This is a genomic window from Ruegeria sp. L11 (genome assembly GCF_056531755.1).
The window spans coordinates 57,672-112,636 of sequence record NZ_JBQFMI010000011.1; the positions used below are offsets into that span (position 1 = coordinate 57,672).

Consider the following 54,965-nt stretch of genomic DNA (forward strand, 5'->3'; position numbering starts at 1 on the left):
ACCGGTGCCGAAGCCGTGGTGAGCGTTTTCACGCGTGGTGAAAGCTTTGGCGAAGCCGTTGCGCTGCGCAATGTGCGCTATCCCGTTTCGGCCGAGGCGGTATCTCCCTGCGAGATCATGCACATCCCAAGTCCGGTGCTGCTGTCGCTGATGAAGCAAGACCCGGAAATCTGCGTATCGATCCTGGCGGCCACATTCACGCATCTGCATTCCCTGGTGGCGCAGCTCGAACAGCTCAAAGCCCAGACCGGTGCGCAGCGTGTCGCGGAATTCCTGCTGAACCTGTGTGATTGCGATGCCGGCCAGTGCGAAGTTGAACTGCCGTATGACAAGATGCTGATCGCCGGGCGTCTGGGGATGAAACCCGAAAGCCTGAGCCGCGCGTTTTCGAGGTTGAAACCAGTTGGGGTTAAGATCAACCGAAACCACGCGGAAATTGCAGATATGGATGTATTGCGGAATTACGCGGAAAGCGACCCGAGCGAGAAATAGAGCCGCGTGACGGTTGCTCTGTATAGTAAACTGGCCATTCCCGGTCTGCGATCTTTCCGGCAATCACTATCTTTCCTATTCTTGCTGGATATGCCCTATCGGGCGTGATGCTGAATGGGTGAGTTGATGGAACACAGGCATGACGATTGAACAGCTACTGGCCGGTTTTCCCCGCGCGAGACTGATGACAGCTGCTACACCGATCGAACGGCTCGACCGTCTGTCCCACCAGCTTGGTCTGGATCTGTGGATCAAGCGGGATGATCTGACAGGGTTGAGCTTTGGCGGCAACAAGACCCGACAGCTTGAATTCTATATGGGCGAGGCACAAAAACAGGGGGCAGATACCATTCTGATCACCGGCGCTGTGCAATCCAATTTCGTGCGCACGGCTGCCATGGCTGCATCGAAGCTTGGGATGGAGGCCGTGCTTCAATTGGAAGAGCGTGTGCCGGATATGGGAGAACATTATTATTCCTCGGGAAATGTACTTCTGGCCCGGCTTCTGGGTGCCGAGCACATGCACTACGATACCGGAGAAGACGAGGCCGGGGCCGACAATGCCCTTCACGCGCGGGCAGATCAGCTGATCGCTGAGGGCCGAAAACCATATGTAATTCACTTGGGCATCGATCATCCGCCCTTGGGGGCGTTAGGTTATGTGGCCGGGGCTGCCGAACTACTGGATCAGATCGCCGATTTCGACGTGGCGGTGGTGCCATCCGGCAGCGGTTCGACCCACGGCGGGTTTTTGGCCGGGCTGCGGCTGGCTGGCAACACGGCACCTGTTTATGGCATCTGCGTTCGCCGCGACCGCCACCAGCAACATGCGCGGTTGCAAAAGGTATTGGAACGGTTGGCGGGTATGATGAAGTTTGACCCGGCTCTGGTCATGAATGACATCCTCACATGGGACGGCACATTGCCCCCTGGATACGGGCGGATAGGTCCGTCCACACGGAGGGCGCTTGAACAGATGGCGCGTGCCGAGGGTGTTTTTCTTGATCCGGTCTACTCGGCCAAAACCTTTGCAGGTTTGTTGGAATTACTTGAAAACGGCACAATTCAACAGGGCCAGAAAGTTGTGCTGTTGCATACGGGTGGGCAACCCGCGCTGTTCGCATATCAGGAAGAGCTGTTCCCGGCCTGAGAGCCATCCGGGAAGCCACTATAGCGGAAGTCGCGCTTGGCCAGCCAACCCGTCGTTTCGAAGCGCGCGACGCGGTTTCACGTGACCTATGTCAATGACAGTACCGCGGATGTCGTGTCGGTTGAGCGAGCCTAGCCCACCTTAGAATGGATGGAAGGCATGTTCGCAGAGTTGGAGGCTGGATATGGCTGATGGATGCGGCTGTGATCGACACGCGCATATGTATCTGAGCGTGGATGAGGCCCTGCGCCGGGGCCTGTCCGCTGCTGATCCGATCACAGAAACGGAAACGCTGCCTTTGGCCGCTGCAATTGGGCGAGTATTGGCCTGCGACTGTTTCAGCAAGGTCGATATGCCCGCTTTCGACAATTCGGCAATGGATGGCTATGCGGTTCGAACAGCCGATCTTGGCGATACCGACCTGTTCCAGATGCCGGTGGCGGGTCGCATCGCGGCGGGGGACAGCGGATCTCATGCTGCACCTGTGGGTAGCGCGCTGAGGATTTTTACCGGAGCGCCCGTTCCCTCTGATTACGACGCCATCGTCATGCAGGAAGATTGTGATTTTGTGGAGGGACAAATTCGCTTCAGCCGCCGTCCAAAGCCCGGGCAACATATCCGGCGTGCCGGTGAAGACCTTCGTGCCGGAGCGCCGATCCTGCGGCGCGGCTGCGAGATTGGCCCGCGTGAGGTGGCAGCCCTTGCTTCCGCCGGGTATGGCGAGGTCGTGGTCCTCCGCAAGCTGAAGGTTTTGATCTTTTCAACCGGCAGTGAATTGCGCCAACCTGGTGAGCCCCTTGGGCCGGGGCAGATCTATAATTCGAACCGTTACATGCTGCTTGCGCTGTTGCAGAAGCCTTGGATTGAACTCACGGACCGGGGGCAGGTTGAAGATGATCCCGAGCTTTTGAAACAGGTCTTGCTGGACACGACTGAAACCTCTGACCTGATTATCACAACCGGTGGCGTATCTGTCGGCGATGAAGATCATATGCCGCGTCTGTTCACCGAGATCGGTGGCGTGGCGGATGTGATGAAAGTCGCAATGAAACCGGGCAAGCCCATCATGTTCGGTCGACGTGGCCGTGCTCTTTACATCGGTCTGCCGGGTAACCCGGTTTCTGCTTTTGTGACCTGGCAGATAATCGGATCGCAGATGATGGCGCGCCGTGCCGGTCTGCACCACACACCGCAGGCAGCCGTGCAGGCAGTTCTGTCGGAACCTTTGTACCGTACCGCAGGCCGACAGGAATATCGCCCGGTTCAGATTGACGGTTACACACCGGACGGACGGCCCCGATTGCGTCTGATGGAGCCGTCCTACAGTGGTCGTGTTGCTTTGCTTGCGCAAGCGGATGGATTGGCGATCATCCCGGCAGAAGTGACGGAATATCCCGAAGGGCAACGCCTTGAGCTATTGCGGTTTTAAGCCCTAAGCGCTTTTCCTGCGGCATCAAAGGGCGGTTCATGCAGGATTGTGGCCCTGTGTGGGCGCCCCAGAACCATAACCTCGACCTCATCACCTGGCTGGGCATTTTTTACATATCCCAAGGCCAACGACATTCCGACGGTGTAGCCATAGGTGCCTGAGGTCACCCGACCGATCCCTTCACCGTTCTTGAAGATCGGCTCGCCACCTGTTGCATCCGCGTTGGACGCTGTCACATCCGTTTCGTTCAGGTGCAGGATCACCAGGTCTTCCCGAGCTGGGTTCTGCAATACTTTCTGCGCAGCTGCCTTGTTGAGGAAGTCCTTTTCGAATTTGCAGAGGCGATCAAGATCCACTTCATGCGGCCAGTATTCCGGGCTGTATTCGCGGCTCCAAGACCCATAGCCCTTTTCGACCCGCATAGACATCAGTGCCCGACTGCCAACAGGGCCAGCCCCGAACTCTTTGCCTGCCTCAATCAAGGCATTGTACAGTCGTGCTTGATCTTGGGTGGCGCAATGCAGCTCCCACCCCAGATCGCCAGTAAAGGAGACGCGCAGGGCAAGGACCTGGACTCCCGCCAGCTCGATCTTGGCGGACCGCATGAACGGGAAATCTTCGGTTGCCAGCGATGTGTTGGTCAGACGTTGCAGGATGTCACGGGATTTGGGCCCGGCCACGTTAAAGCCGCACATCGCTTCGGTTTTGCTTTCGAAAGCGGTGCCTTCAGGCAGCGGAACCTGTTTGAAAAAGCGTTTGTGATACCGTTCTGCCATGCCCGAGCCGATCACCCAGAACTCGTCATCAGCCACGCGGGTGACGGTAAAGTCGCCTGCAATACCGCCGCGCTTTGAAATCAGTGGGGTCAGACAGGACCGACCAACGGTTTTGGGCATGGTGTTTGCAAAGACGGCATTCAGCCAGTCTGCTGCACCCGGACCCTTGCAGACATATTTGGCGAAATTCGAGATATCGATGATCCCGGCACGGTCGCGCAACATCCTGCATTCCTCGCCCACCGGTCCCCACCAGTTCTGACGGGTAAAGCCATTGGTGTCTTTGGTGCCGGGCGTTGCGGCAAACCACAGCGGATGTTCCCAACCGGCGTTCAGGCCAAAAACCGCGCCCATGGCTTTCTGCGCCTCATAGATCGGGCGAACCCGTGCCGGACGACCGGCGCTGCGTTCTTCATTGGGGAAATGGATCGCGAACCGATGACTGTACTGATCTGCCACGCGCGCTTTGGTGAATGCCTTGGTGGCCCAGCTGTCAAAACGCGCCAGATCCCAGGCGAACATGTCGTATTCCGTTTCACCCTCGATGATCCATTGCGCTGCCATCAGGCCCATGCCACCCGATTGCGAGAAGCCGGGGATGATACCATTGCAGCAGAAATAGCCGTCGACCTCGGGCACCGGCCCCATCAGAACGTTCGAATCCGGAGACCAGATCATTGGGCCGTTGATGACACGCTTGATCCCGGCTTCACCAACCGCGGGCAGGCGTTCGATGGCGTTCATCACGTTCTCTTCGATCCGTTCCAGATCATCAGGGAACAGGTCGTGGGCAAAATCCAGCGGCGTGCCTTCTTCGGCCCAGAACCTCATGTCTTTCTCATAGGCGCCGACCAGCAAGCCGTTGCCTTCCTGACGCAGGTAATACTCTCCATCCCGGTCCGACACAGACGGCAGGCGGGTGCCGTGGCTTTTCACATCCGCCATGGATTCGGTTACGAAATACTGGTGCTCTGTAGGTTGCAGCGGCAGTTCGATTCCAGCCAGTGCAGCAACCTCGCGCCCCCACAGGCCCGCTGCGTTCACCACCCAGCGTGTCCTGATGTCACCTTTTGGCGTTCTGACGATCCAACTACCATCCTCCTGCTGCTCGGTTGCGGTGACCGGAGTGAAACGGTGAATCTGCGCCCCACGTTGACGTGCGCCGACCGCATAGGCATTGGTCACGCCCGACGGGTCCACATTGCCGCCATCGGGTTCGAACATCACGCAACGGATGCCCTCGTAATTGACCAGCGGGTTCAGCTTCTGGGCTTCCTCGATGCTGATCTCATAGAAATTCATGCCATACAGCTTGGCCTTTGCGGCCTGTAGCTTCAGCTGATGTTCGCGTTCTTCTGTCTGGGCCAAGTATAACGAGCCGGGCTGGAATACTCCGCAGCTTTGACCGGTTTCAGCTTCCAGCGCTTTATACAGGCTCATCGTGTAATGTTGGATGCGGCTGATATTGGTACTGTCGTGCAATCCGTGAATGTTGGCGGCTGCGTGCCAGGTTGACCCCGAGGTCAGCTCGTCCCGCTCTAACAGAACAACATCCGACCATCCCAGTTTGGTCAAATGATACAGGATCGAGCACCCGATCACTCCCCCGCCGATGACCACGGCCTGAGCTTCGTTTCGCATTTTGGCTATCTCGCGCGTTTTCGTTCGCGCCTGTTCTTTCATGAAGACTGGCCCATCGACAATGTCGACAAAATTCGAGATCGAATGAAGTCAGCTAAACTCAAACTTTGAAAATTGCCTAGCGTCGCGGTACGCTTAAGCAAATGAGCTCGTCAGAACGTCAACCGGTGTGCGCGGCCACGTTCAAACAACTTCAGGTTCAACTCATCTGCCTCCGGCGCGCCGTATTCCAGCGCAAACACAAATGCGTGGGTCAGATAGAAGCACGCGGCTTCATGATGCTGGCGCTCTTCGGCGAGAATCGCCGCTTGGTGATACAGCCGGATCAATGCGGGTACATCTTTTTCCGCATGGGCCCGCAAGAGGTGTTTGTCGAGTTCGTCCAGATCCACTGTGACCCTTTCAGCGAATTCACCGGCTGTCCACTAGGAGACAAAAGACGCAACGCCGTCCCGTCTGCTGTTGTTACAACCGATCCGCGATCTGGTCAGAAGGGCCTGACCAGATCAACATTTTCAGGATTGCTTACACTTCAGCGCGGGCTTTTTCGATTTGCGTGGCCACCCAATGATGAAAACAATGGGTCGGGCCGTCCATCGCGGGCGAGAAACGGCCGCCATCGAATTTCACGCCGTGACGGCCTTTCTGCATGCCTTCAACCACAAAGACGTCTTCCTCGAACACTGTTTTCCACAGTTGCGCATTCTTGGCACGCAGCGCTTCGTGTTCGGGTGCGTCTTCGGGTTTTTTGGCGTAGTAGAGCTCAATCCGTTCGTTCGAACGCTCATGCGTGATCGGATCGATGAGGAAGGCAAAGCCGTGGTCACGCTGAACACCCAGCAGGGTATTCGGGTAAACGACGATATATTCCGCGCCGTCATTCCACTGCTCACTCAGATTCTCGAAATCATCCAGCTTTTCGCCATCGTGACCCTCGAACTGGCGGTAGACATAGGTGCCCTGACCCGAATATTTGCCCAGTTCGTTGATGTTGTAGTGGTCTTCCAGACGCGAATAGCTGTTCAGGCCGGGATGAACCCAGGGCAGGTGATAGCTTTCGCAGTAGTTCTCAACAGCCAGTTTCCAGTTCGAGTTCAACTCAAGATAAACCGATGCGCCAGCGCCACCGTGATACATCGGTTGATCGAATTCTTTCCAGCGTTCCATCAACTCGCCATGGACATCTTCGAATTCCGGCGCGTCGCCGCTGACATTGACAAAGATAACATCCCGCCAGACATACGAGCGGATGCGGATAAGGCCCAACTCGGCGAAATCCAGATCTTCATGGGTGTTTTGTCCAGGGCCACCGACATGAGGGGCGGTCCGCAGTTCACCATTCAAGCCATAGCACCAGCTGTGATAGGGGCAGCGGATCGCGCCGCGGATTTTTTGCGGCTTGTCGACCAAAATCATGCCGCGATGACGACAGGTGTTCTGGAACACGCCGATCTGACCGTCGCGATCACGAACCATCAACAGCGGCACACCGAGGAAATCGATCGGATATGCATCTCCCGCCTCGGGAATGTCTTTGCCAAAGCCGATGCCGGACCAGTTCGCAAACAAGACCGCATCCCGTTCTTCGGCAAAAACTGCGGGATCAATATAATGCTCGTTCGGCAGACCCTTTGCGGTGTTTACCGGTGTCAGAACAGACGAAAGCGGTGCGTGCTTGTTCATCGGCCACTCCTGAGTGATTTTGAATGAGTTTATCGCTGCATCCATTGGCGGCTGAGGCCGCCCACGTTCAATACTAAAAAACCTAATGGCAAATTGAGGCAGGCTAAACCGAACCTTCAGACAGTTCGTTGAGCAACCAATTCTTGAGAGCCAGCGCCCCTTCCGAAAGCTGATCGTCCGGGCGACCGACAAGATAGAAGTTGTCCGGGGCGGGCAGGCTGAATTCCTCCAGCGCGACGAGTTTCCCCGAAGCCAGCATGGGCTGGACCAGACGTTTCCATCCCAGCGCAAGGCCCGCCCCTTTACGCGCCACCTGAAGGGCAAGCGCGTAGCTGTTCACCCGCGATTCCACGGGAACAACTCCAGAAAACCCGAGGTCGTGGAACCAGGATGACCAGGTCGTCCAGGTGCTGTCCTGAGTTTCGAGATGGATCAGCCGCCGCTGCACGAGGTCTTCAAGGCTGGCCCCTTTAAGGTCCGCGGCCATCTGGGGGCTGCAAACGGGTGTCAGGATATCGCGATACAGTTTCGTGTGCGTGAGTTGCGCGTTGGCGTCCCGGCCATAGCGGATGAACAGGTCGATATCCGGCCGGTCCGTGAAGGCCTTGTCCTGCGCCATCTGGTTCACTTTCACGTGCGGAAAATCCTGCCAGAACCGGATGACAGATGGCGACAGCCAAAGTGCGGCGACTGCAGTGGTTGATCCAACGGTTACGTGGTTCTCGGAATCATTGCTGCGAATCTTTTCAAGTGCCTTTGAAATCTGCCGGAACGAAGTGCCGAGTGCCTCAAACAGGTCTTGCCCATCCTCGGTCAGTTCCACGCCGCGGTGCTTTCGGACAAAAAGGGCCGCGCCCAGCTCGCTTTCCAGCGCCTTAATCTGATGACTGACGGCACCCGGCGTCACGGAAAGCTCGCTTGCGGCTTCCTTGAAACTGAGATGCCGTGCGGCGGCTTCAAAGGCCGATAATGTCGTAAGTGGGGGAAGGTTGTAGTGGCGTCGAGACATGGAGGTTTATTGGCTTTCGAACTCTGGGTGAGCTCAATTCACCCGAATGTTAGAAATTTTGCAATTGAAATCTATCTTTTTTCCTGTTGTTTGCTGAACGACGCAGAATGTACGCCACGTGAGACCGAACAGGACAAGTGATGGATACTCAAGTCGCCCGCCTTGTGCGAAAAACATCGCTCAGCCCCGACACCACTGATTTCTGCTTCGAGATCGAAAGCGGGCGCTTCACCAGCCTCGAGCCCGGGGCGCATGTGGACATCCATCTTGAAGACGGTCTGATACGGCAATACTCGCTGTGGAGCTGGAGCCAGGATGGGCGCCTGATCAACGTGGCCGTCAAACGCGAAGACGAAGGGCGAGGCGGGTCACTGGCGGTGCATGACCTGCAAGAGGGCGCGACCGTGGAAATCGGCGGTCCCCGCAACCATTTCAAACTCGAAAGCCATGATCGACACGTCACTTTGATCGCTGGCGGTATCGGGGCCACACCATTGGTTGCAATGGCACGTGAGTTGCTGAACCGAGGGCAGGATTTTCGTGTCTACTATCTTGTTCGATCGAAAGAATACGCGGCGATGGATGCGCAATTCCGGGCGCTTGGACTGGATGAATGGTATCATTTGCATTGTGATAACACAGACGGGCTATTCGATCTGAGATCGGTCATGCAATCGATGCCGATGGGCGCAGACGTTTATACCTGCGGCCCGGAACCGATGCTGAATGCGGTACTGGAAGCGGGTGCCTTGCTGCGTGGCGGCGCGATACACTTTGAACGGTTCGCCGCCGCGTCGGACATTGAACATGCCCCGAACGCCGATTTCCAGATCGAGATCCAGTCGACCGGCGCGGTCTATCCCGTTGGAAAGGACCAATCTATTCTGGAGGTTTTGCAGGCCAATGGTGTGCAGGTTGATTTCGGCTGCTCCGAAGGGCTTTGCGGAACCTGTATCGTTGATGTCGTGTCCGGCGAAGTTGATCATCGCGACGGTATACTCACCCCGCAAGAGCAGGAAACACATGAGTTCCTGTGCACATGCGTTTCGCGGGCAAAGTCCGACTTATTGGTTCTGAAACTGTAAATGGAGTTACAATCACGCCCTCCATCTGTTGTCGCTAACATGTTATAAGAGCCATCAAGATGGTCGTTTCAAGTCGCATAAGGGTCGGATTCTCGGGCGAGCAGCCCCAACCTCCGATATAGGTTTTTTCGAATTGAAGGGCGCAACCACTTCTTGCGAAGCTGCAAGCAGGTTCAACGGCAAACTGATAGGTCACTAAGGACAAACAGATTTTGCAGGCGGCAAAAATCCGGGAGGAAAAGAGCGGTAGGAGACGCCACATGAGCGTATGGACTTGCCGCAAATCTCAGTTGATCTGAACACTACCCACTCACTGTTTGGTGCATTGTGCATTTTTGTTTACGCCGTCCGGCACGCTGCATTCCAAACGGAACTCAAAAGAACAAAAAAAATGGCGAACACACGGAGGAAAACGCAACATGTCGATACCCGAACCATTCACAGACGTTGAGATAAAAACGGCGGATGCCGGTTTTTATGAAAACTACAGCGTCCCAATTGCCCTGATCAGCAAGGCCATTATGGTCGCGCTGGTTCTGTGGGCATTGGTATTCCCTGCAAACGCAAACGGAACGCTTGGCAGCCTGAACGGGCGGTTGCTCGAGCTTTTCAACAGCTTCTACATTGTCATTGTCGGGTTGTTCCTTGTTTTTCTGGCCGTTGTCGCCGCTATTCCGTCCACGGGTCGCCGTGTGATGGGAACACCCGGTGAAAAGCCCGAGTTTTCGAACTTCTCTTGGTTCTCCATGATGTTCGGCGCCGGCCTGGGTGTTGGTCTGATGGTTTTTGCAACCGCAGAACCATTAGGGCTGTGGGGTTCGAACCCCGAAGTCGTGTCCGAAGCGGTCGTGGGAAATACCCCCGAAGCACTGCAGTCGGCTTACCGCTATACCTTCTTGCACTACGGATTTCACGCGTGGGCCATCTATGTGGTGACCGGTTTGTCGCTGGCATATTACGCTTATACCCGTGACATGCCTCTCACCATCCGCTCGGCACTGACGCCCCTGTTTGGCCGCTTCGTCAATGGCTTCTTCGGCCATGTGGTTGACGTACTTGGCGTTGTTGCAACGATCCTCGGTGTTTCTGTCACCATCGGCTATGGTGTCAGCCAGTTCATCGACGGGCTTTTTGCCATCACCGGTATGGAGTGGGTCATGGATCTGGGTGGCGAAGTTCCAACCCCCAGCAAAGTGGGTCTGATCACCGGTCTGGTTGTCATTATGTGCCTGTCGATTATTTCCGCAGTATCGGGCGTTGGTCGTGGTGTTAAATACCTGTCGAACCTGAACCTCGTATTGTCGATCATCCTGTTGGGCACATTTATCGTCTTCGGCTCGTTCGTCTTTGCCATGACCACTTATGGCACAGCAATGGTCGACTATATCCTGCATATCCTGTCGCTCAGCTTTAACGCCTATGGCCCGTTGTCAGTTGAAGCCTTCGCTGCGGCGTTGCCTGCCGAAGCACAAGCCCATGCCAATGATCTGATGGGTGGGGCCACCAATGCATGGGGCAGCTTTGACGGTTTCAAGAGCGGCCTGGAAGGGGCAGCAGCTGAGTTGGATGAAGCAACCCTGGCAGCCGTTTATGCGGCGGGTGAGCAGGGGCGTCAGTTCGGCTGGCAGTCGGGCTGGACCACGTTCTACTGGGCCTGGTGGATCGCGTTCTCGCCTTTCGTGGGCCTGTTCCTTGCCCGTATTTCGAAAGGGCGCTCTGTCCGCGAGTTCATCGTAGGCTGTGTGCTCGCACCGGCGTTGGTTTGCTTTGCATGGATGACTGTTCTGGGTGGAACTGCGATTGATCTGGAACTGGCAGGCGCTGCAGAAGGTGCAATCATCGGCGCATCGAACACCAACAAACTGTTCGTGACCCTGTCTTACATGATTGACGGTGGTCTGCTGTCAATGCTGAACGTGATGTGTGTGATCCTGATCATGACATTCCTCGTCACGTCGGCAGACTCGGGCATTCTGGTGATGAATACCATCATGTCGGGCGGCAGCCAGGAGACGGGCATCAAGCACCGCATCATCTGGGGTGTCATCCTGACGGCTGTGATCGGCGCGCTGATCCTCGCAGCCGGTGAAAACAACCCGATGGATGCGCTGCGAAACGCGATGATCATCGGTGCATTGCCCTTTACTGCTGTGATGGGTCTGATGTGTATTGCTCTGGCCAAAGCTTTGTTCCGCGACAGCCAGCGTGACAAACACGCCGCTACAGGTGCACAAGCCGCCGAATAAAGCGAAAGCTTAGTTTATGACTTGATCAGGCCGCCCGGAAATGGGCGGCCTGATTTCATTTTGCGCAGACACTGGCCACGACCCTCAAACAACGGAAAAGTGCTGGCCAGCCCGACCTTGGTGAGACATCAAAACCATATCTCAACGAAAAAGCCCCGGTAAAAACCGGGGCTTTTGAGCATCTTGTCGTGAAATGCCTACATGCAGGCTTCCACGGCGCGTTTGGTCATGACCGACACAAGATGCGCCCGGTATTTCTTGCTGCCATGTAAATCAGCGATCATGTTGGCGGGGTTAATCCGAAGGTCCATCAAGGCGTCCGGGCGAAACTCCTTGTTCAGCGCCTGCTCGGCTTCGCTCCAACGGAAGACGCCATCCTCACTTGCGCCGGTCACCGCCACGCGCACGCCGTCCGTGAAACGGGCCAGATATACCCCAACAAGTGCAAACCGCGATGCTGGTTGCAGGAATTTTTGATAGCTTGCCGCCTGCGGAACCGGAAAGCGGATCGAGGTGATGATCTCTCCTTCATCCAGGGCTGTGGTGAACATGCCCTGAAAAAAGTCATCTGCCGCAATTTGACGCGCGTTGGTCACCACGGTTGCGCCCGATCCCAGCACACCCGCCGGATAGCAGGCAGCCGGGTCATTGTTCGCAACCGAACCACCGATGGTTCCGCGATTGCGCACTGCCGGGTCGCCAATTTGTCCAGCCAATGCCGCCAGCGCGGGATAAGATCCTGCAGCGTCGCGAGCAACGACAGCGTGAGGTGTTGCACCCCCAACAGAGACCGAGCCGTCATCATCAACGCAGACGCCTTGCATCTCGGCAATGCCGCCCATCGACACCAGTTTGGACGGTGCCGCCAATCGCTGTTTCAATGTCGGGATCAGGGTTTGCCCGCCTCCCAACGCCTGCGCATCCTCTGTTGCCAATGCTGCAACTGCGTCAGCAATGGTCGAGGGCTTCTCAAACTCGAAATTGTACATTTCGTTCTTCCTTTCCGAAAGGCGCTGATCCGCCCTTCATCTGGCTATAAATATCCCAGGGAGCGCGAGGGGCTGGCCCCTCGCACCCCAACCTCTCAACCATGCATCGCAGTCCAAACGCGTGACGGGCTCATCGGCATGTCGATATGATCAACAGCCCTTCCACCCGAGTTCAACGCATCCAGCACCGCGTTGACCACCGCTGGCGGTGAGCCGATCGCTCCGGCCTCGCCGCAACCCTTCACGCCCAGCGGATTGTGCGTACAGGGCGTCTGGCTGGAATGATCCACGCCGTAGAATGGGACATCATCGGCGCGTGGCATCGCGTAATCCATGTAGGACGCGCTCAGCAATTGGCCGTTCTCGTCATAGGCACAGTTCTCCAGCAAGGCCTGACCGATGCCCTGACCAATACCGCCATGCACTTGTCCATCAACGATCATTGGATTGACGATATTGCCAAAGTCATCTGCAGCCGTGAACTTCTCGATACTGACCTGACCTGTGTCTGGATCAACCTCGACCTCACAGGCATAAGCCCCTGCCGGGAAAGTAAAGTTGGCCGGGTCATAGAACGCGGTTTCCTCCAGCCCCGGTTCAACTTCCAGCGGATAGTTGTGCGGGACATAGGCCGTAAGAGTCACATCCCCCCACGCCACCGACTTGTCGGTCCCCGCAACACTGAACTGACCGTCTTTGAGTTCGATATCTGCCTCGGACGCCTCCAACAGGTGGGCTGCGATCTTTTTGGCCTTGTCGATCACCTTTTCGGTGGCCTTGACCATAGCCGAGCCGCAGACCGCCAGCGAGCGTGAGCCATAGGTGCCCATGCCGAACGGGATCTTCGAGGTGTCCCCGTGCACGATCTCGACCATTGACTCGTCGATGCCGATCATGTCGGCCACGACCTGCGGAAAGGCTGTTTCATGGCCTTGCCCGTGGCTGTGTGCGCCAACCATCACACTGATCGAGCCGGTGGCGTTCACCCGAACTGTCGCCGCGTCGTAAAGACCTGCACGGGCTCCCAACATGCCGACGATATTCGAAGGCGCGATACCACAAGCCTCGATATAGCAATTGACGCCGAGACCGCGCAGCTTGCCTTTGGCCTCACTCTGCGCGCGTCGTGCGGCAAAGCCCGCAAGATCAGCAGCAGCCTCAAGCTTGTCCATTGTCCCGTTGTAGTCCCCGGTGTCGTAAGTCAGCGCCACTGGCGTGTCATAGGGGAACTGCGTGACAAAGTTCTGGCGACGCAGGGCGATCGGATCGACACCTAACTCGCGCGCAGCCTTGTCGATGACACGCTCCAGTTGGAAGGTTGCTTCGGGTCGACCAGCGCCGCGATAGGCGTCCACCGGCACCGTGTTTGTGAACATCGCCTTCACATTCACCTGAATGACCGGGGTCTTATAGTTGCCTGCCATCAGCGTCCCATGCAGCCATGTCGGAACCGAGCTGGAGAAGGTCGACAGATAGGCACCCAGATTGGCATAGGTGTTGGTCCGCAGGCCGATGAAGTTGTTATCCGCATCCAGAGCCAGCTCAATCGTGCTGACATGGTCACGACCCTGCGCATCCGACATGAACGCCTCGGACCGGCTGGCCGTCCACTTGACGGGGCGGTTGCAGGCCTTGGCGGCAAAAGTGCAGAACGCTTCTTCTGCGTAATGGAAAATCTTGGTGCCAAAACCACCGCCCACATCCGGGGCTACGACGCGGACTTTATGTTCCGGCAGACCCAGAACGAACGCGCACATCAACAAGCGGATGACATGCGGGTTCTGCGAAGTGGTATAGAGCGTATATTCATCCGTGCCCCGGCTGTACTCGGCCACAGCCACGCGCGGCTCCATCGGGTTGGCGACCAGCCGATTGTTCACCAGATCCAAAGTGGTGACATGCGCGGCATTGGCAAAGACGTCGTTCACCTTGGCGTCGTCGGCCTCACCCAGCTGCCAGTCATAGCAGATGTTGTTTTTCAGATCGTCATGAACCAGCGTCGCGCCTTCCTGCGCCGCGGATTTCATGTCGATCACGGCGGGCAGCTCCTCGATATCCAGATCAATAGCCTCGGCCGCGTCACGGGCCTGTTCCAGGCTGTCGGCCACCACGGCGGCAATGGGATCGCCCACATGGCGCACCTTGCCCTGTGCCAGAATTGGGTGTGGTGGTTCCTGCATCGGCGCGCCGTGCTTGTCGGTCACTTCCCACCCACAGGGCATTCCGCCCACGCCTTCAAAGTCTTTGCCGGTGAATACTCTGACCACACCGGGCATACCTTCGGCGGTTGATGTATCTACAGAATTGATCCGACCATGCGCGATGTCGGACCGCAGGAAATATACGTAAGCCTGACCACGTACGTTGATGTCGTCGGTATAGTTGCCTGCTCCGGTCAGAAAGCGGACGTCCTCGCGCCGCTTGGAACTGGCTCCGATGCCACTGTCTTTGGGCATTGCTTGTTCTCCTCCCATAAACGGATGCTGCTGCACCCTTCACTTGTCCCACGGGCGCAATGTTTACGCCCGCAGCGGCATCATTCCGCAGCGATACTGCCGACGTCCTGGCCTGAGGCGGCCATGATCGCCTTGACGATATTGTGGTACCCGGTGCAGCGGCACAGGTTGCCTTCCAGGTACTTTCGGATTTCGGCCTCAGATGGGCGTGGGTTGTCTTTCAGCAGCGCTGCGGCGCTCATCACCATACCCGGTGTACAGAACCCGCATTGAAGGCCGTGATGATCCTGAAAGGCTTGCTGGATCACGTTCAGCGAACCGTCCGCATTTGCCTGACCTTCGATGGTGCCAACGTCAGCACCGTCGGCTTCGACCGCCAGCATATTGCACGACTTCACGGCCTGACCGTTCACATGTACAACGCAGGCGCCGCACTGGGCCGTATCACAGCCGACATGCGTGCCCGTCAATGACAGTTGCTCGCGCAGAAAGCCGGACAGTAACGTCCGGCCCTCAACCTCGCCGCTGACGGCCTTGCCGTTCACGGTCATTGAAATTTTCATGACTTTCTCCTCCCTGAATTCCAACGGTTCAACCGCCCAATACGCGCTTGAACCAACCTTTTTTTGCTTCGCCGCCTTCACCCTCGGCAGAAGGTTCAGCTTGAACCTGATCCGAGGTTTCCGGATCGGGTGTTTTTTCGGGTTCGACCGCGTTCTGAAAACTTTCAAAGAACCGGTCGGCCATTTTTCTGGCGACGCCATCGATGACCCGGCTGCCCAGCTGGGCCAGCTTGCCACCGACACGTGCGTCGACGGTATAGGTCAGCAGAGTACCTTCGGGCACATCAGACAAACTGACATCGGCCGCACCCTTGGCAAAACCCGCAGCCCCACCCTTACCTTCACCCGAGAGCTTCACGCTTTCAAGCGTTACGATATCAGAGAGGGTAACGGCCCCTTTGAAGGTCGCTTTGACGGGGCCGACTTTCTGCACCACCGTCGCTTCGAACCCGTCATCGACCGAGCCCGTCATTTCCTGACATCCCGGAACGCATTCTTTCAGAACCTCAGCCGACAAAAGCGCGTCCCAGACCTTGGATCGCGGCGCGGCAATGACGCGGCTGTCACTCAGCTCCATTTCTCTTCTCCAGGTGTTTTTTCTTACGCTACGTGGTGTTTTTCGCCCTGCCTATTAGACCTTGGGTGTAGGAGTTGCCGAACCGATCTTATGTACGACTTTGGGCCAGTAGGCGCAGATTACTTTCGTTGTTAGGATTGGATAAACTGGGGGCAACCTGATTGAAAAAAGGCAATACCAAATGCTTGCAGACTCCGTCGAAAGATCTGGCTTCGAGAAAGTGCTGATCGTCGATGACCACCCCCTGTTTTGCGACGCGCTGTCGATGACCTTGCAAAGCGTGGCGCAGATCGGCGAAATCCATACCGCGGACCGACTGGAAGGCGCGATGGAACTTCTGTCAGGTGGGCTGAAACCGGACGCGGTCATGCTGGACCTCAACCTGCCGGATGTGGAGGGGCTGGACGGCCTTGTCCGTCTGAAGGCTGCTGCGAATGCCCCGGTTATTGTGGTGTCCTCGATGACGGATAATCGCGTTGTCAGTCAGGTGATTCAGGCGGGCGCATCGGGTTATGTACCCAAGCATAGCCAACGCGATGTGTTTCGCCTGGCATTCGAGACAGTGCATTCCGGCAAAGTTTTCGTGCCCGAAGGGTGCGTTCTGATCAATGTTGAAGAGGATGAACACGCCGAGGCGGTCAATCGGCTTGCGACGCTGACAAATCAGCAGGCCCGCATTCTGCAACTGATCTGTGAGGGCAAGCTGAACAAACAGATTGCCTATGACCTGTCCATTGCGGAACCCACGGTCAAAGCGCATGTCACGGCAATCATGCGGAAACTGGGTGTGCAAAGCCGAACGCAAGCCGTTCTGATTGCAAAGAAAGCTTCGTTTGCCAGCGTCTTGCAAGACCACGGCTAAGCGTCATACTCTCACCACATCGTCGCGCTTTAGGGAGGAGGCTCGATGGACCAAGCAGTCGGGTGGGCGACAGCCCGGACCGGTGCGACAGGCATCGTCAAAACGGCTTTCGCGCGTTACGACACCGGGCAGGCGCTTGGGGTGCTCGTACGTCAACTCGGGGCTGAACCGCTTGCGCTGGTGATACTTTTTGTCAGTCCAAACGCGGACGCGGCTGCGGTCATTACCAAAGCCGAGCAGGTGTTTGCGCCTACTCCGGTGGTTGGCTGTACCACCGCCGGAGAACTTGCGGATAGCGGTTATTGCGAGGATCAGATCGTCGCGATTGGCCTGCCACAGTCCCATTTCGACACGCGTACGGTCCTGGTTTCCGATCTGAACGATTTTGAGGCGGAAAGCATCATCAATGAGATGATCCACAACCGAAACGACATGATGGTCACGGCGCCCGACTGGAACCATGAGTTTACTTTCCTGATGATCGACGGATTGTCGACCAAAGAGGATGCGTTGACCTCCGAGTTGGCCGTCGGTTTGGGGCCGGTGCCATTGTTTGGCGGATCGGCCGGTGATGGAACCCGGTTCGGGCGTACCTATGTGCTGCATCAGGGCAAGGCGCTGAGCAATGCTGCCATACTGACTCAGGTTCGTACGCGGTGCCCGATCAAGGTGTTCAAAACCGATCATCTGGTACCAACGAACCGGCGCATGGTGGTGACCAAGGCGGACCCGGCAAAACGCATCGTTCAGGAAATCAACGCCGAGCCCGCCGCTCGTGAATACGCCCGTATCCTTGGCAAGGATCCGGAACAACTGACGACATTCACATTTGCGGCGCACCCCGTTGTTGTGCAGATTGGCGGGCAGCATCACGTCCGCGCCATTCAGCAGGTGGCGGGCAACGGGGACCTCGTCTTTTTCTCGGCCATTGATGAAGGGCTTGTGCTGACGCTGGCCGAACCAAGGGACATGGTCGAGCATCTTGAGGAAGAAATCGGCCTTCTGACCGAGAAACGGCAACCCGACACCATTCTGGGTTGCGACTGCATTCTCCGCCGACTGGAAGCGCAGGAAAAGCAAAAGACCCGCGAAATCTCGGACATTCTGGCCCGCAATCACGTTGTCGGATTTTCAACCTACGGAGAGCAGTACAATTCCATCCACGTGAACCAAACTCTGACGGGTGTTGCTATATATCCACCCGAGAAAGAGTAACGCATGATCGAGCATCTTACTGACCCGTCGGACTCGGTTGATCGCCAGAACGAGAAACTTCGCAAGATTGCCGAAGCGCTGATGCGCCGGGTAGAAGAATCCACCGATGCGTCAGGCGCAGCTTATGCGCAGTTTCAGCGCGCGGCCGTGCTTGAACAAGAGGTCCGCGCCCGGACGAATGATCTGGAACGTGCCCTTGAGTTGCTGAACGATTCCAATGCCAGACTGGCACAGGCGAACAAGGACACAGAAGCCGCACGCGCTGACCTGGCCAATGCAATCGAAACAGTGCAAGAGGGGTTTGCCCTTTTCAATCGCGACGAAAAACTGGTGCTGTGCAACAGCCGCTTTGGTCTGCATATGCCTGACATTCAGGAGCGGCTGAGTCCAGGGTTGAGCTTTGCCGAATATGTCGAACTGGTCAGCCGATCAGGGTTCCTGTCCCTGCCTGAAACGATGACACCGACAGACTGGGCCAAAAGCCGTTTGGACCGGCATACGGACGATCATGTGGTGTTCAATGTCCGGCTTGTTGGCAATCGGTGGTCGCAAGTATCCGAGCACCGCACACCAGATGGCGGAACTGTTATTCTGCAAACCGATGTGACTGATATCATGCGGATCGAACGGCAGGAGCGTGACCGGATACTGGATGACAAGGCCAGGCTGATCCGCGCGACGCTGGAACATATCGAACAGGGCGTTTGCATTTTTGACAACAAACACCGTCTGATCGGTTGGAACAACCGCGCCAGTGAGTTGCTGGCCATTCCGATCGCACAGTTTCAGATGGGGACCCGGTTTGAATCGCTGTCCAATCGCCTTGGCACGAACATCAGGTTCCAGAAGGGGGTAACGGAAGCCGATCTGCTGGATTGGGTGACGCGGCAAACTTATCGCCGTCCTCTGCAATTTCAGATGCACCGCGGAAGGTCAAAAATTCTTTCGGTGTTTGCGCAGGAGATGCCGGACCGGGGCTTTGTGATATCCTTCACCGATGTAACCGCAGAACGAAAGTCCGCTCAGGCCTTATACGAAGCCAAAGAGCTGTTGGAACAACGCGTAACATCTCGCACAATGGAACTGGCTGACGCGTTGAACGAGGCCGAGCGTGCGAACGCATCCAAGTCGCGATTTGTGGCAGCGGCCAGTCACGATCTGCTGCAACCTCTTTCTGCCGCAAAGCTTTATGTTGCATCGCTGGGCAGCGGCTTGGATAAAGACGACGCAAAGACCGTTGCAGGCAAGGCTGAAAGTGCGCTGAACAGCGTTGAACACATTCTGGAAGCGCTGCTGGATATCTCGAAGCTGGATTCAGGACGGGCCACCGCGCATTTGTCGACCATATCAGTGAGCACGCTGTTTTCGCAGATGGAAGACGCATTTCGCCCCATGGCGCAGGCAAAAGGGCTTGAGCTGTCATTTGTTGACACGAACGCGCGTGTGACCAGCGACGCCAGCCATTTGCGTCGGATTTTGCAGAACCTGCTGTCGAACGCGATCAGGTATACCGAGACCGGAAAGGTTCTGGTCGGTGTGCGGCGTCGCAAAGGCGCAATTGCCTTGCAAGTCTGGGATACAGGTATCGGTATCGCGTCAGACCAAAGAGACATCGTCTTTCAGGAATTTCAGCGCCTGCATTCTGATGCCAGCGCGGCAGAGGGTATGGGATTGGGCCTTGCAATCGTGGAGCGCGCCTGTGGGCTGTTGCAACATCCGATCCAGCTGTATTCCGAAATAGGCAAAGGCACTGGATTCTCGGTCGAAGTGCCGTTGGCGCAGGAAGAGCAGACCACATCCAGCAGCGCCCCTGCGGCCCACGATCCGGGCTTAAAGGTACTTGGTAACACGGTTGTATTGTTGATTGAGAATGATGAAAACCTTCGTAGTGCACTGACCATGACCATCGAATCCTGGGGGGTCGAGGTTTTGGAGAGCGAAAGCGAAGACGAAGCAATCAATCTTCTTCGTGAAATTGACATTCTGCCCGATGCAATAGTCGCCGATTTTCAGTTGAATCACGATAGAACCGGTGTCGACGCGATACATGCCTTGACGAACGAGTTTGGACCTCTGCCCGGCTGCGTTATTTCGGCCAACCGATCACCTGAACTGGCCAGGCGCTGCAAGCGCGCCAATCTGCCTTTGCTCTACAAACCGCTTGATGCGCAACTTTTGCGGTCAACGCTGGAGTCATCGATTGAACAACGTAACTGAGCAGCACTGGAAACGTGTATGTTTTCAGGCGATTTCTGTCTGTGGGTTGGCACCTGTTCGATGTAGCATCGACAAAACCTCAGCCTTCCAGCCGGCTTTGATCTGCAACGCTAGCTGGGACGGAGGCCGGTGGTTCGGTGACAGGATCGCATATTCATACCTCAACGGTTCACTGAAGGGCAAAAACACGACACGGTCGTTTGAAATGTTCAACTCCCGCTCGGTAACGACTGTCAACGGATCGACAATCGTGCAGCATTGGCCCGATCCGACAAAAGGGATAAGCGGCAGAAAATATTGGCAGGTCACCGTTGGTGTGTAATTCGCCGAGACCATCTGAAACGCTTGTCGCACTTTTTCCTGAAACGGATGCGTGTCATGCAGCCCGCCCATTGGAACTCCGTCAAGATCGGATATCATAACGGCGCTTTCTTTCGCCAGGGGGTTGTCTCTGTCCAGCGCGCAAAAACAGTCGCCGCTTATGATCTCGGCTGAGAACTGTGGTTGCTTACCTGTCGGATGTTCAAAATCAGCAAACCCGAAATCGATGTTCTGAGTACCCGCCAGTTCCATAATCTGCGGAGAGCTGCGGGTTGAAAGTGTGATTTGTATATCGGGGTTTCCACCAACTGAACGGCTGATGAAATTCGGAAAGGCAAAAGTGGAAGGGCCTGGCATCGCTGCAATATTCAAGCTACCGGAACTCCCTTTAAGAAGTCCGTGCATCGTACTGGAAATCGTAGATAATCTGTCCAGAATACCAGTGGTTTCCGACAATAGGTAGTGTGCTTCCGGTACTGGAATCAAACGGCGCCCTCTTCGTTCGAACAGGATCAGCCCCAAACTTTTTTCTAGGTTCTTGAGCGCAAGGCTGATGGCCGGTTGTGTCCGGTTCAGCTTTTTTGCGGTTTGAGAGATAGAGCCGCTTTCCATCACCTCACGAAAAACAGTCAATTGAGTAAGGTTCATTCCAGATCCATAAGCCAAACTTCAGTTTAGTTAAATATAACAAATTTGTATTTATGGTAAATCTCCATAGGCTGATTGGATCAGAGTTCGGACAAACCGAATCCAATGATCCAAAACTGGGAGCTTACGATGAGACTGATGAAATGCCTGACAGGTCTGGCTTTGGCAGGTGCTATGGCCGCGCCCGCACTTGCACAGGACCCAACTTTTTTCCGTATTGGCACCGGTGGTGCAGGCGGCACCTATTTTCCGATTGGCGGAACCATCGCAAATGGGATCTCGGCCCCTCCGGGCTCGCGCCCCTGCGAAGAAGGTGGTCAGTGCGGCGTACCCGGCCTGATCGCGATTGCACAATCAACAACTGCGTCAGTCTTTAACAACGCGGCAGTGGAGAATGGCGAGCTTGAGGCCGGTCTGGCGGCCGCTGATGTCACCCGTTCGATGTATCTGGGCGAAGGCAAGTTCGAAGGCAAGCCGCATCCCAAGCTGCGCATTGTGGCAAACCTGTTCCCAGAGGATCTGCATCTGGTTCTGCCCGCAGGTCAGACCATTGGTGACCTGAGCGATCTCAAAGGCAAGCGCGTGGGTATCGCACAGGCGGGTTCAGGCACACAGGTGGCCGTGCTGCAGATGCTGGATGCATGGGGCGTAAACCGCGATAACATGGACGAAGCAGAGCTGAACAACAGTCAGAGCGCCGAGCGTCTGGCCGATGGGCAGCTGGACGCGTATTTCTACGCAGCTGGCTGGCCGGTCGCCGCTATGGTGCAGTTGTCATCGACCAAAGGTATGAACCTGCACTCGTTCAGTGACGAAGACCTTGCTAAGATCAACGAGATCATTCCGGCCTATATCCCTTCCGCCATACCGGGCGGTGTGTATGAAGGGATTGACACCGAAACCAAGACCCCAGCGGTCAGCGCTATGCTGGTTGTGTCGTCGGACCTGTCCGAAGAACTGGTCTATCAGCTGACCAAAGCACTGTGGAACGACAACACCCGAAAACTGCTGGACAACGGTCACGCCAAAGGCAAGCAGATCACAGCTGACACAGCTTTGGACGGAGTCGAAGCATTGGGTGTCCCGCTGCATCCTGGTGCAGAGAAGTTCTACAAAGAAGCAGGCCTTCTGCAGTAATCGAACCTCATTGAAGCCTGTCGTCGGTGCCCCTGTGCGGGGCGCCGCACTCTCCTTACACGCGCAATCAGAGGGCCATCATGTCCGAGACCGAAACACGCGATGACCACGACCTGACAGCCGAGGAACTGGCTGCCATCGAAGAACAGTTCGACGAAGGCGCCGCAGTACGTCAGGTTACACCGAACACGGCCAAGGTTCTGCGGGTTGTTGCCCTGTTATTCGCGTCCTATGAATTCTTCACCGCAGGTTTCGGCTTGCCGGCGGACCACTGGCACATGGGCATTTATCTGGCCCTGTTATTCATACTGGTTTACGCGACCATTCCGATTGTCGGGGCCAAAAACCTATATGCGCTCAAAATCAGCAGGTTTCGTATCGGGAACGTCCCGCTTTATGACCTGGTATTCATGGCATTTGGCATCGTTGCGGCGCTTTACGTTGGATTTGCCTGGCGCGGTATTCCCTTTCTCGGGATCGAGGAACAGACTTTTCGTATGGGTAATCCCAACAATTACGATGTCTTTCTTGGCGTGGTTATCATTCTGCTGGTACTTGACATCGCCCGTCGCACGCTGGGTTGGGTGCTGCCGCTGATTATCTGCGTATTCATCTCTTACGCTCTGCTTGGTCCTTATTTTCCCGGTTTGTTGCAGCATCCCGGTGTAAATTTCAAAACCTTCGTGTCGTCGATGTACTTTCCGCAGGAAGGCATCTATGGCGTCACGCTTTGGGTCGTTTCGACCATAGTCTTCCATTTCGTTTTGTTTGGTGTGATCGCGCAGCGCACCGGGTTGGGACAGTTGTTTATCGACAATGCCACAATTCTGGCGGGTCGCTATACAGGTGGCCCGGCCAAGGTGTCGGTCGTTTCATCGGCATTCTTTGGAACGATCTCGGGGTCCTCGGTCGCCAACACGGTTTCAACCGGCGCGCTGACCATCCCGAACATGAAACGCCTGGGTTATCCGGGCCATTTCGCGGGCGGGGTCGAGGCCGCTTCCTCGGCGGGCGGCCAGATTACCCCGCCCATCATGGGGGCAGCGGCCTTTATCATGGCCGAGTTCCTGGAGGTGCCTTACACCACTATTGTCATTGCCGCGATCTTCCCGGCGCTTCTGCACTACGTCGGTGTCTTTGCAGTTGTGCATCTGATGGCGCGCAAGCTGAACCTGAAGGGTCTGACAAAGGAACAATTGCCGCAACTCAAGGCTGTCTGGGCTGAAGGCTGGGCCAATATCGTGCCCCTGATTGGCCTGCTGGTGGTGCTGTTTACCGGTTACACGCCATTCATGTCGGCCTTCTGCGGCATATCGCTGGCAGTGATCGCGGGTATGTCGCGTATCAAACAGCCACCAACGCTGATTTACGCGGCGGCGTTTCTGGCCTTTGTGTTATGGAAATTCTCGGATGGTGGGTTCGACCTGACAATGACCGCGATACTCTGCGCGCTGTCTGTGACAGCCACACTGAACCCACAAAAACGTATCGAAGTGCCCGAGATGCTGGCTGCTGTCGAACTGGGCGTAAAATACTCGCTGGCGGTGGGTGCCGCTGCCGCCGCTGTCGGTATTGTTGTGGGTGTGATCAACACCACCGGTATCGGCTTTCGTATCGGATTTATGGTCACGCAAGGGGCAGGCAATCTGGCGGCGGATCTTTATAATATGATCTCGTTCGGCAGCTTCCAGCTGTTTGCAATCGAAGACCTGCAACTGTTCATCTCACTGATCTTCATCGCTGTCGTCTGCATTTTGATGGGGGCGGGTATTCCGACCACCGCGCTTTACATCATGCTGGTTTCTGTCGCGCAGCCCGCGCTGGCACAGTTGGGTGTTCCGCCCATCGCAAGCCACCTGTTCGTGCTTTACTACGGTGTGGTATCCGAAATTACACCTCCGGTCTGTACCTCGGCTTATGCGGCAGCGGCGATCGCCAACTCAAATCCGTTCCGCACCGGGCTGTCCGCGTTTACGCTCGGGTTGGGCAAGGTTATAGCGCCGATGGCATTCGTCTATGCGCCGGTTTTGTTGTTCGTGTCTTCCACTGGGTTTGATTTTTGGGAATTCACATATACTGCGGCAAGCTGCATAGCGGGGGTCATCGCTCTGTCCGCGGCGGTCGTCGGCTATTGGCTGCAACCGCTCAACGTATTGTCTCGTATTCTGATGGCCTTTGCCGGGATCATCTTCGTGGCACCCACGTTAACGGCTGACCTGATCGCGCTGGCCGTGGCGTCACCCGTGATCGTTGCGCAGTTGATCGCCCGCACCCGAACTCAAGCAACGGCCTGACATGTCTGAACGTGTTACCATAATCGGAGCCGGGATCGTCGGCATCTGCTGCGCGCTGTCATTGCAGGAACGTGGCAAAACCGTGCGGTTGATTGACCGGGGAGAGCCCGGGCAGGAGACCTCATTCGGTAATGCCGGTGTAGTCTCGCCATGGTCAGTGATCCCCCAAGCGGTTCCCGGTATCTGGAAGGCAATCCCCCGGATGCTGCTGGACCCCAAAAGCGCCTTGTCCGTCAGGGCCTCGTTCTGGCCGAGGATGGTCCCTTGGGGCCTGAGGTTTTTGAAAGCATCTGATGAACGATCGGTCCGCCGAATCTCGGATGCGATGGAGCTTCTTTGCAGACCGTCGATAGAGTTGTATCGACGTCATTTGCAGAACACTGGTTATGAAGACCTGATTGTCGCTTCCAACTACATCCATGCTTTCCGCCACCCGAATCAAGCTGACCTGAAGGCGCTGGGATATCTGATCCGACAGGAGAAAGGTGGTCAACTCGAGAGGATCGACGGCCCAGAGTTGCGCCGAATTGAACCCGCTCTATCCGGGGATTTCGAAGCAGCGATCCTTATCAAAGGTCAGGCACGGATTACATCACCCGGTCAGGTTGGCGCGGTTCTGGCTGAAAAAGCGCGCCAACAAGGCGTTGAGTTTATTCGGGCCGAAGTTCGAAAACTGAACCGAACCGACGAGGGGCGGTGGCATCTGACAACCCAGACCGATACGCTTCAGGCTGATACAGTCATATTGGCTGCAGGTGTGTGGTCTGCCGAGCTTTTGAAACCTTTGGGTCTGTCTGTGCCGCTGGCTGCTGAACGCGGGTACCATGTTCAGTTCCCCGCACCTTTGGCGAGCCTTCAGAATTCGGTCATGGATGTGGATGCCAAAGTGGTTGCCAGTTCGATGCAGGGCGGGCTGCGTGTGGCAGGCACCGCCGAGTTTGCGCGTGTAGATGCCCCGCCCGATCCACGAAAACAGGCGTTACTGACGCGACAAGCCAAGGCAATGATACCGGATCTTAATACCGCCGACACGCAATTCTGGATGGGGCGCCGCCCATCGTTTCCAGACAGCTTGCCTGCCATCGGGCCGATTGACGGACATCAGGGATTGTTCAGCGCTTTCGGTCATTCCCACTATGGCCTGATGATGGCGCCTAAAACCGGAGAGCTTGTGGCCGATCTGGTAGCTGGACAGCGTCTGAACATCAGTCTGGACCCATTTGCCTTGTCGCGGTTTTGAAACACGCGAAGCGACTTCTCGAGAAGGATCACAACGTCATGCCGATCTACCCAGGTGGACAGAATATCTGCGGGGCATCCATCGGAGTTTTGTGCCTGGAAAGCTATTTCCCCAAACCTCCGGGCCATATCAAAAACCCATCGAGTCTTCCGTTCCCGGTGCTGTATGAGATGATTGAAGGCGTCACAGTACCAAAGCTGCTGAACAACCCGACACCAGAGTTGCTGGAGCCCTTCATCAAAGGCGCGCAGAGGCTTGAATCCGAAGGTGTGCGGGCCATCACTGGCAGTTGCGGGTTTCTTGCATTGTTCCAGAAAGAGCTGGCCGAAGCCGTGTCCGTGCCCGTTTTTGCCTCAAGCCTGATTCAGGTGCCGCTGGCTTATTACATGACCGGTGCCAGTGCACCGGTAGGAGTGATAACCGCCGATTCCTCGGCGCTGACGCAACGCCATTTCGATGGGGTTGGGGCAGGGGACATCCCCGTAGCTGTGCAGGGTCTTGAGAACACGACCGAGTTCGCCGAAGTCATCCTGCGCAATACGCGCACCCGAATGGATACCGATCTGATTGAGGCTGAAGTTCTGAATGCTGTACGCAAACTGAAACGCGATACACCGGAAATCCGTTCGCTGGTACTGGAATGCACCGATCTACCGCCTTACGCGGCCTCAATTCAGAAGGAATTGAGCCTGCCGGTTTATGATCTGGTGACCTTGGCACATATGGCCCATTCGGTAAGCACGCGTAGCCCGTATCGCGGACTTATGCCGTGGGTTTGATGTGGACACTGCCTGGCGTGCTGACTTGATGAACAGCCAAACTGAAACGGCCAGACTGCGGAGTGAACCAAGGGTCTTCCCCTTGCCGAAACGGCTGGTTAAGAAGTTCTTCCACCGTCGCTTCAGGAGGCACCATTGGACCGTATCGCCCGCACTATCGCCACCGAGATTAAGGCACGTTCCGAGCAGGTCGGTGCCGCGATCAAGCTATTGGACGAAGGAGCAACCGTGCCTTTTGTCGCCCGATACCGGAAAGAAGCAACCGGAGGATTGGACGACACCCAGTTGCGTCTGCTGTCCGAGCGGCTGACCTATCTGCGCGAGCTTGAAGCGCGGCGTGAGACCATCCTGAACTCGATCAAGGATCAGGGCAAACTGACGGAAGATCTGAGCCAATCCATAGCGCGTGCCGAAACCAAAGCGCAGTTGGAAGACATTTATCTGCCATACAAGCCAAAACGGCGCACCAAGGCTATGATTGCGCGCGAAAATGGGCTTGAACCTTTGGTTGACGCTATTCTGGCGGACCGCAACTGCGACCCTCAAGCATTGGCTGCGGCATACCTTACTGAGGTAGTAACAACGACCCGGGATGCTTTGAACGGCGCGCGGGACATTTTGACCGAGCGGCTGACGGAAAACGCCGCACTGCTGGGCGAATTGCGCAGCTTCATGCAGCGCGAGGCTCTGCTCAGCGCAAAGGTCATCGAAGGCAAGGAAAAGGACGGCGCAAAGTTCAGCGACTACTTTGACCATGCCGAATTGTGGGCGGACGTGCCGTCACATCGGGCATTGGCGATGCTGCGGGCATCCAAAGAGGGCATCGTCACGCTGGATATCGCGCCTGAACCGGAATTTGGTGCCGCGCGAGCCGAGACGATTGTTGCCGCTCATCTACAGACACGTGGCACGGGGCCGGCAGACGCATGGTTGCGCAAAGTCGCGGGCTGGACTTGGCGGGTAAAGCTTTCGCTGTCCATGATGGTCGAACTGATGGCTGACCTGCGCAGCCGGGCGCAAGACGAAGCCATTCAGGTCTTCTCGCGAAACCTCAAGGATCTGCTGTTTGCCGCACCGGCAGGTGCCAAGGCGACCTTGGGTCTGGATCCGGGCATTCGTACGGGCGTAAAGGCTGCTGTTGTTGATGCGACCGGCAAGGTTGTCGCCACCGACACCTTGTACCCGTTTCAGCCGAAGAATGATCTGCGAGGTGCACAGGCCAGTATCCTCAATCTGATATCAGCTCATCGGATCGAACTGATCGCAATCGGGAACGGGACGGCCAGCCGTGAAACCGAAAGGTTGGTTGCAGACACTCTTGCACTTCTACCCAAGACGGTGAAAGCACCAACAAAAGTGGTGGTGTCAGAAGCTGGCGCTTCGGTTTATTCCGCATCTGAACTGGCTGCGCGCGAATTTCCTGATCTGGATGTCTCGCTACGTGGCGCGGTCTCGATTGCGCGCCGATTGCAGGACCCCTTGGCCGAGCTGGTTAAAATCGAACCGAAATCCATTGGTGTTGGCCAGTATCAGCATGATGTGGATCAGCATCGCCTGTCACAGTCGCTGGATTCCGCGATCGAGGATGTGGTGAATGCTGTCGGGGTTGATCTGAACACCGCATCTGCCCCTTTGCTGTCACGCGTGTCTGGTCTGGGTCCGGCGCAGGCCGAAGCGATTGTCACCCACCGTGACCTGAATGGGCCCTTCCTATCGCGGAAGGATTTGCTGTCCGTCGCCCGCCTTGGACCACGTGCGTTCGAACAATGCGCCGGTTTCCTGCGCATCAGGGACGGTTCAGAGCCTTTAGACGCGTCTTCAGTGCACCCCGAAGCCTATGACATTGCGCGCCGGGTCGTTGCCGCCTGCGGTCGCGATATCCGTCACATCATGGGCCATGATGGCGCGTTAAAGGGGTTGCGGGCGGAACAATTCGTAACTCAGGATTTCGGCCTGCCGACGGTTCGGGACATCTTTGCCGAACTTGAAAAGCCCGGACGCGACCCCAGACCCAGTTTTGTCTCCGCATCTTTCACCGATGGCATCGAAGAAATCACCGATCTGAAACCCGGAATGGTTTTGGAAGGCACAGTCACCAACGTCGCCGCTTTCGGCGCTTTTGTGGATATCGGCGTGCATCAGGATGGGCTGGTTCATGTCAGCCAGCTGGCGGACCGGTTTGTCAAAGATCCGCATGACGTGGTTAAAACCGGGCAGGTGGTTAAAGTACGTGTCGTCGATGTTGATGTCGCGAGAAAGCGCATTGGGTTGACCATGCGAAAACAAGGGGGTGGAGGAAACCGTCGCGGCGGATGAAGTGAACTGTGCTTCGGGACCCGTGTTTGACAGCGTCAGCTTAGTGCCTTGCACGTGTTCCAATCCATGATTACGACTAGGTTGGCAGGAATGAAGGTGTTGTTGGCACCCCGGAAAAAATGGGCTGAACGATCTTTTCTTCCATGGAGATTTGCAAAGACCGGGGTTTGTAGCGGTTGGCTGGCTCGTAGTCTTGGGTAATGTCTTAAACTCAACCTTGTACCAGAGCGGATCAGTAAACCCTAGGAACTTCACCTTTTCGCAAACCAGAGGATATGCATGACACATGTCGTGACACTGAATGCCGGATCGTCTTCGATGAAGTTCGGCCTGTTCGAACTGACAGAAGACGATCCAGTCATGGTGTGCACCGGTGTGGTCGAACGGATCGGCGAGCCAGAACCAATCGTCAAGGCGCGGTCATCTGGCGGTGGAGTTCTGGCGAATGGCACGGCAGGTGATATTCACGATCACGCTGCTGCACTGGACTGGGTACTGAACCTGTTGTCACGGGCCTTCCCCAGTTGCGAGGTCACCGCGGTTGGGCATCGTATTGTTCACGGTGGACCTGAGATCGATACGCCTTTGCCGTTGACCGCCGCTGCTTTGGAGGAGTTGGACAAGCTCTCTCCGTATGCACCTCTGCACCAGCCGCACAACCTGGCTGGCGTCAAGGCAGCTATGGAACGTTTTCCGAATGCCGCCCAGATTGCCTGTTTCGACACGGCCTTTCATCGCAACCACCCCTGGGAGAACGACGTATTCGCCCTGCCGCGCGAGTATTACGACAAAGGCGTCCGACGCTATGGTTTTCACGGGCTTAGTTATGAATACATCTCAGACCATTTGGCCAAAACCGCGCCGCTTTTGCACGCGGGGCGGGTTGTGGTTGCGCATTTGGGTAACGGAGCGTCGATGTGTGCCATGATCGGGGGGCGATCCGTCGGTTCGACCATGGGGTTTTCGTCGTTGGACGGGCTGCCGATGGGATCCCGTTGCGGTCAGCTTGATCCCGGTGTTTTGTTGTATCTGATGGATCAGGAAGGGTTGAGCGCCTCAGAGATTTCCGACCTTCTGTTTCGCAAATCAGGGTTGCTGGGTCTTTCGGGACTTTCAAGCGACATGCGCACTCTTGAAAAAGCAGATACCCGCGAAAGCCGACAGGCCATCAGCTATTTCACGTTCCGCATCCGCCGCGAACTTGGGGCAATGGCAGCAATATTGGGCGGTATTGATGCCTTGATCTTCACAGGTGGTATCGGAGAAAACTCGCGCCTTGTACGCGACAGGGTATGTTCCGGAATGGGCTGGCTGGGGATTGAACTGGATCCCGATGCCAACGCGGACAATGATCGGATCATCTCGACAGACCTGTCCCGAGTGGTCGCCATGGTTATCCCGACAAATGAAGAGCTGGTTATTGCCCGTGCGGCCGCCGATCTGTTGGCAAATCGATCCCATCGGAAAAGCGCTTAACCCGGCTGGTACGTCCAGCGATATGAGGGTGGGGTCGGCCCTTTGTTGCGACCACCTTGCTGCATCTGCTCCCAGGCATGTGCCAGAATACCCACTGATCGGGACAGGCAGAAAAGGCCGCGCGCCAATGGTGGCGCAAACCCAAGCTCGGCATAAATAACTGCGGTTGCGCCATCGATGTTCATCGGGACGGGTTTACCCTTACGCCGCGCAAGTTCTGCCTCGATTTGCTGCGCAATTCGCATGAATTGCCCATCGCAAGCACGGGTTTTCACCGCTTCGGCGACCAAGTCCATCAGGCGCGGCGCGCGGGGGTCTGTGGGCGTGTGAAACCTGTGTCCAAAACCCGGAAGTATCTTTCCGTGGCTTTCGATCCACGCATCGATTGCCTGCGCCAAAGTGCCAGGGTAATGGCCCACAAAGTGGTAGAGTTCCACGGCCTGCTCGCCAGCCCCTCCATGAATGTCGCCCAACATGTTCACAGCGCTCGCCATCGCGTTGTTGAGAGGCAGGCCACAGGTAACCGCCATGCGCGCGGTTGCAATCGACGGTGCCTGAGGACCGTGGTCGACTGCCGCGACCAGCGCGGCTTCGAACAATTGGGCCTGCGCTTTTGATGGGCGGTCGCCGCGTACCATAAACCAGATCATCTCCGCAAAACCAAAGCGTCCGATCAGGTTTTGAATCGGCTCCCCGCGCAGGTCTATCCGGCCAGGTTCCATATCGATGATGGATGTTGCCCACCAATCTGACACATCGCTCATATGATCCCCTCTCTGCTCAGCGCGTCGACTTCCGCGTCGGTCAATCCGATTTCGGACCACACCGCCTTGTTGTCGGCCCCAAGTTTTGGTGGCGCGATTTGCGGCATTCGCCGGGCGCCATCCATTACGACGGGACTGCCTGCAAGTTGCATTTGTTCGCCGTGAACCAACAAAGAGCCAATCAGACCGCGATCGGAAAGTTGCGGGTCTGCAAGGGCCTCGGGCACGGTCAGAACTTGTCCTGTCGGTACCCCCAATGCGTTTAGTTCACTCGCCCACTCGGACGCGGCCTTCGTCTTTAGGGTGCGTTCCAGTTCTGTACGTAAGGCGTGGCGGTTTGTTTTGCGATCTTCACGCGTTGCGTAGTCGGGGTTGTCCAGCAGGTCATCCCGCCCGAGACAGCGGGCAAGTGCCTGCCATTGCTCGTCCCGATTGGCCGCGATGTTGATAGGGCTGTCCCGCGTGGCAAATGTACCTGAGGGGGCCGAGGTTGTGTTCTCATTCCCATGCGCTCCGGGCGTTACGCCACCCACCAGATAATTTGAAACAACCCAACCCATTGTCGAAATAACGGCTTCGGACATCGCAACATCCAGATAGGTGCCGCGTGGGTTGGCGTTCAATGCCGCCGCGACTGCAAAGGCGGCCGTCATCCCCCCGACCGTGTCCGCCAACGGATAGCCGACGCGATACGGTGCCGTGTCGGGGGCGCCGGTGATTGACATCACGCCGCTGATACCCTGCACAATCTGGTCATAAGCTGGATCGCCGCGCCGGGGGCCATCCTGCCCGAACCCGCTGATGGCGCAATAGATCAGGTTGGGATTAACGTTGCGCAGAACTTCATAACCAAGACCAAGACGATCCATTACTCCGGGCCGGAAGTTTTCCACCAGAACTTCAGCTGACTGGACAAGGCGTTTCAGCAGCGCCTTGCCCTTTTCCGATTTCATGTTCAGCGTGACAGATTTTTTACCGGCATTCTGCGCCAGAAAACTGATCCCCATCCCCGCCTTGTTTCTGGCGGGATCAGCTCCCAGAACGCGAGCGAGGTCGCCACCATCGGGGCGCTCGACCTTGATCACGTCGGCACCCATCAATGCCAGTTGGTAGCAGCAATACGGACCCGCGAGGACATTGGTCAGATCGAGAACCCGTATTCCCGCCAGCGGGTCAGTCACCTTCGGCAACCCCTTCCGCCCGGGCCTGGGCACGGCGCGCGCGGTAGCTGGGTAGGAGCACCAGAAGCGCCGCAATAACCAGCAGACCCAGCGTCATCGGGCGTTCCCAGATAAAGGCGATACCATCGTACAACTGCATGGACCGTGAGAAGTTGTCTTCCATCATACCGCCGAGGATGAAACCGATCAGCAGTGGTGCCAGTGGGTAATCAGCAAATTTCAACGCCGTTGCGCATACCCCAAAACCCACCAGTATCAGCAGTTCGGTTGCATTGTTCTGTCCGATATAGGCCCCCATCAGAGTAAAGAACAAAATAAAGGGAATCAGATAGTTACGCGGCACCGAGAGAACTTTGGCAATATAGGGGATCAGCGGCAGATTCAGGATCAGAAGCACCAGATTGCCAATGAACATGGACATGATGACCGCCCAAAAGATCTGCGGTTCGTCCAGCATAAGGCGTGGCCCCGGTGTCACATTCAGGGCAATCAATGCCCCAAGCAGGATTGCCGTCGTTCCCGATCCGGGAATGCCCAGGGTCAGCAGCGGCACGAACGAGCCGGTACAGGCGGCGTTGTTCGCCGTTTCAGGCGCGGCCAGCCCTTTGATCGACCCTTTGCCGAATTCGTCCTGCTCGGCCTTTGGGGCGATGTTACGCTCAACCGCATAGCCCAGAAAACTGGCAATCGTTGCGCCTGCACCGGGCAGAACGCCGATGAAAAACCCTTGGATAGACTGGCGACCAATCACCGGAGCAATGGCTTTGGCTTCCTCCCTGCTTATGCGCAAGTCCTTGATTTCACCTTCTTCGCCCTTAAGGTCCTTGGGTTTGAGAACAAGAAACAGCGCCTCGGGTAACGCGAACATGGCCATTGCAAGTGTGATAAAGCCGAAGCCCGACTGCAAATCCATGATGCCCATGGTGAAACGAGGCATATTGAACAGTACGCCTTCGCCAACGGTGGCCATGATCAATCCAAGGATTGTCATTATGATTGCCTTGGCAACCTGACCTGTTCCCGCAAAGGCGGCAATGGCCGACAAGCCGACAACCATCAGCGCGAAATACTCGGCTGAATGGAAAAGCAACGCAACAGACGACAGGGCAGGGGCGAAAATCATCAAAAGCAATGCGCCTAGCGTACCGCCTGCAAAACTCGCGATTGCTGCAATGGTCAGGGCTTTGCCCGCTTTGCCCTGACGTGCCATCGGGTAGCCGTCAAAGCTGGAGGCGACGGTACCCGCGACCCCCGGCGCATTCAGCAGAATAGAAGAGGTCGAACCACCAAAAATGGCGCCATAATACACGCCGGCCAGCAGGATCAGCGCGGCCGACGGGTCACCCATGGAAATTGCCACCGGGATCATGATGGCGATGATCGACATCGGGCCCAGACCCGGAAGCATTCCGATGAATGTGCCAATCAGACAGCCCGCGACGACCATCAGCAGATTTTGCAGTGAGAATGCCGTTTGCAGGCCTATCAGAAGTCCTTCAAGCATGTCAGCCTCCGAAAATGCCGGGCAAAGGGCGCATGTATATGCCAAGGACTTCCTGAACCAGATACCAGACCGTACCGGTGGCGATCAGGGCGACGGGCAGCATGATATGCCATTTTCGTTCACCCAGGATAAAAGACCCAAAGATCAGGAAGGCCGAAGTTGAGATCAGGAACCCGACGGGGCGCAGGCACAACGCATAGACGACCATCAGAACCAGCAGCATGATCGCCTGACCAAGATGGTAATCGCCCAACCGCCGATAGTCGATTTCAGGTTCGCTGGGTTCAGCCTTTTCAAAGCCCAGCAGAATGATCGTGGCCGTGATGATCCCCAGAATAGACAGCACTTTGGGGAAAGTGCTTGGCCATATGGGGTTTCTCTGCATGAAAGGGGGAAGACTACTGTCCATCGTGAACCAAGCGGCGTAGCCATATGTTAAACAAACACCCAGAAGAATGAGCGCGATCCAGCGATCCAGCGCCATGAGACCCCCTCCTTTTTTCGTCGTCAGGGATGGCAGAGCGGGTTACCGCTCTGCCCAAGTTGTATTCAGAGGAAGCCCAGCTTCTTCATCAGATCACCGATCTGTTGTTCCTGCTGCTCAAGAAATGACCGGAAATCATCGCCCGAGTTGTGGATGTTCACCCAACCGTTGCGTGCACGAACCTCTTCCCATTCCGGGGTGTCGTACATCTTGGCAATCGCGGCCTGGTAGGCTGCAAGCTTGTCCTCGGGCAGACCCGGGGCCGCAAAGAAGCCACGCCAGTTCACAAAGGTGGTGTCGATGCCCTGTTCTTTCATGGTCATCGCGTCTGGGGCGGCATCTACGCGATCTGCCGATGTGACGCCGATGATCTTAACTTCACCTGCGTTGGCCAGATCGACGGCTTCAGAGAAACCTGTAGACAGCGCTGCGATCTCACCGGACAGAAGGGCAGCCATGGCTTTGCCACCCGCATCATATGGAATGTACTTCACGCCAAGCGCATCTTTTCCGGCCGCTTCCATCACCATGGCTGCGATCAGGTGGTCCATACCACCAGGAACCGAGCCACCGCCGATGGCCGTGTTGCCGGGGTCGGCGTCGAAAGCTGCCAGCAGATCACTCATAGAATTGATGGGGCTGTCTTTACCGACAACTATGGCTGCGTAATCACCGATCGTACCCGACACCAGCGTCAGGTCGCGGAAGTTGTGAGGGAACACGCCAGTCAACGAACGGATCACGATTGGCGTGGAGTTTACCATCAATGTCCCGTGGTTGCTGTCGGCGTTTTCAATCAGATAGCCGATGGCTTTGCCGCCACCACCGCCTGACATGTTTTCATAAGACGCGGTGCCCACAAGACCGGCGTTCGTCAGCGCTTCGCCGGTGCCGCGGGCGGTACCGTCCCAACCACCACCGGCGCCGCCGGGGATCAGAAAGTGGATGCTGTCCACTACCTGGTCTTCAGCCAGAACAGGTCCTGCAAGACCTACTGCAGCAACAGCTGCGATAAGGGCGCGACGGCCCAGTGCGAATGTTGTCATGATGTCCTCCCATTTGACAACGGGCCGCATGGCGGCTCAGATTGGGAAGAACAAAAACACACCAACCTGACATCAACCTGTCACGCGCGAGAATAGTATTATAGTCCGATGAAATTTCTGCTTGTCGAAGACAATCTAGACCTCGCAAACGCGATCAGTTCCCGCATGAGGTTAGACGGGCATGTGGTTGATAACGCGTCTACATTAGGTGATGCTACTGCCTTCGTTGAAACTCAGGAATACGATCTGATCCTGCTGGATATCATGCTGCCGGATGGGGACGGTCGCGATTTCCTCAAGCGGCATCGCGCGAGCCATTTGGACACGCCGGTGATCGTTTTGACGGCCCGCAGTCAGGTTTCGGATCGAATCGGCTCGCTTGATCTTGGTGCTGACGATTATGTCACCAAACCGTTTGATCATGCCGAGCTTGAAGCGCGCTGCCGCGCAGTTCTGCGTCGTAAATCCGGGAATACGAAGACAACGATAGAAGTCGGCGGCATCGTATTCGATCCCCTGGCTGGCCATCTGACCGTGGGTGACGAGACCGTGTCGCTGCGCAATCGTGAACTGCGCCTGCTGGAATTGTTCATCAGCGCACCTGGTCAGGTTTTTTCGAAACAAAAACTAACGGACCGGCTGTTTTCTTATGATGATGATGTCTCTGATAACGCGATCGAAGTTTATGTGGGCCGTTTGCGCAAGCATCTGGAACCCTCGGACCTGAAGATCACCACGCTTCGTGGGCTGGGATACAGACTTGACCATGCCTCCTGATCCCAATGTGTCAGGATCGCTGCGGAACAGGCTGGTTCTGACACTGATCGGCGGCGCGGCCATACTTGCGTTCCTGCTGTTTGTCGCAGTCCGAAACTATGCTGCGCAGGTCGCGCAACAGGGGCAAGACAACATACTTGGTGCATCAGTGGCCTCAATCCTCGATGCGGCCGCTTTGCGGGAAGGGGAGTTGGAGGTTGATATCCCATATGCCGCCTTCGCGATGCTAAGCACCCCTGCGGACGACCGGATCTTCTATTCTATTTTTCAGGACGGCACGTTTCTTTCCGGCTACGAGGATTTTCCACCGACCATTGGACCGCGTGACGGAAAGTCGCTTTTCAGTTCCAGTCAGATTCGCGGTGAAACCATTCGTCAGGTCAGCGCCAGCCGGACTTTGGTGGGATTGGATAAGCAAACCGAACTGGTGGTCGCGCTGGGGCAGACACAAGACGCGTTGGCCGAAACTCTGGACCAGATTTCGCGCAATGCAGCGATTCTGGGCGTAGGGTTCTTTGCCCTTGCTGCCGCTCTTTCCTTCTGGGCGACGTCCTCGACCATCGGGCAGTTGAATAGATTGACAACCTCTGTCACCCGCCGTGGGCCGCAGGATCTGAGCCCGTTCAAAAAGCCGGTACCCCGCGAAATGGCCCCCTTGGTTGCTTCGCTGAACTCATTGATGGGTCGGCTTGATCAGTCACTCAGCCAGTCAGAAGACTTTATTGCCGAGGCGGCCCACCGTGTTCGCACTCCTCTTGCTACGGTCAGGTCCTATGCTGACGCCACTTTGCAAAGGGTTGAAAAAGAAGAAAACCGCGAGGCGCTGCGTTCGATGGTGCGCGCCATTGATGAAAGCTCTCGTGCAGCCGGACAGCTGTTGGATCATGCGATGATCACGTTCCGGGCTGACCACCTTGAGCGGGAAGACATTGACCTGAACGCTTTGGTCAGTGACCTTGTGCAGCGCCTGACACCAATTGCCGAGATGAAGGACTTGTCGTTGTCGCTTTGTGGCGACCCACAGGTCATGTATTCAGGTGACCCCATCCTCATTCAAAACGCCGTGCGCAACATGATTGACAACGCACTTAAATATGCTCCGGCCGACAGTTCTGTTCGCATCGAAGTCACGTCGGAGCCACGGGCTCAAATCCGGGTAAAAGACCGTGGCCCGGGGTTTCCCTTAAACGAAATTGACACTCTCACGCGTCGGTTTGAACGGGGTAAGAACGCAAGTGGTACCATTGGGTCCGGTTTGGGCCTGACCATCGCGCAGGACGTTGCAACAGCGCATGGTGGAGCGCTTGACTTGTCCAACAGACAGGGAGGCGGCGCATGCGTTACATTATCGCTGTAGTCTTCCTTTGGTTTCCCGCTGTCACACAGGCGCAAGTCTGGGAGGATCGGCAAGTATTCAACGCCGAAGCAGACGAGGCTCATATTCGGGTCATCTCAAGCACGGATACGTTTTTGTTTGAGCCTATGATTTCCAGCTTTATCAAGGAAAACCCTGACGTTTCTGTCGAGTATTTGGTGACGGGTACTGCTGACATCGATCGGATCGTTCGCGCCGCACCGGAAGATTTCGATATTGTCATTTCCAGCGCCATGGACCTGCAACTGAAACTGGCCAATGACGGATATGGACGCGTGATCGATGACATATCGCTGCCATCCTGGGCGCAGTGGCATCGCAGTCTTTTCGCCTTCACGTTCGAGCCCGCGACCATCGTGATTAACCGTGCTGCCTTTTCCGGTGCGCCTGTCCCAGAGACCCGACAGCAATTGATTGAAGCCCTTCGAATGCGACCGGACAGTTTTCGGGGCCGGGTGGGAACTTATGACATCCGTCAGTCCGGTCTAGGGTATCTGTTTGCGACGCAGGATGCCCGTGCGTCAGAAACGTTCTGGCGTCTGATGGAAGTCATGGGCGGGTTGGATGTGCGTCTGTACTGCTGTTCCGGCGACATGATTGATGATCTTGTCAAAGGTGAGATCGCCGTAGCCTATAATGTACTTGGCAGCTATGCGGATGCGCGCGCCGGGCACAAGGATACGCTTGAGGTTATCCTGCCGTCGGATTTTCAGACGACCATGATGCGCACGGTGATGGTTCTTGAAGGTACACCCGTACCCGAATTTGCCGCGTCTTTTGTTCGTCACCTTGTATCAAAGCAATCCACGCAGTCAGGTGGGGGCCACACCCTCCCGCCTTTGGCACCTTTTGACACGGACGAAGAACGTGAAACGATTGGGCTGGATCCAGCGCTGATGACGTTTTTGGACAGATTAAAACGCCGCCGTTTTCTGGCCGAATGGGAAAGCGCAGTTATCCAGAGATAGCCCTGCCGTCATTCCCTAAATGCACGATTGAAGTAATCGGCCATCGGCTTGACCAGATAGGACAACGGGGTGCGTTCATCGGTTTTGATCAGTGTCTCAACAGGCATACCCGGCAAAAGCTCCTGACCGTTGAGACGGTCCAGCTCGCCATCATTCATAACCACTTCGGCGCGGTAGAATGTAAAGCCGGACTTTTCATCCGTGAATGTATCGGCTGACACGTTTTTGACCTGCCCGTCCAATTCAGGCGTTTCACGCTGATTGAAGGCCGGAAACCGCAGGGCGACAGGTTGACCCACATGCAGCTGATCCACATGGATCGCGTCAACGCGCGCGGCGACAAGCAATGGCGTATCCTGTGGAACAACATACATCATGGGTTCACCCGGCTGAACGACAGACTGAAGGGCAAAGACCTGACTTCCATATACTGTTCCGCTGACCGGTGCGCGGATGTCCAATCGTGTCAGCCGCTCGGACAGGGACAGTCGGCGTTCCGATAGTTCAGCAACTTGCGCCTGTACGTCCCGCAACGTGGTAATTGCCTCTTCCCGGCGGGTTGCAGTCAGTTCAACGATCTGGATCTCGGTTGATGCGATCTGCCCTTTGAGGCGGGCGACAGCGGCTTCCAGTCGGCCTATTTCACCTGTCAGGCTGGCTTCTTCCCGTTGCAGGGCCAGTACACGACTGGTTTGTGTCAATCCACGTTTCAACAGGCTTTGCTGGTCTTCCAGCTCATCCTCGATCAATTCAACCTGACGGCGCAGCGAAACGAGTTGGGCCTGCGTGCCTTCAATCTCGCTCTCGATCTGAACCAGCTGCTTGTTCAGCTGTTCTTGCTGTTTGGATAGGGTTTCCACCCGGGCGTCGAACAGGTTTTGCTGACCTTCGATCAGGTCCAGATCAATGCTGTATTCCGTCTGAACCTCGTGCAACTGCGCCGCCAACTCTTGCGACGAAAGCCCGTCGCGTTCGGCCTGAAGCCGGACACGCCGTGTCAGAAGCTCAAAAAGCTGCGCTTCCACAATCGTCTGTTCGGACGATAGGAAAGTATCATCCAGCCGCAACAGCATCTCGCCCGAGGCGACCACATCACCATCGCGTACAAATATTTCGCCAACAACGCCGCCATCGGGGTGTTCTACCACCTGACGGTTGCTTTGTACCTCGATCACGCCTGAGGATACGATCGCACCTGCGAGGCGCGTCTTCACTGCCCAAAGACCCAATCCGCCAACCAAAATGGCAAGTGCGGCGAATCCCACCAGGGCGGGAATTCTCATACTCCAGGCCTGCGCCTGCTTCTTGGTCGTCTTTTTTGCCATTATTCACCTACGGGGCTAAGCTTGCGCTTAATCGCGCCCGCGTTCTGCACCATTGCGCTGAGAACCTCGTCACGACTGCCGAACCTGACCACTTGTCCTTTTTCGACAACGGCCAGATCGTCACATTCCGAAATGGCCTGCGGGCGGTGTGTCATGATGATGGCGGCTTTGCCTGCCGCCTTGAGCCCCCTCACGGCCGCGTTCAAGGCTTCGGTGCCATCCGCGTCCAGTGCCGAGTTTGGTTCGTCGAGAATAAGCAGAACAGGGTCGCCATAGAGGGCGCGGGCCAGAGCGATGCGCTGTTTCTGCCCGCCTGACAACTGACTGTCATTGCCTTCAAGGAAGGTACCATAACCTTTCTCCAAAGACAGGATCAGGTCGTGCGCATTGGCTTTCTTGGCTGCGGCCACCACCGCTTCGGAATCCGGGTTTTCTGACATCCGGGCGATGTTCTCGGCCACGGTCCCGTTAAACAGGGTAACCTGCTGCGGCAAATATCCGATATGGCTGCCCAGATCGTTGGAGTCATATTGATCCAGAGTGGCACCACCCAGTCGAATTTCACCGGCTGCCGGATTCCAAAGCCCCAGCAACGCCTTGGCCAGTGTCGTCTTTCCCGATCCGCTTTTGCCGATGACACCCAGCGCCTTGCCCGGTTGCAGCTTCAGATTCACGTTCCGCAACGTTGGCGTTGTTGCCCCGGGGGGAATGACAGTCAGCGATTTGGCTTCCAACTGCGCTTTCGGGATGGGCAAGCGAATCCGCTGCTCTTCGGGAGGGGTCTGATCCAAAAACCGGCTTAGGGAAGTCCAGGCCGTTCGCGCACGTTCGATCATGCCCCATTGGCCGACCGCTTGTTCGACCGGGGCGAGGGCCCGACCCAAAAGGATTGAACCCGCGATCATCGCGCCCGGTGTCATTTCGTTTTGCAAAACCAGCCACGCGCCCAAGGCAAGCATTGCAGATTGAAGAAACAGTCGTAACGACTTGGTCAAAGACGTAAAACTGCCTGTCCAGTCGCTGGCCGAAATGGTTTGGCGCAAGGCATTCGAACGCTGGTCCAACCACCGCTTTGTCACGTCCGCCTGCATACCCTGTGAGCGCACAACCTCTGCCGCTTGTCTCGCATGTTCCGCAAAGGCGTTTGCCCGCGCTGCTGCAGTTTGTGCTTCAGCGACTTTTCTGCTGGTCAGAGCCTGATTGAGCAGTGCAATCACGACAAGCAGAACACCGCTTGCCACGGCCAGCCAGCCCAGCAAGGGATGAAACAGGAAAATCGCACCCAGAAAAACAGGCGTCCATGGAATATCCATCACCGCCAGCAGAACGGGGGATGAGCACAGGTTTCGAATGGATTCCAAATCACGCAAGGCCGTTGCCGGGGCAGATCGTATTTGCGGCAAAAGTGAACGCCGCAGCGTTGCTTCGAAGACGCGCTCATCCAACTGTGACTGGAACCGTGCGCCGAACCGGGCCACGATGCGTCCGCGGGCAAAATCCAGCATCGCCATCAGCGCATAAAGCAACGCCACCAACAAAAACAGCGCTGTCAGTGTTTCCACTGCACGCGAGCCCAATACCCGGTCATACACCTGCAACATGAACAATGGGCCCGTCAGCATAAGCAGGTTCACAAAAATGCTGAACAAGAACGCCAAAGCAAGGAACGCGATCCCCTGATTGCGCACATTGCGCAGTTCATGCCGGGGGGCCGCAGATACGCGGTGTTCAGGTTTCAATGTTTTAAATCCATATTATCCGGAGATGCGCCCCCGCATTTAAAAAGTTAGATCAGCCTTGCCAAGTTTGCACATCTTTTTTTGGGCAAGAAACCGCGGGTCCCTAGCGTAAAGAAGCACTATTCAGCCGTAGCTGACAAAAATCTAACGGCAATTACAGGCGCCGCTGGGCGGGCGTTTCAGGATTACAGCAGATCGGGCGGAATACAGCAAATAGACGGACGCGCGAAGACCGCAGCCCGCCAACAAGCCGCAGGCGATTAAGGCTGCATTGATCCCGCCGCGAAATGACCGAGACCGGATTTTCGACTTCAACTGTAAGGATGACAAGCGTTTTTTAATGTCGGACATTATTGTTTATTTTGTCCTACATTAAATGTAAAAGTGAATGAAATACGAATCGGAGAAGCCGCGCGTGGTCAAAAGAACGCCCCCAAAGGAAAAAGCTGAGAGTGTCGGCAACACTTTGAAGGTGCTACCGGCTGGCAGCAGCGGCCGGGACGTTCTGGAGGCTCTCTCTGGAATGATCGAACTGGAAGGGTTGAAAGTAGGGGATCGCCTGCCGCCAGAGATCGAAATTGCAAATCAGCTTGGGATCGGACGGGCGAAGGTTCGCGAGGCCCTGACAAGTTGGCAGAACATGGGCATCGTTGTGCGGAACAAGAAAGCCGGGACGCGATTGGCGGCCGAGGTATCTGCCAATACGATCCATCTCCCGCTCACGCTGAAGCTCGAAGCCGAAAGCCTTTTGCGAACACACGCTGTGCGCCGGCCACTGGAAATCGAGGCAGCAAGGTTGGCAGCACTGAATTGCTCAGACGCGCAGCGGCTTTTGATTTCGGCCCGCGTTGCAGAACTCATAGCTGTGCATTCTGCAGGTGAGGATTGGCGGCCGGCCGATTACCGGTTTCACGCAGCACTGCATGAAGCCTGCGGAAATCCACTTTTCGGGCAGTTGATCCGGCAAATTCAAAAAGCTTTTCACGAAGTATATGATACGCCCTTCGGTCAACCACACTTGGGTCAGGCCTCAATTCCAATACATGCGCCGCTGGCCGAAGCAGTTGTCTCCGGCCGTGCAGACGAAGCCGCAAGTATTATCGGCGCGATCATGGACATGGTCGAAGCAGAAGTCCTAGAAATCATGGAAAGCCAGAATGTCTGACTACGAAGACCTTTCGACGCGTCTTGCGGCAACCTTCCCGAATGCGGCTGGTTCGGTCACGCCGCCGATCGTTCAAACGTCACTGTTCACCTTCGACAATTACCAAAGTTTTGAAGACCGGATGGCCGGAAGATCAGAAACGGCCATATACACGCGCGTGGAAAACCCGACCGTCGCCGCGTTTGAAACGCTTATGGCTGAAGCCGAGCAAGGTCAGGCAGCCGTTGCATTTGCTTCCGGGATGGCGGCCATTTCCTCAACGCTGCTGGCATTTGTCAAACCCGGTGACCGGATTGCCTGCGTCGAACATGTCTATCCGGATTCATTCCGGTTCATGGAGCGCATCCTGCGCCCGTTCGGGGTGCATATCGACTACCATGCGCCGGAGCGTTTCGAGAACGACCCCGATCTGCTTGCCGATGTAACGGTGGCCTATCTGGAGAGCCCCGGATCGATCATTTTTGAGGCGATGGATCTACGTCGCGTCGCAGAGCATGCCAGACGCCACAACGTCTTGACGATGATTGATAATTCATGGGCAAGCCCGGTGTTCCAACGCCCCCTCGCATTGGGCATCGACATCGTCATCCACTCGGCCTCGAAATACATTTCGGGGCACTCGGACACGGTTGCGGGCGTGGTGGTTGCCTCCCGGGACCATATCGCCCGCATCCGTGATCTGACACTTCCTTTGCTTGGTGCTAAACTGGCACCTTTTGAAGCGTTCCTGTTGACGCGCGGCCTGCGTACTTTGCATGCGCGCATGATGCAGCATCAGACGACGGCCAACTTGTTCGTCGATCACCTGGCCACTGTTCCGCAGGTGAGGCGAGTCAACTCACCCGGGGCCAACGACGTTCCCGGGTTGACGGGGCGGTCCGGACTTATGTCGGTTGAGTTTGATGACAGTGTCGACATCGCAAAGTTTTCTGATGCTTTGAACCTATTCCGCCTCGGCGTGAGCTGGGGCGGCTTCGAAAGTCTGATCCTGCCTGCACGCGTTGGGCTTGCTCAGGCTGGCGAACAGAACTCAATGCAGAAATTTGGGGTCTCACCCAATCTGGTGCGCCTGAGTTTGGGGCTCGAGTCGGCAGAAGACTTGTGGGCCGATTTTGCTTCGGCTCTCGCCGAAAGCACGGCTTAGAACTGTTCGCTCAATAAAATCAACAGGAGGAAAACATGAAAAAACTACTATCAGGAATGACGGCTGCGGCCGTGTTCATGGGTTCGGCATCTTATGCCGAGACCACACTGAAACTGGTCGAGGTTATTACGAGCCCCGAGCGTACAGAGGTGCTTCAGGGGCTGGTTGATGAATTTGAAGCCAATAATCCCGACGTCACTGTCGAGATTGTATCGCTGCCGTGGGGCAACGCGTTCGAAAAGCTGGCGACAATGGTGGCAGGTGGCGACATCCCGGATGTGGTTGAAATGCCTGATACCTGGCAGGCTCTTTATGCCGGGTCCGACCAGCTGGTCAGTCTCAAGGACCATGTCGCTGGATGGGAACACGGGGCAACGCTGACAGACAAGACCGTTGCCATGGGCAGCCAGGCGGGTGATCTCTATATGATCCCGTACGGCTTCTACCTGCGGGCGATGTTCTACAACAAAAAACTGCTGGCCGAAGCCGGTATCGACACCCCTCCGACTACGATGGAGGAGTTCAAGGCTGCCTCTGCCGCGGTGTCCGAGCTTGAAGGCAAGTACGGATACTGTCTGCGCGGTGGTCCCGGTGGAACAAATGGCTGGATCATGTTCGCCGCAGCCATGAACGGCACCAACGAGTTTTTCACAGAAGACGGCACCAGCCGCATCAACGAGCCCGGATCGGTCGAAGGCATCCAGTTCATGATCGACATGTATCAGAACGGATATGCGCCCAAGGATGCCGTCAGTTGGGGCTTTAACGAGATTGTGGCTGGTTTCTATTCCGGCACCTGTGCATTCCTCGATCAGGACCCGGACGCACTGATCGCTATTGCCGAGCGGATGCCTGCCGAAGATTTCGCGGTCATTCCGATGCCTGTTGGGCCTTCGGGCAAAGCTTTCCCGACCATTGGGTTCGCAGGCTGGTCGATCTTCAGTGCAACTGAACATGAAGCCGAAGCCTTTGATCTGGTCGCGGCCCTGTCGACGCCCGAAGCCAACGCCACGTGGGCAAAGCGTGTTGGCGTCATTCCGATCCACAAAGGCGCCGACCAGGATCCTCATTTCCAGACCGAGCAATTCAAAGGCTGGTTCGAAGAACTGAACGGTGAGCAATATGTGCCGACAACAATGCCAACCAACCTGGAGCAGTGGGGCTACTTCGGCAGCACACTTCTGCTGGAAACCAGTCAGGAAGCCCTGTTGGGGCAGCGCAGCGCGCAGGACGTCGCGGACGAGTGGGCTGAGTTCCTCACTGACGAGCACGCCAAGTGGAAGGCAAAACAGTGATTTCGCGCACTCAGAAAACTGTCAGGCCCGGGGAAACCCGGGCACGACGCTCGCTCTACCTGCAATACATGGTCGAGCCGTTTTTCTATTTGTCACCCGCAATTCTTCTGATCGGTGCGGTGATCATGGTTCCGCTAATCATCGGAATCTCATATTCGTTCCAATCCATTGAGCTGTTGAAGCCTTTTGCTTCTGGCTGGATCGGGTTTGAAAACTACGTTGATCTGTGGAAAGACCGCAAGTTCTGGATCGCAATGGAGAACACGCTGTTCTGGACCTTTTGGTCGATAACGTTCCAGTTTCTGCTTGGCCTTGGCCTTGCCATGCTTTTGAATACGCAGTTCTATGGAAAGAAACTTTTTCAGGCGCTTGTTTTCCTACCCTGGGCTGTCCCGACCTTCCTTTCTGCGCTGACATGGGCGTGGCTTTTTAACCCTGTCATCGGCCCGCTACCGCATTGGCTGGCCGCCCTTGGTATTCTGTCAGAGCCCTACAATATCCTTGGCGATCCCAAGCTTGCCATATGGGGCCCGATCACTGCAAATATCTGGTTCGGCGTTCCTTTCTTTGCGATCACACTGCTGGCGGCTTTGCAATCGATACCCGGTGAGCTTTATGAGGCGGCAGAAGTTGATGGCGCGACCCCCTGGCAGACTTTCACCAAGATCACGTTGCCGTTCCTTGCTCCGATGATCGCGATCACAGTGATGCTGAGGACGATCTGGATCGCCAATTTCGCCGACCTGATCTATGTGATGACCGGCGGCGGGCCTGCCAATTCGACGCAAATCCTGTCGACCTATATCTTCACCACCGCATTTCGCAAATTGGACTTCGGCTACGCGTCAACCATTGCTGTGGCGCTGCTGCTGATCCTTCTGATTTACGCCGTTATCCTGCTCTGGCTTCGCAAGAAGCTGGTCAAGATTTGAGGAGTTGACCATGTCAGCTGTCAGGAAACCCAACCCCCTGCTGGTTGTGGGTAAATACGCGGCACTTGCGTTCTATCTGATCTTTGCGTTGTTCCCGCTTTATTGGTTGCTCAAGATCGGGTTGACGCCGGACGCGCTGATCTTTTCAGAGGGCACCCGCCTGTTTCCAAGCGAGGTGACCTTTTCAAACTTCAAAACGGTTATCTTTCAGACCGATTTTGTGGCCTATTTCCGGAACTCTCTTGTGGTGTCGCTGGGCGCGGCGTTCTTTACGACCTTGTTCGCGGCTGGGGCGGGTTATGCCTTTTCCCGCTTCGTTTTTGCGGGCAAACGCATCATCATCGCCTTGATGCTAGTCACCCAGATGTTCCCGCTGCTGATGATCATAGCACCCATCTACAAGATCATCGCGGACCTGGGGCTGCTGAATTCGCTGACAAGCCTTATCGTGGTCTACACGGCGTTCAACATCCCCTTTGCAACATTCCTGATGCAGTCATTTTTTGATGGCATACCCAAAGATCTGGAAGATGCGGCGATGATGGATGGCTGTACACGGTTTCAGGCGCTGCGCAAAGTGGTGTTCCCGCTGACATTGCCCGGGTTAGGGGCGACGCTTGGGTTTGTCTTTACTGCCGCGTGGTCCGAGCTGTTGTTTGCGTTGATGCTGATCTCGAAGAACGACGCGATGACATTCCCGGTTGGCTTGTTGACATTTGTTTCCAAATTCTCGGTCGATTGGGGGCAAATGATGGCGGCCGGCGTGCTGGCTCTGATCCCAAGTTGCCTCTTTTTCATCTTCATTCAACGCTATCTCGTGCAGGGCCTCACGTCCGGCGCGGTCAAAGGATAGGAGGCCAGATCATGGCACGTATCGAACTTCGTGACGTTGCAAAACGCTATGGATCCGTTGAGGTCCTGCGCAACATCAATCTTGAAATTCAGGATGGCGAGTTCATCGTTCTGGTCGGCCCGTCAGGCTGCGGCAAATCCACTTTGCTGCGCATGGTTGCTGGCCTTGAACCGATATCAAGCGGCGACTTTCTGATCGATGGCGAGCGTATGAACGATGTGAGGCCAAGGGACCGGGACATCGCGATGGTGTTCCAATCCTACGCTCTCTATCCGCATATGGACGTCGCGCGAAACATGGGTTTCTCAATGGAAATCCGCAAAGCTCCGGTGGCTGAACGCATATCAAAGGTCGCCCAGGCGGCAGAGACGCTGGGATTGACCAAATTGACGGATCGCTTGCCCAAGGCCCTTTCGGGTGGTCAACGTCAGCGGGTTGCCATGGGGCGGGCCATCATCCGAGACCCGCGCGCATTTCTGTTTGACGAGCCATTGTCAAACCTTGACGCCGCTTTGCGTGTCGAGATGCGGCTGGAGATTGCGCGGCTGCATCAAAAGCTCAGCGCGACCATGATCTATGTGACCCATGATCAGGTCGAAGCGTTGACGCTGGCAGATCGGATCGTTGTTCTGAACGCAGGCGACATCCAGCAAGTCGGCAGCCCGCTTGAGCTTTATGAAAGACCGGCCAACAAGTTTGTTGCGCAGTTTATCGGTTCACCCACCATGAATGTTGTGCCTGTATTGGGAACTGAAACTGGTGTGAATGTCGGGAATGGGGTTGAAATAAAAATCCTCGATCAACCCCTTACCGCTCAGGCCAAAGAACTGGGTGTAAGGCCGGAACACATCGATGTCGTGGACAACGGTGCCGGTGATCTGTCGGCCGTTGCGGATGTTGTTGAACATCTGGGGTCGGACACGAACATCTACGTCAATGCCGAGGGGATCGGCCCCATGATGGTGCGCAAGCATGGCAATATCCCCGTGAAATCCGGGGATCGCCTCGGTTTGCGCATTCAAGCACAGAATGCACATCTGTTTGCCTCGGATGGTACAGCGTTGCGACGGGCTTGCTGAGATGATGGGCAATTTGGAAGATCGGGCCAAGTCGCGCACGACAGGACTCCATCCGCGGGATATTTAGATGAACGACAATCAGTTATTGCTTCCGGGGTCACAGTCCGAGACCGGGTTTTGGATTGAAACGCCAAGACACCGCGATTGGTTGATGAACCAGGCCAAGCGGCAACTTACGTTCTTCAGCGCGAGTTGCCGGGATGAGCCCGGGTTCTATACACTTGGTCACGATGGTCGCCCGCTGCCCGGCAAGCTGCAGGAGCTGCACACGACAACCCGGTTGATTCATTCTTATGCATTAGGACATCTGTCTGGTTTTCAAGGTGCTGAACGGATCATTGATCACGGTATGGCATTTCTTGAAAGCCATCACCGAGATCGCGACCACGGCGGATATCTTTGGGCGCTGGAAGGGGATCAGATCAAGGATGACCGCAAGCTTGCTTATGGGCACGTCTTTGTCCTTCTTGCCTCGGCAAGTGCGAAAATGGCGGGTCACCCGGATGCAGACAAACTAACGACAGATGTCCGAAATGTTCTGGAAAAACACTTCTGGGACGAAGAAGCGGGCCTGTTTCGCGATGAATGGAACAGGGATTGGACGCCGTTTTCCGCATATCGTGGAATGAATGCCAATATGCACGGCGTTGAGGCGATGCTGGCTGCCTTTGAGGCAACAGGGGACGAAACCTACCTGTCCCGCGCCGGTCGCATTCTGGACTTTTTCATTGGCAAAATTGCACCCGGTGAAAACTGGCGTCTTCCCGAACACTATTCGTCTGATTGGCAAATTAATCGGGATTATGCGGGGGATCCGATGTTCAGGCCTTCCGGAACAACGCCGGGGCATTCGTTCGAATTGGGTCGGCTTCAGCTTCAGCATTGGGATTTGTCAGGCCGAACGAGCCCTAATGCTCCGAACACGGCGCGCCACCTGATTGCGCAGGCTTTGAAAGATGCGTGGCTGCCTGATGGCGGGTTGGCCTACACACTTGATTTTGATGGCCGCGTTGCCAACGCTTCGCGGTTCTGGTGGCCCATCACCGAAGCCATCGGGGCGGTTGCCGCTCTGATCGTGCTAGACAGAAGGCCAGAAGACGAGGAGTGGTACAGAAAGCTCTGGACCTATGCTAATGAAACATTTGTCGATCATCAGCATGGCGGCTGGTATCCAGCAGTAGATAGGGCAGGGGCTGTTGTGACGTCCATCTTTGACGGCAAGCCGGACATCTATCACTCGTTGCAAGCCTGTCTGTTTCCACTGTCACAACGTCTGTCGAGGATGATGCCGCTTTAGGTTTGGAAAATCCGCAGTTGCGGCTTGTTTTACCCGAGTCAGAATCCGGTGCAGGGTCCTGTCGAATACCCGCAGACTACAAATTGTAGCCTGCGGCGGTGTCCGAGAGTCCCGGGCGCGCTCGGTTGCCCTTGCATTCCAGCGTTATGCATTCCAAACAACCTCGAACTCCTCGCGAAATGCAAAGCGTTTCAGGTGGTCCTCTATAACACCCATCCAAAAGTTCAAATCCTCACGTGGGCCGACTGAAGCAACTATTTCCAGCCCTTCGTCCGTCGCTTTCATCGCAACCGCGCGCCGGTTTTCAAACGAAACGTTTCCTTCAGTTGCGTCAAATTCGACTTGCCCTTTGTGGGACCAGTGCTTGCATTACTGCTGAAGATATTTGCTGGCCATTTCTGTTCGCGCATTTCCAGATGCGCACTGGTCTGGCAACATTTCCAACGCAGTTTCGGCCGCCCCGCGCATAGACTTGGCAAAAAGTGTTACGTCGATATTCGTGGCCAGGAACGTAACCCCAAGATCCAGACACTTGCGCTGCATCACGGGGTCCAACGTTAGGATGCCCGCTGCCTTGCCCGCGGCCACGATCCTTGTCAACGCGTCCAAAACCGCTTCGACCACGTCGGGGTGGCCAGCATTGCCGATGTGCCCCATATCCGCAGCCAAATCTGACGGACCGATAAATACGCCGTCGACATCTGTCGTCAGAATGTCATCCAGTGCATCCAGGCCAAGGCGGTTTTCCACCTGAACCAACAGGCAAATCTGGTCGCCTGCCGTTGTCAGGTAATCCGGGATCGCCGCGAAACGCGAAGCACGCGCCAGAGCAGACCCAACGCCTCGAACTCCATGTGGTGGATATAGCACCGCGCGCACCAATTCCCGCGCTTGATCGCCGCTTTCAACCATTGGCACCAATATGCTTTGGACGCCAGCATCGAGATATTGCTTGATCATCCAGGTCTCGCCAATTGGCAGGCGCGCTACCGGCTGGCTACCTGTGCCTTCGATGACCCTCACTTGCTCAAGGATAGACCGCAGATCGTTCGGGGCATGTTCCCCGTCAACAAGCAGCCAGTCAAATCTGGATGTGGCGGCGATTTCGGCGGCATATGCATTGGCCATCCCAATCCAACATCCGATCTGGGGTTTTCCGGCTTTCAGTGCGGCCTTGAAGGGGTTTGTTGGCGCGGGCATTAAGGTGCTCCTTCAATCAAATTTGATATCGACCGAGCCGAAGGGTCCGAAATCGGCGTGAATTTCTGTGCTTGGCGGGCATTCGACGGGGCGAATGAAGCTGCCCGACAGGATCACTTGTCCGGGTTCAATACTTTGTCCGTATTGCGCCATGCGCCGGGCCAGCCAGACAACACTTTCAACAGGATCATTCAATACGCCGGCCCCAAGGCCGGTTTCCTCAATCTCACCGTTGCGGAAGGTCAAGGCACCAACCCAGCGCAGGTCGAATTCGTCAATCGCGTGCTGCTCTGTACCCAGCACAATGCCCGCATTGGCCGCATTGTCGCTGATTGTGTCAAAGACGGTTCGGACCTTGCCAGTCTCGGGGTCCTGACGCTGAATACGTGTGTCCAGAATTTCAATCGCCGGTGAGACGTAGTCCGTGGCGGATACGATATCGTCGCGGCTGACATTCTCGCCACCGACTGCGGATTTCATGACAAAGGCGATTTCAGCCTCGATCCGGGGCTGGATGAAACGGCCCGCAGGAACCGTACCACCGTTTTCAAACGCCATATCATCAAACAGGATGCCGCTGTCGGGAATATCGATGTTCAGCGCATATTGCATCGCTTTCGACGTCAGACCGATCTTCCACCCGATGATCTTGCGCCCCTCGGCCAGTTTCTGGCGAAAGATGGCGTTCTGCACCTCATAGGCGTCGTCCATATTCATCTCGGGGTGGCGCAGGCTCAGCAGACCGATCTGGTCGCCGGTGCGTTCAGCCTGAAGCAGGTCGGCTGCCGCGCGGGCGTGCTCTTCCGGCGTCATACCTTCTCATCCTCGACCGTGTTGCGCAGGGTGCCGATACCTTCGACGGAAACTTCGACCACGTCACCCGGTGCAAGATATTTTGGCGGGTCAAAGCGCGCACCCGCTCCCGTAGGAGTACCGGTTACGATAATGTCACCCGGTTTCAGCGTCATGAAGGTCGAGATATACTCGATCTCGCGTCGGATCGGGAACATCATGCGGTCAAGGGTGTCGTCCTGGCGCAATTCACTATTGACGCGGGTCTGAATGCGGGCGTTATCTAATTGCGCCGGATCGGTGAAGGGCACCAGCCACGGGCCGATCGACCCTGAATTGTCCCAGTTCTTGCCCTGAGTCACGTTGAACTTGGCATGGCGCACCCAATCGCGGATCGTGCCTTCGTTGCACAGCGTCAAAGCGGCGATGTGGTCATAGGCTTCGTCCTGCGAAATCCGGCGGCCCGCCTTGCCGATCACAATGGCCACTTCGCCCTCGTAATCCAGCGTGTGGTTTTCCGGCGGGCGGATCAGCGGGCGGTTGTGGCCGGTAAAGCCGCTGGCAAAGCGGGGGAACAGCGACATATATTCCGGCTGCGCGCTGCCATCCTTGTATTCCGCATTTCTGTCCGGGAAGTTCACGCCGACGCACAGAATGCGACGGGCATCCGGCATCACCATTTCATAGATGAAATCGGAATGGGTCACAGGCTTACCCTCGGCCGCCGCAGCCAACCGGCTAAACTCACCCGCAGCGATGACCTCATACAGGCTGGAAAACTCGGGGAAATCACCGTTCAGGGCAATCGCACCATCATCGGTAATCGCGCCAAAGAAGGTATCCCCTTCGGCGGTGAAAGTAGCAAAGCGCATTAAGCCTCCTCGGCGGTGTCGATGCCGCCCATGCACAGGTATTTGAGTTCCATGAAGTCATCCAGCCCATGGCGCGAGCCTTCACGGCCCAGACCAGACATCTTGACCCCGCCAAACGGAGCTTCCGCAGTCGAGATCAGGCCGGTGTTGATTCCGACCATGCCATATTCCAGCTTCTCGGAAACTCGCCAAACGCGAGCCAGGTCGCGGGAATAGAAATATGAGGCAAGGCCAAACTCGGTGTTATTTGCCGCAGCGACGACTTCGCTTTCGGTGTTGAACTTAAAAAGGGGTGCGACCGGGCCAAACGTCTCTTCGGTCGCGACCGCCATCTCCGAAGTAACACCGGTCAAAATGGTTGGCTCAAAGAATGTGCCACCCAGATCGTGTGAATTGCCGCCCAGAGTGACTTCGGCACCTTTCGAGGTCGCATCAGCGATGTGTTCAGCAACCTTGTCGACAGCCGCCTGATCGATCAGCGGACCAAATATGATACCTTCGTCAAAGCCATTACCAGTGGGCAAAGTCGCTACTTTGTCGCGCAGCTTGGCGGCAAAGGAATCGTAGACACCGGCCTGCACGTAAATGCGGTTGGCGCAAACGCAGGTCTGACCATTATTTCGAAATTTGGCGATCACCGCTCCTTCCACAGCGGCGTCCAGATCAGCATCATCGAATACAATGAAGGGCGCATTGCCACCCAGCTCCAACCCCAGTTTTTTGATCGTTGGCGCGCATTGCGCATATAGAAGCGTTCCGATCTCGGTCGAACCGGTAAAGGTCAGCTTCTGCACTGTCGGGTTCCCGGTCATCTCGCCGCCAATGCCACGCGCTGAGCCGGTGACGACCGAGAACAGCCCCGCAGGCAGGCCCGCTCTTTTGGCCAGAACCGCCAACGCGATAGCTGAGAATGGAGTCTGGCTGGCCGGTTTCAGAACCATGGAGCAGCCCGCCGCCAGAGCAGGGCCAGCCTTGCGCGTGATCATAGCGTTTGGGAAATTCCACGGCGTAATCGCGGCTACAACCCCGATGGGTTGTTTGATCGTCAGGATGCGTTTGTCTGGAGCGTGGCCTGGGGTGACATCACCATAGGCGCGGCGGGCCTCTTCTGCGAACCACTCAATGAAGCTGGCACCATAGGCGATCTCACCTCTGGCTTCGGCCAGTGGCTTGCCCTGCTCAGCTGTCAGGATGGCGCCCAGATCGTCCTGGTTCTCCATCATCAGTTCGTACCAGCGACGCAGAATTTGACTACGCGTTTTGGCGGTGCGTTTAGCCCACTCATGGCGCGCGGTCTCGGCAGCAGCAATAGCTTCGGCGGTTTCGGCGGCGCCCAGATTGGGAACATGACCAATAACTTCGCCGGTGGCAGGGTTGGTGACGGCAAGGCCGTTGGCCGGGTCAGCTTCAATCCAGCGTGTACCTACAAGGGCGGCCTCTCGCAGCAAACCGGGGTCTTTCAAAGGAAACATTTGGGGACCTGCATCAGTTCGAATTAGATAGATCAACGGCTTGCCCCGCCAAAAGGCACCAGGGGCAAGCAATCGGAATGGAAACCGCGATCCTCAGACCGGGAATATGACGTTAGTCTGACCGGTGCCTGAGGACGGGAAATACTCGGTCACAACCTCGCATTTCTTGTCGTAAGCGTCCCAGCCGAGTGCGCCGTATAGCATCGCGGTATCATGCATCGAACCTTCACCGCAGCAGAAGTTGGCATAGTCACCCAGCATCTTGAGGAACGTAGCGTGATCGCCGTTTTTCCACATTTCCAGCACGTGCAGATCCATCTGGCGATTGAATTCTGAGCTGATTGTGAAAGTGCCGTTATTGGCGGCATAGTCCTTGTTGGCCCAGATCTTGTGCGACAGCGAACCCGACGCAACCAGCAGCACCTTTTCGTCGCTGGCCTCGACTGCTTCGCGGATTGCCTCGCCGACGATACGGCTCTCGTCATGAGCGTGCACGGTGCACCACGCACCGATCGACACCACTTTCATTTCGTGTTCACGGCTCATGAACCGCATCGGCACCAGCGTGCCGTATTCCACCTCAAGGCTGTCCAGGTGATGGGCCAACGTATAAGCACCCTTTTCGGTCGCAATCCGCGCAATCGCATCACCCAATTCGGGGTTGCCCTCATATTTATAGGGCAGGTCCTGAATGAACTGGGGGAATTCATTCGACGTGAATAGACCCTCAAAATGGTCGTTGGCGTTTATGTGAAAGCCCGCGTTCAACACCCAATGCGTATCACAGATGACAACCGTTGTTGCGCCCAGTTCCTTGGCGCGACGAGCAATCTCCCGGTGGCCATCGATAGCCGGTTGACGCTTGCCTTTGATCGGTCCTTCCTGCTCGGACATGAGCAGGGTAGGCACGTGAGTCATTTTGGCGGCAAGTACGATTTCTCCCATGGTCTCCTCCTGGAGTTAGAGTTTCTTCGCGCGTATTTCGAGTGCAGTCGGTTACAGTTTCCCGAGCTGCATGATGTTGTGGTTTCCGGTTGCGAAGCCGACGTGTTTTTGTTCCATGTAGAACTCGAAGCTCCAGTTGCCGCCGTCGCGGCCGA

Annotated in this window: 45 protein-coding genes and 1 pseudogene (1 of these 46 only partly in view); 24 read left to right on the top strand and 22 right to left on the bottom strand. The window is 56.2% G+C overall.

Translation table 11 applies throughout. The annotated features are described in order from the left end of the window. From ACR0CE_RS15735 to ACR0CE_RS15745, 3 genes are all read left to right on the top strand, one after another. Positions 1 to 492, top strand: the 3' portion of a protein-coding gene (locus ACR0CE_RS15735) for a Crp/Fnr family transcriptional regulator (RefSeq protein WP_267365173.1). 201 nt of this gene lie to the left of the window's left edge; 492 of the gene's 693 nt are visible here — the last part of the coding sequence; the start codon falls outside the window, past its left edge; its stop codon occupies positions 490 to 492. 139 nt (positions 493 to 631) lie between these two features. Further along, positions 632 to 1,642, top strand: a complete 1,011-nt coding sequence (locus ACR0CE_RS15740) for a D-cysteine desulfhydrase family protein (protein ID WP_480833140.1) — start codon at positions 632 to 634, stop codon at positions 1,640 to 1,642. A gap of 184 nt (positions 1,643 to 1,826) precedes the next feature. Further along, positions 1,827 to 3,071: a molybdopterin molybdotransferase MoeA gene (locus ACR0CE_RS15745; RefSeq protein WP_480833141.1), complete on the top strand. Its 1,245-nt coding sequence runs from the start codon at positions 1,827 to 1,829 to the stop codon at positions 3,069 to 3,071. Here the strand turns inward: ACR0CE_RS15745 and ACR0CE_RS15750 are convergent. The 4 genes from ACR0CE_RS15750 to ACR0CE_RS15765 all read right to left on the bottom strand — a co-directional run bounded on the left by ACR0CE_RS15750 (position 3,068) and on the right by ACR0CE_RS15765 (position 8,180). Next, entirely contained in the window at positions 3,068 to 5,488 is a 2,421-nt protein-coding gene (locus ACR0CE_RS15750) for a GcvT family protein (protein ID WP_480484323.1), read from the bottom strand. The two genes, ACR0CE_RS15745 and ACR0CE_RS15750, sit on opposite strands and share 4 nt — an antisense overlap. 152 nt (positions 5,489 to 5,640) lie before the next feature. Further along, on the bottom strand, positions 5,641 to 5,880 hold the full coding sequence (locus tag ACR0CE_RS15755; protein ID WP_480488707.1) for a hypothetical protein: 240 nt from the start codon (positions 5,878 to 5,880) through the stop codon (positions 5,641 to 5,643). Between the two features lie 133 nt (positions 5,881 to 6,013). Beyond that, positions 6,014 to 7,171: an aromatic ring-hydroxylating oxygenase subunit alpha gene (locus ACR0CE_RS15760; RefSeq protein ID WP_480833142.1), complete on the bottom strand. Its 1,158-nt coding sequence runs from the start codon at positions 7,169 to 7,171 to the stop codon at positions 6,014 to 6,016. Between the two features lie 103 nt (positions 7,172 to 7,274). Further along, positions 7,275 to 8,180 (bottom strand): LysR substrate-binding domain-containing protein, encoded by a 906-nt coding sequence (locus ACR0CE_RS15765; RefSeq protein ID WP_480488703.1) that lies wholly within the window; start codon positions 8,178 to 8,180, stop codon positions 7,275 to 7,277. A gap of 140 nt (positions 8,181 to 8,320) precedes the next feature. Here ACR0CE_RS15765 and ACR0CE_RS15770 point away from each other — a divergent pair, with 140 nt between their 5' ends. Together ACR0CE_RS15770 and ACR0CE_RS15775 are read left to right on the top strand one after the other, a co-directional pair. Then, positions 8,321 to 9,265 (top strand): PDR/VanB family oxidoreductase, encoded by a 945-nt coding sequence (locus tag ACR0CE_RS15770; RefSeq protein WP_480833143.1) that lies wholly within the window; start codon positions 8,321 to 8,323, stop codon positions 9,263 to 9,265. Positions 9,266 to 9,684: 419 nt separating this feature from the next. Continuing rightward, the gene (locus ACR0CE_RS15775) at positions 9,685 to 11,511 is read left to right on the top strand and encodes a BCCT family transporter (RefSeq protein WP_209597183.1); all 1,827 of its coding nucleotides are present in this window, start codon (positions 9,685 to 9,687) and stop codon (positions 11,509 to 11,511) included. Between the two features lie 197 nt (positions 11,512 to 11,708). Here the strand turns inward: ACR0CE_RS15775 and ACR0CE_RS15780 are convergent, their stop codons facing one another. From ACR0CE_RS15780 to ACR0CE_RS15795, 4 genes are all read right to left on the bottom strand, one after another. Next, positions 11,709 to 12,500 (bottom strand): FAD binding domain-containing protein, encoded by a 792-nt coding sequence (locus tag ACR0CE_RS15780; RefSeq protein ID WP_480833144.1) that lies wholly within the window; start codon positions 12,498 to 12,500, stop codon positions 11,709 to 11,711. A gap of 95 nt (positions 12,501 to 12,595) precedes the next feature. Beyond that, on the bottom strand, positions 12,596 to 14,956 hold the full coding sequence (locus ACR0CE_RS15785; protein ID WP_480539691.1) for a xanthine dehydrogenase family protein molybdopterin-binding subunit: 2,361 nt from the start codon (positions 14,954 to 14,956) through the stop codon (positions 12,596 to 12,598). A gap of 80 nt (positions 14,957 to 15,036) precedes the next feature. After that, the gene (locus ACR0CE_RS15790) at positions 15,037 to 15,519 is read right to left on the bottom strand and encodes a (2Fe-2S)-binding protein (protein WP_209507073.1); all 483 of its coding nucleotides are present in this window, start codon (positions 15,517 to 15,519) and stop codon (positions 15,037 to 15,039) included. Between the two features lie 28 nt (positions 15,520 to 15,547). Continuing rightward, positions 15,548 to 16,096, bottom strand: a complete 549-nt coding sequence (locus ACR0CE_RS15795) for an SRPBCC family protein (RefSeq protein ID WP_480833145.1) — start codon at positions 16,094 to 16,096, stop codon at positions 15,548 to 15,550. 181 nt (positions 16,097 to 16,277) lie between these two features. Here ACR0CE_RS15795 and ACR0CE_RS15800 point away from each other — a divergent pair, with 181 nt between their 5' ends. From ACR0CE_RS15800 to ACR0CE_RS15810, 3 genes are read left to right on the top strand one after another with little or no spacing between them, the layout of a single operon-like run. Then, on the top strand, positions 16,278 to 16,958 hold the full coding sequence (locus tag ACR0CE_RS15800) for a response regulator (protein WP_480488693.1): 681 nt from the start codon (positions 16,278 to 16,280) through the stop codon (positions 16,956 to 16,958). Positions 16,959 to 17,003: 45 nt separating this feature from the next. Next, on the top strand, positions 17,004 to 18,173 hold the full coding sequence (locus tag ACR0CE_RS15805; protein WP_480539689.1) for an FIST N-terminal domain-containing protein: 1,170 nt from the start codon (positions 17,004 to 17,006) through the stop codon (positions 18,171 to 18,173). Positions 18,174 to 18,176: 3 nt separating this feature from the next. After that, positions 18,177 to 20,390, top strand: coding sequence for a hybrid sensor histidine kinase/response regulator (locus ACR0CE_RS15810; protein ID WP_480833146.1), 2,214 nt, complete (start codon positions 18,177 to 18,179; stop codon positions 20,388 to 20,390). A gap of 24 nt (positions 20,391 to 20,414) precedes the next feature. Here the strand turns inward: ACR0CE_RS15810 and ACR0CE_RS15815 are convergent, their stop codons facing one another. Next, a complete protein-coding gene (locus ACR0CE_RS15815; protein ID WP_480488688.1) occupies positions 20,415 to 21,359 on the bottom strand; it encodes a LysR family transcriptional regulator in 945 nt (314 codons plus the stop codon). Positions 21,360 to 21,488: 129 nt separating this feature from the next. Here ACR0CE_RS15815 and ACR0CE_RS15820 point away from each other — a divergent pair, with 129 nt between their 5' ends. The 6 genes from ACR0CE_RS15820 (at position 21,489) to ACR0CE_RS15845 (ending at position 30,601) form a co-directional block, all read left to right on the top strand. Next, positions 21,489 to 22,496: a TAXI family TRAP transporter solute-binding subunit gene (locus ACR0CE_RS15820; protein WP_480484336.1), complete on the top strand. Its 1,008-nt coding sequence runs from the start codon at positions 21,489 to 21,491 to the stop codon at positions 22,494 to 22,496. 80 nt (positions 22,497 to 22,576) lie between these two features. Beyond that, positions 22,577 to 24,790: a TRAP transporter permease gene (locus ACR0CE_RS15825; protein WP_480833147.1), complete on the top strand. Its 2,214-nt coding sequence runs from the start codon at positions 22,577 to 22,579 to the stop codon at positions 24,788 to 24,790. Position 24,791: 1 nt separating this feature from the next. After that, positions 24,792 to 26,030: an NAD(P)/FAD-dependent oxidoreductase gene (locus ACR0CE_RS15830; protein ID WP_480833148.1), complete on the top strand. Its 1,239-nt coding sequence runs from the start codon at positions 24,792 to 24,794 to the stop codon at positions 26,028 to 26,030. A 38-nt stretch (positions 26,031 to 26,068) separates the two neighbouring features. Continuing rightward, positions 26,069 to 26,809 (top strand): aspartate/glutamate racemase family protein, encoded by a 741-nt coding sequence (locus ACR0CE_RS15835; protein WP_480484339.1) that lies wholly within the window; start codon positions 26,069 to 26,071, stop codon positions 26,807 to 26,809. Between the two features lie 135 nt (positions 26,810 to 26,944). After that, positions 26,945 to 29,125, top strand: a complete 2,181-nt coding sequence (locus ACR0CE_RS15840; RefSeq protein ID WP_480833149.1) for a Tex family protein — start codon at positions 26,945 to 26,947, stop codon at positions 29,123 to 29,125. Between the two features lie 279 nt (positions 29,126 to 29,404). Continuing rightward, positions 29,405 to 30,601 carry an acetate/propionate family kinase gene (locus tag ACR0CE_RS15845; protein WP_480484341.1) on the top strand — a complete coding sequence of 399 codons (1,197 nt, stop codon included), beginning with the start codon at positions 29,405 to 29,407 and terminating at the stop codon, positions 30,599 to 30,601. On the opposite strand, the gene ACR0CE_RS15850 is transcribed toward ACR0CE_RS15845, so the two are convergent. From ACR0CE_RS15850 to ACR0CE_RS15870, 5 genes are all read right to left on the bottom strand, one after another. Continuing rightward, positions 30,598 to 31,365, bottom strand: a complete 768-nt coding sequence (locus tag ACR0CE_RS15850; RefSeq protein WP_480833150.1) for a citryl-CoA lyase — start codon at positions 31,363 to 31,365, stop codon at positions 30,598 to 30,600. The two genes, ACR0CE_RS15845 and ACR0CE_RS15850, sit on opposite strands and share 4 nt — an antisense overlap. Further along, positions 31,362 to 32,546 (bottom strand): CaiB/BaiF CoA transferase family protein, encoded by a 1,185-nt coding sequence (locus ACR0CE_RS15855; RefSeq protein WP_480833151.1) that lies wholly within the window; start codon positions 32,544 to 32,546, stop codon positions 31,362 to 31,364. The genes ACR0CE_RS15850 and ACR0CE_RS15855 overlap by 4 nt, the downstream gene beginning before the upstream one ends. Then, a complete protein-coding gene (locus tag ACR0CE_RS15860; protein WP_480833152.1) occupies positions 32,539 to 34,050 on the bottom strand; it encodes a tripartite tricarboxylate transporter permease in 1,512 nt (503 codons plus the stop codon). The genes ACR0CE_RS15855 and ACR0CE_RS15860 overlap by 8 nt, the downstream gene beginning before the upstream one ends. Before the next feature lies 1 nt (position 34,051). Continuing rightward, entirely contained in the window at positions 34,052 to 34,534 is a 483-nt protein-coding gene (locus ACR0CE_RS15865) for a tripartite tricarboxylate transporter TctB family protein (RefSeq protein ID WP_267366075.1), read from the bottom strand. Positions 34,535 to 34,599: 65 nt separating this feature from the next. Continuing rightward, a complete protein-coding gene (locus ACR0CE_RS15870) occupies positions 34,600 to 35,580 on the bottom strand; it encodes a tripartite tricarboxylate transporter substrate binding protein (protein WP_480833153.1) in 981 nt (326 codons plus the stop codon). A gap of 108 nt (positions 35,581 to 35,688) precedes the next feature. On the opposite strand from ACR0CE_RS15870, the gene ACR0CE_RS15875 reads away from it, so the two are divergent. From ACR0CE_RS15875 to ACR0CE_RS15885, 3 genes are read left to right on the top strand one after another with little or no spacing between them, the layout of a single operon-like run. Continuing rightward, positions 35,689 to 36,357 carry a response regulator transcription factor gene (locus ACR0CE_RS15875; RefSeq protein WP_267366073.1) on the top strand — a complete coding sequence of 223 codons (669 nt, stop codon included), beginning with the start codon at positions 35,689 to 35,691 and terminating at the stop codon, positions 36,355 to 36,357. Then, a complete protein-coding gene (locus ACR0CE_RS15880) occupies positions 36,347 to 37,714 on the top strand; it encodes a sensor histidine kinase (RefSeq protein WP_480588529.1) in 1,368 nt (455 codons plus the stop codon). Before ACR0CE_RS15875 ends, ACR0CE_RS15880 begins: the two co-directional genes overlap by 11 nt. After that, positions 37,693 to 38,700 carry an ABC transporter substrate-binding protein gene (locus ACR0CE_RS15885; RefSeq protein WP_480833154.1) on the top strand — a complete coding sequence of 336 codons (1,008 nt, stop codon included), beginning with the start codon at positions 37,693 to 37,695 and terminating at the stop codon, positions 38,698 to 38,700. The genes ACR0CE_RS15880 and ACR0CE_RS15885 overlap by 22 nt, the downstream gene beginning before the upstream one ends. A gap of 8 nt (positions 38,701 to 38,708) precedes the next feature. Here ACR0CE_RS15885 and ACR0CE_RS15890 read toward each other — a convergent pair whose 3' ends face one another. Together ACR0CE_RS15890 and ACR0CE_RS15895 are read right to left on the bottom strand one after the other, a co-directional pair. Further along, the gene (locus ACR0CE_RS15890) at positions 38,709 to 40,025 is read right to left on the bottom strand and encodes an HlyD family type I secretion periplasmic adaptor subunit (protein WP_480833155.1); all 1,317 of its coding nucleotides are present in this window, start codon (positions 40,023 to 40,025) and stop codon (positions 38,709 to 38,711) included. Further along, positions 40,025 to 41,764, bottom strand: a complete 1,740-nt coding sequence (locus tag ACR0CE_RS15895) for a type I secretion system permease/ATPase (protein WP_480484348.1) — start codon at positions 41,762 to 41,764, stop codon at positions 40,025 to 40,027. Before ACR0CE_RS15895 ends, ACR0CE_RS15890 begins: the two co-directional genes overlap by 1 nt. Before the next feature lie 388 nt (positions 41,765 to 42,152). Here ACR0CE_RS15895 and ACR0CE_RS15900 point away from each other — a divergent pair, with 388 nt between their 5' ends. From ACR0CE_RS15900 to ACR0CE_RS15930, 7 genes are all read left to right on the top strand, one after another. Next, positions 42,153 to 42,929, top strand: a complete 777-nt coding sequence (locus tag ACR0CE_RS15900) for a FadR/GntR family transcriptional regulator (protein WP_480484349.1) — start codon at positions 42,153 to 42,155, stop codon at positions 42,927 to 42,929. Beyond that, positions 42,922 to 44,073, top strand: a complete 1,152-nt coding sequence (locus ACR0CE_RS15905; RefSeq protein WP_480833156.1) for an aminotransferase class I/II-fold pyridoxal phosphate-dependent enzyme — start codon at positions 42,922 to 42,924, stop codon at positions 44,071 to 44,073. The genes ACR0CE_RS15900 and ACR0CE_RS15905 overlap by 8 nt, the downstream gene beginning before the upstream one ends. Before the next feature lie 35 nt (positions 44,074 to 44,108). Further along, positions 44,109 to 45,368 (top strand): ABC transporter substrate-binding protein, encoded by a 1,260-nt coding sequence (locus tag ACR0CE_RS15910; protein ID WP_480774237.1) that lies wholly within the window; start codon positions 44,109 to 44,111, stop codon positions 45,366 to 45,368. Continuing rightward, entirely contained in the window at positions 45,350 to 46,300 is a 951-nt protein-coding gene (locus ACR0CE_RS15915) for a carbohydrate ABC transporter permease (protein ID WP_480833157.1), read from the top strand. The genes ACR0CE_RS15910 and ACR0CE_RS15915 overlap by 19 nt, the downstream gene beginning before the upstream one ends. A gap of 10 nt (positions 46,301 to 46,310) precedes the next feature. Further along, on the top strand, positions 46,311 to 47,153 hold the full coding sequence (locus tag ACR0CE_RS15920) for a carbohydrate ABC transporter permease (RefSeq protein WP_480477286.1): 843 nt from the start codon (positions 46,311 to 46,313) through the stop codon (positions 47,151 to 47,153). A gap of 11 nt (positions 47,154 to 47,164) precedes the next feature. Continuing rightward, a complete protein-coding gene (locus ACR0CE_RS15925; protein WP_480774240.1) occupies positions 47,165 to 48,232 on the top strand; it encodes an ABC transporter ATP-binding protein in 1,068 nt (355 codons plus the stop codon). A 67-nt stretch (positions 48,233 to 48,299) separates the two neighbouring features. Continuing rightward, on the top strand, positions 48,300 to 49,529 hold the full coding sequence (locus ACR0CE_RS15930; protein ID WP_480833158.1) for an AGE family epimerase/isomerase: 1,230 nt from the start codon (positions 48,300 to 48,302) through the stop codon (positions 49,527 to 49,529). Between the two features lie 144 nt (positions 49,530 to 49,673). Here ACR0CE_RS15930 and ACR0CE_RS15935 read toward each other — a convergent pair. The 6 genes and pseudogenes from ACR0CE_RS15935 to hpaD form a co-directional block, all read right to left on the bottom strand. Next, positions 49,674 to 49,886 (bottom strand): annotated as a pseudogene (locus ACR0CE_RS15935) (DUF2218 domain-containing protein); the annotation flags it as partial. Between the two features lie 12 nt (positions 49,887 to 49,898). After that, entirely contained in the window at positions 49,899 to 50,729 is an 831-nt protein-coding gene (locus ACR0CE_RS15940) for an aldolase/citrate lyase family protein (protein WP_480833159.1), read from the bottom strand. 12 nt (positions 50,730 to 50,741) lie between these two features. Further along, positions 50,742 to 51,542 carry a 2-oxo-hept-4-ene-1,7-dioate hydratase gene (gene hpaH, locus ACR0CE_RS15945; protein WP_480833160.1) on the bottom strand — a complete coding sequence of 267 codons (801 nt, stop codon included), beginning with the start codon at positions 51,540 to 51,542 and terminating at the stop codon, positions 50,742 to 50,744. After that, positions 51,539 to 52,393 (bottom strand): fumarylacetoacetate hydrolase family protein, encoded by an 855-nt coding sequence (locus tag ACR0CE_RS15950; RefSeq protein WP_480833161.1) that lies wholly within the window; start codon positions 52,391 to 52,393, stop codon positions 51,539 to 51,541. The genes hpaH and ACR0CE_RS15950 overlap by 4 nt, the downstream gene beginning before the upstream one ends. After that, a complete protein-coding gene (locus tag ACR0CE_RS15955) occupies positions 52,393 to 53,865 on the bottom strand; it encodes an NAD-dependent succinate-semialdehyde dehydrogenase (protein WP_480833162.1) in 1,473 nt (490 codons plus the stop codon). The genes ACR0CE_RS15950 and ACR0CE_RS15955 overlap by 1 nt, the downstream gene beginning before the upstream one ends. A 93-nt stretch (positions 53,866 to 53,958) precedes the next feature. Further along, positions 53,959 to 54,810 carry a 3,4-dihydroxyphenylacetate 2,3-dioxygenase gene (gene hpaD / locus ACR0CE_RS15960; protein ID WP_480488665.1) on the bottom strand — a complete coding sequence of 284 codons (852 nt, stop codon included), beginning with the start codon at positions 54,808 to 54,810 and terminating at the stop codon, positions 53,959 to 53,961. Positions 54,811 to 54,965: the final 155 nt, after the last annotated feature.

Excerpts from the sequence above, each read along its gene's own strand:
- ACR0CE_RS15740 (WP_480833140.1), top strand. The coding sequence starts at position 632 with ATGACGATTGAACAGCTACTGGCCGGTTTTCCCCGCGCGAGACTGATG.
- ACR0CE_RS15745 (WP_480833141.1), top strand. The coding sequence starts at position 1,827 with ATGGCTGATGGATGCGGCTGTGATCGACACGCGCATATGTATCTGAGC.
- ACR0CE_RS15750 (WP_480484323.1), bottom strand. The coding sequence starts at position 5,488 with ATGCGAAACGAAGCTCAGGCCGTGGTCATCGGCGGGGGAGTGATCGGG.
- ACR0CE_RS15760 (WP_480833142.1), bottom strand. The coding sequence starts at position 7,171 with ATGAACAAGCACGCACCGCTTTCGTCTGTTCTGACACCGGTAAACACC.
- ACR0CE_RS15765 (WP_480488703.1), bottom strand. The coding sequence starts at position 8,180 with ATGTCTCGACGCCACTACAACCTTCCCCCACTTACGACATTATCGGCC.
- ACR0CE_RS15770 (WP_480833143.1), top strand. The coding sequence starts at position 8,321 with ATGGATACTCAAGTCGCCCGCCTTGTGCGAAAAACATCGCTCAGCCCC.
- ACR0CE_RS15775 (WP_209597183.1), top strand. The coding sequence starts at position 9,685 with ATGTCGATACCCGAACCATTCACAGACGTTGAGATAAAAACGGCGGAT.
- ACR0CE_RS15780 (WP_480833144.1), bottom strand. The coding sequence starts at position 12,500 with ATGTACAATTTCGAGTTTGAGAAGCCCTCGACCATTGCTGACGCAGTT.
- ACR0CE_RS15785 (WP_480539691.1), bottom strand. The coding sequence starts at position 14,956 with ATGCCCAAAGACAGTGGCATCGGAGCCAGTTCCAAGCGGCGCGAGGAC.
- ACR0CE_RS15790 (WP_209507073.1), bottom strand. The coding sequence starts at position 15,519 with ATGAAAATTTCAATGACCGTGAACGGCAAGGCCGTCAGCGGCGAGGTT.
- ACR0CE_RS15795 (WP_480833145.1), bottom strand. The coding sequence starts at position 16,096 with ATGGAGCTGAGTGACAGCCGCGTCATTGCCGCGCCGCGATCCAAGGTC.
- ACR0CE_RS15800 (WP_480488693.1), top strand. The coding sequence starts at position 16,278 with ATGCTTGCAGACTCCGTCGAAAGATCTGGCTTCGAGAAAGTGCTGATC.
- ACR0CE_RS15805 (WP_480539689.1), top strand. The coding sequence starts at position 17,004 with ATGGACCAAGCAGTCGGGTGGGCGACAGCCCGGACCGGTGCGACAGGC.
- ACR0CE_RS15810 (WP_480833146.1), top strand. The coding sequence starts at position 18,177 with ATGATCGAGCATCTTACTGACCCGTCGGACTCGGTTGATCGCCAGAAC.
- ACR0CE_RS15815 (WP_480488688.1), bottom strand. The coding sequence starts at position 21,359 with ATGAACCTTACTCAATTGACTGTTTTTCGTGAGGTGATGGAAAGCGGC.
- ACR0CE_RS15820 (WP_480484336.1), top strand. The coding sequence starts at position 21,489 with ATGAGACTGATGAAATGCCTGACAGGTCTGGCTTTGGCAGGTGCTATG.
- ACR0CE_RS15825 (WP_480833147.1), top strand. The coding sequence starts at position 22,577 with ATGTCCGAGACCGAAACACGCGATGACCACGACCTGACAGCCGAGGAA.
- ACR0CE_RS15830 (WP_480833148.1), top strand. The coding sequence starts at position 24,792 with ATGTCTGAACGTGTTACCATAATCGGAGCCGGGATCGTCGGCATCTGC.
- ACR0CE_RS15835 (WP_480484339.1), top strand. The coding sequence starts at position 26,069 with ATGCCGATCTACCCAGGTGGACAGAATATCTGCGGGGCATCCATCGGA.
- ACR0CE_RS15845 (WP_480484341.1), top strand. The coding sequence starts at position 29,405 with ATGACACATGTCGTGACACTGAATGCCGGATCGTCTTCGATGAAGTTC.
- ACR0CE_RS15850 (WP_480833150.1), bottom strand. The coding sequence starts at position 31,365 with ATGAGCGATGTGTCAGATTGGTGGGCAACATCCATCATCGATATGGAA.
- ACR0CE_RS15860 (WP_480833152.1), bottom strand. The coding sequence starts at position 34,050 with ATGCTTGAAGGACTTCTGATAGGCCTGCAAACGGCATTCTCACTGCAA.
- ACR0CE_RS15865 (WP_267366075.1), bottom strand. The coding sequence starts at position 34,534 with ATGGCGCTGGATCGCTGGATCGCGCTCATTCTTCTGGGTGTTTGTTTA.
- ACR0CE_RS15870 (WP_480833153.1), bottom strand. The coding sequence starts at position 35,580 with ATGACAACATTCGCACTGGGCCGTCGCGCCCTTATCGCAGCTGTTGCT.
- ACR0CE_RS15875 (WP_267366073.1), top strand. The coding sequence starts at position 35,689 with ATGAAATTTCTGCTTGTCGAAGACAATCTAGACCTCGCAAACGCGATC.
- ACR0CE_RS15880 (WP_480588529.1), top strand. The coding sequence starts at position 36,347 with ATGCCTCCTGATCCCAATGTGTCAGGATCGCTGCGGAACAGGCTGGTT.
- ACR0CE_RS15885 (WP_480833154.1), top strand. The coding sequence starts at position 37,693 with ATGCGTTACATTATCGCTGTAGTCTTCCTTTGGTTTCCCGCTGTCACA.
- ACR0CE_RS15890 (WP_480833155.1), bottom strand. The coding sequence starts at position 40,025 with ATGGCAAAAAAGACGACCAAGAAGCAGGCGCAGGCCTGGAGTATGAGA.
- ACR0CE_RS15900 (WP_480484349.1), top strand. The coding sequence starts at position 42,153 with ATGAAATACGAATCGGAGAAGCCGCGCGTGGTCAAAAGAACGCCCCCA.
- ACR0CE_RS15905 (WP_480833156.1), top strand. The coding sequence starts at position 42,922 with ATGTCTGACTACGAAGACCTTTCGACGCGTCTTGCGGCAACCTTCCCG.
- ACR0CE_RS15910 (WP_480774237.1), top strand. The coding sequence starts at position 44,109 with ATGAAAAAACTACTATCAGGAATGACGGCTGCGGCCGTGTTCATGGGT.
- ACR0CE_RS15920 (WP_480477286.1), top strand. The coding sequence starts at position 46,311 with ATGTCAGCTGTCAGGAAACCCAACCCCCTGCTGGTTGTGGGTAAATAC.
- ACR0CE_RS15925 (WP_480774240.1), top strand. The coding sequence starts at position 47,165 with ATGGCACGTATCGAACTTCGTGACGTTGCAAAACGCTATGGATCCGTT.
- ACR0CE_RS15930 (WP_480833158.1), top strand. The coding sequence starts at position 48,300 with ATGAACGACAATCAGTTATTGCTTCCGGGGTCACAGTCCGAGACCGGG.
- ACR0CE_RS15940 (WP_480833159.1), bottom strand. The coding sequence starts at position 50,729 with ATGCCCGCGCCAACAAACCCCTTCAAGGCCGCACTGAAAGCCGGAAAA.
- hpaH (WP_480833160.1), bottom strand. The coding sequence starts at position 51,542 with ATGACGCCGGAAGAGCACGCCCGCGCGGCAGCCGACCTGCTTCAGGCT.
- ACR0CE_RS15950 (WP_480833161.1), bottom strand. The coding sequence starts at position 52,393 with ATGCGCTTTGCTACTTTCACCGCCGAAGGGGATACCTTCTTTGGCGCG.
- ACR0CE_RS15955 (WP_480833162.1), bottom strand. The coding sequence starts at position 53,865 with ATGTTTCCTTTGAAAGACCCCGGTTTGCTGCGAGAGGCCGCCCTTGTA.
- hpaD (WP_480488665.1), bottom strand. The coding sequence starts at position 54,810 with ATGGGAGAAATCGTACTTGCCGCCAAAATGACTCACGTGCCTACCCTG.